Source organism: Chloroflexia bacterium SDU3-3, from assembly GCA_009268125.1.
Classification (GTDB): Bacteria; Chloroflexota; Chloroflexia; order Chloroflexales; family Roseiflexaceae; genus SDU3-3.
Genome location: WBOU01000003.1, coordinates 288358 through 346028, shown reverse-complemented (window position 1 = coordinate 346028; position 57671 = coordinate 288358). Strand labels below are relative to the sequence as shown.

The following is a 57671-nucleotide window of genomic DNA, read 5'->3' as shown; positions in this document are numbered from 1 at the left end:
AACGCATTCTCCCGCCGCCCTGGTGGCGGCACGCGCGGAGGTTTGGATGGAATTTCTAGGCGTCGGGCCAGGCGAGCTGATCTTTGTGGTGATCATCGCCCTGGTGGTGGTGGGGCCAGAGCGCCTGCCGGTGCTGGCCCGCCAGGCGGGGCGCTTCCTGGTGACAGTGCGCAACTGGGTGCAGCGCTCGCCCGATGCGGCCATGGTGCTGCGCGCCCGCCAGGAGATCGAGGCCGAGCTGGCCAACCTGCGCGAGAGCCTGGCCGAGGTGCAGAGCGCCCGCGACGAGGTGGTGAAGGCCGCCCGCGAGGTGAACACGCTGGTGAAGGATGATGTGATCGCCCCCACCCGCGCCACGCTGGACGAGGTTGCCCAGCCCAGCCCGGTGGCCCGCACCACCAAGCCCAACGGGCTGCCCGCCGTGGCCCAGCCGCCGCTCGATGTGGCCGCGCCGGAGCCGCAGCTGGTGGCCGCCGACGGCAGCGAGCTGATCGCCGCACCCGATGTGGCCGCGCCGGAGCCGCAGCTGGTGGCCACCGACGGCAGCGAGCTGATCGCCGCGCCCGATGTGGCCGCGCTGCAGGCCGATGTGGCCGCGCTGGCCGAGGAGCTGCGCAGGCTGCAGGCCACCCTGCAGTCGCGCGGCCTGATCGACCCCGCCCCCCTGGTGCGCGGGGCCGTGCCCCTGGCAGACGCTGGGCCTGTAGAGCAGATCGGGGCCGCGCCAGGCGCACCCCAAGAGGAAGGCACCCATGTCGAGCAGCCAGTTTATTCTCGCGATTAGCATCATCCTCATCCTGCTGATCATCCCCGCGATCGTGGCGCTGGCGGTTCGCCACTTCATCCGCGACGAGGAGCCAGACGAGGACGAGATAGCCCAGATCGAGCCGCCGCTGCAGTTCGACAGCCTGCGCGACTTCTGGGAGAGCAACGTGCCCCACCTGATCGAGCTGCGCGACCGCCTGATCAAGGCGGTGGCGGGCGTGCTGCTGGGCACTATGGTGGGCAGCTACGTGGTGTTCGCCCAGCCCTTCGGCTTCTCGCTGATCGACTTTCTGGCGGCGCACTTCCTTCAGACCAGCAAGCTGGAGGGCAGCCTGCAGGCGGTGGAGGTGGCCGAGTTCTTCGTCAGCTCGATGGGCGTGGCGATCGCGATCGGCATCGCCATCGCTATGCCGATAATCATCTACCAGATCGTGGCCTTCTTTGCGCCGGGCCTCTACGCCCGCGAGAAGCGGATCGTGTTCACGGCGCTGCCCTTCGTGCTGGAGCTGTTCCTGGCCGGGCTGGTGTTCGGCTGGTTCTTCACCGTGCCCGCCGCGATCAACTTCCTGGTGACGTTCGGCTCGTGGTCGCAGGCGGTGGAGATCAAGCCCACGGTGTCCGACTTCCTGGGCATTATCACACGGCTGATGCTGTGGAACGGGGTGATCTTCGAGATGCCCGCCGTGATCTTCCTGCTGGCCCGCATCGGCGTGGTGAGCCTGGAGACGCTGCGCAGCACGCGGCGCTACGCCTTCGTGATCATCGTGATCATCGCGGCCTTCATCACGCCCACCGGCGACCCCTACAACCTGCTGCTGATGGCCCTGCCGATGTATGCCCTCTACGAGATGGGCATTCTGCTGGCGCGGCTGGTGCCGCGCCCCAGCGCCGACGCGGCGGCCCAGCCTAGCTCGGGCGGCTAGGCGGCGGCCACCCTTGCTTGGCGGCATCAGGAGCGCGCTCCTGGTGCCGCCGCTGTTTTCTGCACGCTGCCAGAGGAGGTTGCGATGACAGTGCCCGATGATCTGCGGAAAGAGTACACCCTGCGCGGCCTCGATGAGGCCGATGTGCTGCCCGAGCCGCTGGGCCAGTTCCAGCGCTGGTTCGATGCGGCGGTGGCGGCGGGCATCGCCGAGCCGAACGCGATGACGCTGGCCACCGTGGGCGCGGATGGCAGGCCATCGGCCCGCGTGGTGCTGCTGAAGGGCGTCGAGCAGGGCGGCTTTGTGTTCTACACCAACTACGGCAGCCGCAAGGGCGGCGAGCTGCTGGCCCACCCCTACGCGGCGCTGGTGTTCTTTTGGGAGCAGCTGGAGCGCCAGGTGCGCGTGGAGGGCGCGGTGGCGCAGGTGAGCGCCGAGGAGTCCGACGCCTATTTCGCGCAGCGGCCCCACGGCAGCCAGGTGGGCGCGTGGGCCTCGGCGCAGAGCGCGGCGCTGCCCAGCCGCGCCGCGCTGGAGGCGCGCTACGCCGAGCTGGCCGCCCAGCACCAGGGCGCTGCGGTGCCCCGCCCGCCGCACTGGGGCGGGTTCCGGCTGCTGCCCGAGGCGGTGGAGTTCTGGCAGGGCCGCCCCTCGCGCCTGCACGACCGCATCCGCTACCGCCGCGCTGGCGACGCGTGGCAGATCGAGCGCCTCTCGCCGTAAGTTTCTAACCACGAAGACACGAAGGCTCGAAGGTTTATAGCATCTCTTTTTAAGACACGAAGACTCCAAGTTCTACACTTGGAGTCTTCGTGTCTTCGTGGTTTATCGGTTCCCTAGCGGCTGGTGAGGGCGAGGCCGAGGGTCTTGTAGATCAGCTTGGCGGCCAGGAAGTCGCTGGCGTGCTGGCCGGCGATGGGGGCCAGCTCGACGCAGTCGAAGGCCACGATGCTGGCCTCGCGGGCCACGGTGCGGATGATCTCCAGCCCCTCGACCCAGCTGAGGCCGTTTGGCTCGGGGGTGCCGGTGGCGGGCACCAGCGAGGGGTCGAAGCCGTCGAGGTCGATGGTGAGAAACACCTTCTTGCCGCGCACCAGCTCGGCCAGCTTCGCCAGGTGGCCGCCCGCGTGCACGTCCTCGGCGAAGGCCACGTAGAGCCGCTCGCGCTCGCTGCGGATGAGGTCGATCTCCTCTTTGCAGATCGAGCGGATGCCAAACTGGGCCACCGTCACGCCCATGTCCAGCACGCGCTTGGCGATGCATGCGTGGCTGTACTTGCTGCCCTCGTACTCGTCGCGCAGGTCGGAGTGGGCGTCGATCTGCACCATCACGAAGTCGCCGTGGACGGCCTGCACCGCGCTGGCGAAGCCGCTGGAGATGCTGTGCTCGCCGCCCAGCCCCACCAGCAGCTTGCCCGCCCGCAGGTGCTCCTCGGCGGCGGCGGCCACGGCCTGGGCCATGCCCTCGGGGCCGCTGATCACCGGGGCCAGCGCGGGCAGCGTGTGGACGCCGTAGCGCAGCGCTACCTCGTCATCTAGGTCGCGGTCGTACAGCTCGACCTGGCGCGAGGCGTTGATGATGGCGCGGGGGCCTTCGCGGGTGCCCTGGCCGTAGCTCACGGTGCCCTCGTAGCCGATAGGCAGCACCACGGCGGCGCTGCTCTCGTAGGCGCTGAACTCTTCATCTAGGCCAAGAAAATTCTCTGGTGGCAGCAGCTCGTAGTGCGCCATGATGTTGTTCTCCTTCTGTTTCGCGACATACGGCGGGGATTGTACCACAGCGCGGCTATGGCGCTGCGATGCTCTTTTGGGGTTGATGAAGGGCTGCTTGGGGTTGATGGAGGGCTGCTTGCTTGGTGGCGGCTCCGCATTCGGTTGACCGTCGGCATGCTTGCAGCGTTGCCCGGTCGATCGGACCGGCTGCGGCCTCGATCATGATGGACCCTCGTGATTGGTTGGTGTGTACCCTGCGCGGGCGGCGGCTCGGGGCCAGCCCCTAGCGACCCCGCAAGGGGGCGTAGCCCCCTTGGAACCCCCAACTTCAGGCGTTCCCGTGCTGAAATCTGGCGGCTGGTGTTCGTGCATATGGCCATCAAAACATGAGCGGCACCTTCGCCGCATGGGCCAGGTGGGTAGGGCTGGCTCCGTCTCTCTTTGCCACGAGGTTTTCTTCCCTTGGAGTCTTGGTGGTAAAACGGTTCTTTTCTTCCCCTCGCGTCTTCGCGCCTTCGTGGTATTCTTTCCCTTTTGTGCCCTTGGAGTCTTGGAGTCTTGGAGTCTTGGTGGTAAAAACCTGCTGGTGAACGAGAACGCATAGGCCCTATGGATGCGACAAGAGTCGCTAGGAGTTCTGGCGAAAATGCGCTAAAATTGGGGCAACCAACCCAGAGAGCCAGGGAGAGAGACTATGGATCATATTGATGAGACCCCCGACCAGAACCCCGATGCGGCGCTGGCCCACCCCAATAGCATCCGCGCCTTCGACACGCTGGGCGCATTTCTGGATGAGGATGAGTGGTACCCGCAGCGCGCCGATGGATGGCATGGCTATTGGGTTCACTACACTGGCTCGAATGCCGAGATCCGCTGCTTTTCCCAGATCCGCGTGGAGTCGGAGATCCTGCTGATCTACGCGATGGCCCCGGTGCGCATCCCCGAGGAGAATCGGCCCGCGATCGCCGAGTTCATCGCCCGCGCGAACTATGGCCTCAATATCGGCAACTTCGAGCTGAACTTCGGCGACGGGCGGCTGCGCTTCAAGGCGAGCCTCGACTTCGAGGGCGCAGATCTGACGCCGAACCTGATCCGCAACGCCATCTACCCGGCGGTGCGCACCATGAACTCGTACTTTCCCGGCGTGCTGAAGGTGCTCTACGGCGGCGCTACCGCCGAGCAGGCGATCGCCGAGATCGAGAGCTAGCGCTATTTCCCGCACCGCAAAAAGCCCCAGCGGTATGCTGCCGCTGGGGCTTTGCTGTGTGCCAAGGCTCGGCCTAGCTGTTGGCCGCCATGTAGGCCTGCTTCAGCTCATCCACCAGGGTGTCGCGCTGATCGTAGAGCCGCTTGAGCGGGCGCGAGCCTGCCATCTCCAGCGCGTAGGCCGCCAGGATGGGGATGACGATCGTGCTATCGGCGTAGCACACCACCGTGTCGGGCAGCTGCTCGGGGTCGACCTTGCCCCAGGTCATCGCCTCGGACGGGGTCGCGCCCGAGAGGCCGCCGGTGTCGGCGCGGGCGTCGGTGACCTGGATGAAGTAGTCGTGGCCCTTCTCGGGGATGCCCATGATCTCCTGGATCTGTGGCTCGGTCTGCAGGATGAAGTTTTTGGGCGATCCGCCGCCCAGGATGAGCACCGCGCTTTTGCCGCCGCTCTTCTTGGCGTGGTGCACGATGGCGGTGGTCTCGTTCACGTCGCGCTCCACGTCGAAGCGCAGCTCGTTGCCGGCCAGGGCCAGCGCCGCCACGTTCATGCCGATCGTCGAGTCGCCGGGGCTGGATGTGTAGAGCGGCACGCCCGCCTCGTAGGCGGCGGTGAGGATGGAGACGTAGTCGGTGCCTAGGGCCTTCTCGCGGGCCTGGGTGTAGCGGCCCAGGTTGTAGTGCAGCTCGGCGGTGCTCATGGTGCGCTGGAACTCGGGGCCGCGCAGGCACTGGCGCAGGAACTCATCCGACTCCAGCAGCACGTCCTGCTCGAACAGGATGTCGTAGATGCGGATGAGGTGCTGCTCGCGCAGCTCAAGGTCGTTGGTGAAGGGCGTGGTGCCGAACAGCTCGAAGCCCAGCGAGCGGTGCATGTCGTGGTAGAGGTTCGCGCCGGTGGAGACCATCCAGTCGATCAGGCCCGCGCGGATGAGCGGCACGATCGCGGCGGTGCCCAGGCCGGTGGGCGTGATCGCGCCCGAGAGCGTGACGCCGATGGTCACGTCGTTCTGGGCGATCTTGCGGGCGAAGAGCTGGCACAGCTCGCGCAGGCGGCCAGCGTTGTATGAGTAGAGCTGCTGATCGACGAGGTCGCGCACGGTCAGCCCGGCCCCGATGGGGCGCGGATCGAGCTTGACGCCATAAGCCATGGTTTGCCTCCTTGTGGGCGTAATTCCTGCCGGGGGAGACTATACCACAACTGGTGCCACGGGCGGCTGATTCACCACGAAGGCACGAAGGCACGAAGGGGGCCAAGCGGGGCGCTTTGTGGTATTCGTTTTTTGAGGTATTCGCGGATCGGCATTTGCCCTGTGGCCAAGCCCCGTTGTATCATGGTGGTGTTTCTTGCGAGGAGGGTGCGCCCAATGACCACCGAGCAGCCAGCCAGCGCGGCCCCGCCGGCCACGCGGGCGATCAGCCGGGGCGAGTTCCACACCGCCATGGTGCATCTCTACCGTGGCGAGGTGGGCCGCGCCAACACCTGGCGCGCGCGGCTGGATGGCACCACCAACTGGGCGGTGCTGACCACCGCCGCCACGCTGTCGTTCGCATTCGCCAGCGCCAGCAACACCCACGTGATGATCCTGATCAACACGCTGCTGGTGTTTTTTTTCATGTTCATCGAGGCGCGGCGCTACCGATTCTACGATCTGTGGCGGGCCAGGGTGCGACTGATCGAGGTCGAGTTCTTTGCCGACATGCTCGCGCCGCAGGCCGGCGATGAAGAGGTGGCCACATGGCGCGAGCTGCTGGCCGACGACCTGCTGCACCCGCGCTTCAGCATCACGATCTGGCAGGCGCTGGCGCGGCGGCTGCGGCGCAACTATGTGTGGCTGTTCCTGGTGCTGTTCTTGAGCTGGGTGGTGAAAGTGCTGCTGCACCCGGTGCCCGCCGACAGCCTGGCCGACCTGCTAGACCGAGCGGCCATCGGGCCGCTGCCAGCTTGGTTTGTGCTGCTGTTTGGGGTCTGGTTCCACTGCTTCCTGTGCTGGATCATCTTCTCGAACCGCGAGACCGTCGCGCAGAGCGATGAGAACATCCCGCGCGACGAGGCCCGCCAGCGTATGGGCGCTGGCGACGAGCGACGCCCGATTGAGTAGGGGAGAGCGGGGCCACGCCGTTGTGGCCCGCGCGCCCCGCTGTAGCGCTATAGAGAGAGTGACTATGCCGACCATCGCACTGATCGCCCACGACACCAAGAAGGATGACATTGTAGCCTTCGCCCTGCGCCACCGCGAGGTGCTGGCCCGCTACAACCTGATCGCCACCGGCACCACTGGCGGGCGGATCGCCGAAGCCACCGGCCTGCCGGTGACGCGCATGTTCTCCGGCCCGCTGGGCGGCGACGCCCAGATCGCCGCGCGGGTGGCCCAGGGCGAGGTGGTCGCCGTGCTGTTTATCGTCGACCCGCTCTACGCCCACCCGCACGAGCCGGACATCCAGGGCCTGCTGCGCGTCTGCAACGTCTACAATATCCCGGTGGCCACCAACATCGCCACCGCCGAGATCGTGCTGATGGGGGTCGACGCATGAACCAGATCGAGCGGCGCGTGGTCGACGCCATCGACACCGAGGCCATGCTGCGCTTCTTGGGCGAGCTGGTGGGTATCCGCAGCCTGGATGGCCACGAGAGCGAGGCCCAGCGCTTTATGGCGCGCTCCATGCGCTCGTTTGGCATGGCGGTGGATGAGTGGGAGATCGACCTAGCCGCGCTGCGCCAGCACCCCGCCTTCTGCTGGGAGGTGGAGCGGGCCGAGGGCCTGGGCGTGGTGGGCTGGTTGGGCGAGGATCGCGGCGGGCGCAGCCTCATCCTGAACGGCCACGTGGATGTGGTGCCCGCTGGCGACGAGGCCAACTGGGGCCACGCGCCCTGGCGGGCCACGCTGGACAACGGCCAGGTGTACGGGCGCGGCGCGCTGGACATGAAGGGCGGCTTGGCCTGCGCGCTGTTTGCTGCCAAGGCCATCCGCGATGCGGGCGTGTCGCTGCGGGGCAGGCTGCTGGTGCAGAGCGTGATCGGCGAGGAGGACGGCGGCTGCGGCACCCTGGCCAGCATCCTGCGCGGCCACACCGCCGACGGCGCGATCATCCCCGAGCCGACCGAGCTGGCGATCGCCCCCGCCCAGGCCGGTGCGCTCAACTTCCGCCTGATCGTGCCAGGGCTGTCGGCCCACGGCTGTGTGCGCGAGGAGGGCGTGAGCGCGATTGAGAAATTCATCCCGCTGCACCGCGCCCTGCTGGAGCTGGAGGCCGAGCGCAACGCCCGCGAGCGCTCGCCGCTGTTCGCCCGCTACCGCCTGCCCTACCCGCTCTCGATCGGGGTGCTGCGCGCGGGCGACTGGCCCTCGTCGGTGCCCGAGTCGCTGGTGTGCGAGGGCCGCTATGGCATCGCCATCGGCGAGGATGCGGCCAGCGCGCGCGCGGAGTTCGAGGCGGCGGTGGCGCGGGCTGTGGCCGCCGACCCGTGGCTGGCCCAGCGCCCGCCCACCGTCGAGTGGTGGGGCGGCCAGTTCGATCCGGCGGCCATCCCCGCCGACCACCCGCTGGCCCAGACCCTGGCCGGGGCCTATGCGGACGCCGCCGGGGCCGCGCCGCGATTCGAGGGGATGACCTACGGTGCCGACATGCGCCTGCTGATGAATGTGGGCGGCATCCCCACCGTGATGTTTGGCCCGGGCGACGTGCGCCACGCCCACCGCCCCGACGAGCACGTGCCCCTGGCCCACCTGCACGCTGCCGTGCGCACCCTGGCGCTGGCCGCGCTGCGTTTCTGCGGCTACGACGAGTGACGGCGCGGCCCCGCCCGCCATAGGGAGAGTATGATGAGACATAATCCCTTTCTGCAGATGGAGGAAGAGCGCATCCGCGTGAGCGTCCGACCGCTGTACCTGGCCGATCACTCCAACCCCGACCAGGGCGAGTATGTCTTCGCCTACTTTGTGCGGATCGAGAACGCCAGCCGCAAGACGGCCCAGCTGCTCTCGCGGCACTGGCGGATCTTCGATTCGATCGGTGAGGAGAGCGAGGTGCGCGGTGATGGGGTGGTGGGCGAGCAGCCCACGCTGGCCCCCGGCGAGGTGTTCGAGTACCAGAGCTTCTGCGTGCTCAAGTCGCCGCAGGGCGCCATGGATGGCAGCTATCGGTTTATCGGGGTGGATGATGTGCTGTTCGATGTGCCGATCCCGCGCTTTGAGCTGACGGTGACCGGCTCGCCGTGGCCTGCGGCGTAGGGGGAGAGAAACGCGGTTCCAATGGCGGGGCGGCGCTGATCGGGGCTGATCAGCGCCGCCCTGGCGTGTGGGCTACTTCTTGCCTTCGAGCGACTGGATGCGCGGCTGGGGCCGGGCCTGCGGCTGCGCTGGCCCCTCGGCGGCCAGCATCTGCGGCAGCAGGCCAGCGCCCTGTGGCAGCATGGTGATCTGGGCGTTGCCCTCGGCCAGTCGCTGGATCTGCAGGATCTCGAACAGCGCATCGGCGATCTCGGGATCCTCCGAGATGCGCTGGAGCGCGCCGCCCACGATCGAGGGCCGCATGGCCTCGGCCTTGGCGAACTCGATGGCGGCCTGCCGCTCGGCGGTGCTGGTGATGATGTTCACCTGGTTCGCGCCATCCTGCTTGATCGCGCTGGTCACCTGGCGCAGCCGGTTGACCACCTTGGCCTCGATCTGGCGGATCATCTCCACATCGCGGAAGTGCACCTTGCGGATGTAGATCGAGCCGAGCTGGTAGCCCCACTCAAGCGACTTGGGCGAGACATCGGCGCGCACCGCCTGGCTCATGCTGTGGCGGCTCTCCAGCATCTCGGCCAGCGGCATGTTGCTGAGCGTGCGCACCACCGCGTTGGACACGTTGGCCGACAGCGAGCCGCGCGGGTCGGCGTTCTTGAACAGGAAGGCCACCGGGTCGCTGATTGCCATCTCGTACCACACGCCGATGCCCATGGGCGCGCCCTCTTCGGAGTTGACGGCCTGGCTGCGCAGGTAGACCTGATCCATGCGCATGTCCACCACGTGGCAGCGCCCGAACCAGTTGATGATAAAGGCCGCCGGGCCAAGCTTGAAGGGCAGCACGTACAGCCCTGGCTCCTTCAGCACCGCCAGCACCTTGCCGAACAGCACGTAGACGTGGCAGTAGCCCTCGTTCACGATGGTGTAGAAGCCGAACATGCGGAGGATGCCCAGCAGGATGGGCAGCGCGATAAAGCCGCCGATAAAGGTTAGAAAGAAGCCGATGACGAAACCGCTCATTGCTGCACCTCCACAAATACGCGCTGGGCCTGCTTGTAGAGCTGCAGGCGCACATTCCGCAGGTAGTTGCCGATCGCCTGCGGCCCGCCGCGTCGCCGCAGCTCGCCCAGCTGGCTGGCCAGCGCGCTCAGCGGCTCGACCTCGGCCTGGGCCTTGAGCGTCTCGATCTCGACCGCGCGCTTGGACTGAACGATCTTCTGGTCGGCGGCGGCCTGGGCCAGGCTGATGTCCGAGGAGACGTGGTTGTGGGCGGTGTTGATGGCGGCCAGCGCGCTCTCGACATCCTGCGGCGGGTCGATGGCGGTGATCAGCGAGGCGTCGAAGGTGATGCCGTAGCGCGCCTCGGACGAGAGACACTCGCGGTCCATCAGCTCGTTCAGGTCGCGCAGGTTTTTGCGCAGGTCGTTGATCGAGACGCCGGTGTTGAGCACGGGGTCGTTGGCGGCCTCGCCATCCACCAGCGCGCGCGGGGCCTCGAAGTTGGCGATGCGCTCGCGCAGGATGGAGACGAAGTAGCCCAGCACGTGCACGATCGGGCGCTTGACGCCGAAGAAGTAGGCGTAGAGGTTGCGCTCGCACACGCGGTAGCGGATCTGGCCCTGAAGCCCGATGTTCAGCTGATCTTTGGTTACGGCCTCCAGCACGGTGCCGTTGTGGTTGGCCCGTGGATCCTCGGGGTCGAGCGCCATATCCACCGTCTGCGTGGCGATCTTGACCTTGTAGATGCGCTCCCAGGGCCACTTGAAGTAGGGGCCACCGGGCGGGATGACGCGCAGCTGCGGGTAGTCGTAGCGCTCGCGCTCCTCGGGGCGAAGGTACTCGGCGAAGGGGTCTTCGAGGGTGGATTTATTCAGCCGCTCGGCGCGGCCAAGGATGGTCTTCACAGCGCGCTCGTTCTGGTCGACGGTGTAGATCCCGGCGACCAGATAGCGCACCAGAAACCAGGCGATAAAGCCGATGAGCAGGCCAGCTCCAAAACTCATAGCGCCTCCGTTGGTCTGAAAGCGGTCATCGCGTTTATCATACTCTTGGTTTAGATACGGGCAAGCCCCCAAAAGGTTTCAGGATGGCTTTGGTATGCTGCGTGTCTGCTGGGCTACCGCAGATCTACGCTTCTGAATGACGCTTGCGTGTAAAGATGTGACAAGAGCAGTACGTGCAGGAATACTCTCTATGTATAACGGAACGCCGCTCTAGAAATAGAGGACGGTTATATCATATCCCCTCTATTTTGAAGGAGCAAGACTGTGGGAACCTCACCCGTGCCGCATCGTGTGCGGCTGATCATCATCCTGGGCGCGCTGAGCGCATTTGGCCCGCTGTCGCTGGACATGTATCTGCCTGCGCTGCCCAGCCTGGCCCAGAGCTTCGGGGCCAGCGTCTCGGCGGCGCAGATCACGCTGAGCGCGTGCCTGGTGGGTCTGGCGCTGGGCCAGGTGCTGGCCGGGCCGCTGAGCGACGCGGTGGGCCGCAGGCGCCCGCTGCTGGTGGGTGTGGCCGCCTACGCGCTGGCCTCGCTGCTGTGCGTGTTTGCGCCCAGCATTGGCGCGTTCGCCCTGCTGCGGCTGATGCAGGGCGTGGCCGGTGCAGCTGGGATCGTGATCGCCCGCGCGATCGTGCGCGACCTGTTCGCCGGGGTGGAGGCCGCCAAGGTCTTCTCGCTGCTGATGCTGGTGAACGGCCTCGCGCCCATCCTCGCGCCGGTGTTCGGTGGCCAGCTGCTGCGGCTCACCTCGTGGCGGGGTGTGTTCGCCACGCTGGCGGTGGTGGGCGTGCTGCTGCTGCTGGCCGCGCTGCTGCTGCCCGAGACCCTGGCCGACGAGCACCGCCAGTCGGGCGGGGTGGGTGCCACGCTGCGCACCTTCCGCACGCTGCTGGGCGACGGCGGCTTCATGCGCTACGCGCTCTCGTGCGGGCTGGCCTTCAGCTCGATGTTCGCCTATATCTCTGGCTCGTCGTTTGTGCTGCAGGATCTGTACGGCGTCTCGCCGCAGGCCTTCAGCATGATCTTCGGCGCAAACGCGCTGGGGCTGATGGTGGTGGGGCAGGTGAGCGGTCGGCTGGTGGGGCGGGTCTCGCCACGGCGGCTGCTGGGCGCAGGCCTGGCGGGCACGGCGCTGGGCGGCGTGGCGCTGCTGGCGGTGGTGCTGGCCGGGGCTGGGCTGTGGGGCATCCTGCCTGCGCTGTTCGTGGTGGTGGCCAGCATGGGCCTGGTGCTGCCCAACGCCACCACGCTAGCGCTGTCGGGCCACCCGCGCATGGCGGGCAGCGCCTCGGCGCTGATCGGCGTGCTGCAGTACGCGCTGGGCGCGGCGGCGGCCCCGTTCGTGGGGCTGGGCGGCGGCACGAGCGCCCTGCCGATGGCGGCGGTGATGGCGGCGCTGGGCTGCTGCGCGCTGGGCGTGTTCGCGCTGCTGGGCCGCGCCCCCGCTGTGGGCCGCGCCGCCGAGCTGAGCGAGGGCTAGGCCGGTCCATCGGGCGTGCATGGCAAAGGGCAGGGGTGGATTGCCACCCCTGCCCTTGTTTGCGCCCGCCGATGTGTCCTAGTGCCTGCGCTGGTCCACCAGGGTGATCACGCGCGGGCTGCTCTGCGCGAACGAGCAGCCCTTGGGGCCGACGGCGCACGAGCCGCAGTTGCTGGTGCTGCAGCCCGCCACGGCGCTGTCGCTCAGGCGGCCCTTGCGCACCCAGTAGGCGATCATGCCCTCCAGTGCGGTCCGCTCGATGCCCAGCCTGGCGCTGAGCGCATCCAGGCTGATGGGGGCGGATGACTGCTGAAGCTCCTCTAGCACTCGATGGAGCATTGCGTTTCTCTTTCTTAGCCCAGGCCCAGCGCCCTGCCGACCTGGAACACGATCACGGCCACCACCCAGGCGATACCCAGTTGGCCGAAGATGCTAAACCACATCCACTTGCTGCCCAGCTCGTGGCGGGTGGCGGCGGCGGCCACCATGCAGGGGGTGTAGAGCAGCACGAAGACCATGAAGGCCAGCGCCGCCAGCGCGCCGTGGCCGCCGCTGCTCTGGTTGAAGCCCTGCTCGATGGCGGCGGGCAGGCCGGTGGGCGTCTCGTCGCCCGCGTTGCCGAACAGGTTGATGCCAACGATCAGCGGGATGGACTTGACTGTGTCCACCACCGCCGCGCCGAAGCTGGTTCCGATGCCCACTAGATCCTCCTGGAAGGTGGGCGTCTCCTCGGCGCTGGCCTCCTCGACATCGTAGACCTGGGCCATGGTGCTGACCACCACCTCTTTGGCCACGAAGCCCGAGACCAGCGCGCCGCTGGTCTGCCAGCTGGAAAAGCCGAGCGGCGCGAACAGGGGCGCGAAGGCCCGCGAGACGCTGGCGAAGGCGCTCTCGGCCACGGGCGTGTTGCCGAAGCTGCCGCTGCCGCCCACGGGGATGGCCAGCAGCAGCCAGACCACCAGGCTGGTGCCCATGATGATCGTGGTGGCCTTCTTCAGGAAGGCGGCGGTGCGCTCCCAGATCTGCTGCCAGAGGTTGCCAAGGGTGGGCAGGCGGTAGGGCGGCAGCTCCATCACGAAGGGCGCGGGCGGCTGCCCGGCGAACAGGGTGTGCTTAAGCAGCATGCCCACCAGCACCGCCACCACGATGCCCAGCATGTACATGCTGAACACCACCAGCCCGCCGCTGGTGGGGAAGAACACCGAGGCCAGCAGCAGGTAGACCGGCAGGCGGGCGCTGCAGCTCATGAAGGGCACCAGCAGGCCGGTGAGGATGCGGTCCTTCTCGTGCTCCAGCGTGCGGGTGGCGTAGATGCCGGGCACGTTGCAGCCGAAGCCCACCACCATGGGCAGGAAGCTCTTGCCGTGCAGCCCCAGGGCGTGCATCAGGCGGTCCATCACGAAGGCGGCGCGGGCCATGTACCCCGAGTCCTCCAGCAGGCCCAGGGCCAGGTAGAGCGACATCAGCACCGGCACGAACACCACCACGCCGCCCACGCCCGCGATCACGCCATCCAGCACTAGGCTCTCGGCCCAGGTGCCGCCCAGGCCCATCGCGCCCATCAGCGCGGCGGCCCAGCGGGTCAGCGGCCCGCTGACAATGCCATCCACCCAGCCATTGAGCGGGGCCGAGATATCGGTGGTCATCTTGAACACCACCCACATCAGGCCTAGGAAGATCGGGATACCGAGGTAACGGTTGGTGACCACGCGGTCGATGCGGTCCGAGATCGTTTTGGGCGGCGTGGCGGGCCGAGTGAGCGCGCCGCTGGCCAGGCTGTGCACGAAGCGGTAGCGCCCGTCGGCCAGGGCCACATCCACCTCGTCGCCATAGTGGGCCTCCAGGCGGGAGCGCCCCAGCGCCAGGGCGGCCAGCACGGCCAGGCCGCCCTGGGCCTGGCGTGCGCGCTCGGTCATCTCCTCGTCGTCCTCCAGCAGCTGCACGGCCAGCCAGCGCGCCGGGTAGCGCCCCAGGTCGGGCGTCTTGGCGATCACATCCACCAGCGCGGCGATCTCATTTTCGATCGCGTCGTCGTAGTGGAACGCCGCTGGCGGCATGCCTGCGGCGAGTGGTAGCGTTGTCATTGGTCTACTCGCTCTCTATCGGTATCGCTAGTGGCAGTCGCTCGCGCCGGCGTCGTCGCTGTTCATGGCGGCGACCATGCGCCGCAGGTCGGCTGCGCCGGTGGTGTGCTGGCCCAGCGATGCGGCGATGGCCTGCTTGAGCTCGGCCATGCCCTGGCCTCGGCTGGCCACCAGCGAGATCACGTGGCTGCCCGACAGCGCCCTGGAGAGGCAGGCGGCGTCGCAGCGCAGCCCGCGCGACTCGGCCACGTCGCACATGTTCAGCACCAGGATGATCGGCAGCCCGATCTCAAGAATCTGGGCGGTGAGGTAGAGGTTGCGCTCCAGGTTGGCGGTGTCGATCACGTTCACCACCAGCTGGGGGCGCTCGTGGACGAGGAAGTCGCGGGCGATCTGCTCCTCGGGCGAGAAGGCCGAGAGGCTGTAGGTGCCAGGCAGGTCGACCACCACGTACGACTGGCCGCCGTGGGTGAAGGTTCCGGCCTTTTTGGCCACGGTCTTGCCGGGCCAGTTGCCCACGTGCTGGCGCGACCCGGTGAGCGCGTTGAACACCGTGCTCTTGCCCACATTGGGGTTGCCGGCGAGCGCTATGGTTGGTGCGGTCATCTCTCCCATCCCTCTCTAGCTTGCTGGCTCGACCATAACCATGTGCGCCATGCTGCGGCGCAGCGCCAGCCGCGTGTCGCCCACGGCCAGCAGCAGGTTGTGGCCTGTATCTTGCACGATCTCCACCGTAGCCCCAGGGTTCAGCCCCAGCTCAGAAAGACGGTGGGCTGGCCCCTCGGCGCAGCGCAGGGCCACCAGGCGCAGCCGCTGGCCGGGGGCGGCCAGGGCCAGCGGAAGCTGCGATGATGCGCTCACTGGGCCACCTCCACCAGCACCTGCTCGGCCTCGTGCGAGCGCAGCGAGAGCCGGTAGCCCTTGACCTGGAACTCAAGCGGGTCGCCCAGCGGGGCGCGCGCGGTGAGCGTGATCTGCTCGCCGGTGATGATGCCCATCGTCAGCATCTTGCGGCGCAGTAGCCGCTCGCCGCCGATGCGCACGATGGTGGCCTGGTTGCCGATATTCAGGTGACTCAGTGGTACCTGTGTGGTTGCCATGGGTTCTATACCTCTTCGGAGATTAGATGGTGGTGATCCACCACAACACGGATATGCTCGGCCAGCGCCTGCTCTAGCACCAGCTCTTGCCCGCCCACCCGCACGATGATCTGCCCGCGCCCCGAGGCCGCCAGCACGCGGATGCGCGCCCCTGGCCGCAGCCCCTGGCTGCAGAGGAACCCGCCCACCGTCGGCGACGCAGTGATCGCTACCACCTCGCCCTCGCCACCCACACCGAGCTCGGTGGCGGCCAGCGCTGGCAGCTCGATCTCGGTGGCGGCGGCCTGCGGTATCGGCTCGGAGCGGGTGGTGTAGCGCGGCTCGCCCAGCATGGTGCCCAGCCGGTCGGCCACATGGTCGGGGGTCACATGCTCGAAGCGGCAGGCGATGCGCTCGGCCTCGTCGGCGGGCAGGTGCAGGTGGGTGACTAGGAAGACCTCCCACAGCCGCCGCCGCCGCAGCACGCGCAGCGCGATCGCCGAGCCGTGCTCGGTGAGCCTCACACCCTTGTACGGCTCGTAGATCAGCAGGCCATCGTGCATCAGCTTGCGGCACATCTCGTTGGCCGAGACGGTCGAGACATCTAGCTCCTGCGCGAGGAGAGAAAGCGGCACCGGCTGGCTCTCGCGCTGCAGCAGCGCAGTGCGCAGCAGGTACATCTCGGTGCTTTCGCTCATGGTGATCATCGGTCGGCCCTCGCTCTTGGTCTCGATCGGGCATCTGAAGGTATGCCTTATTTCTCTTCAAGGTGTACCACATGAATGCAGGGGCAACAATCAAGAGTTTGTTAACGATGGCGGGGCATACCGCAACTGTTCGCGCTGGTGGCCTAGCGCCCTGCGGTCACGCCAGGGCTTCCGCATGCGCTCCGGCCGCTGCGCTGGCAAAGATCAGGGCTGCCTAAACACCGCGAGCTTCGGGCGGGGCGGGTATTCTTGGTACAATCATAGCGGGGAGAAAAAAGCGGTCATCCTTTTCTACCTGTGAAGAATCACACAGAAGGACTAGCCCATCTGGGCATCCGCCCGGCTATTCTCGCGCTACAATACGGGCCGTTGGAACGAGGATGATCGAATGGATGGAGAGGTACTTTTTGGAACGAACCTATAGCCTACCCGCCGCCGAACGATCGCGCCCGCTGGGCCTGGTGGCCGCCCTGCTGCCGCTCGCGATCTTTGTGGTGGCGCTCATACCCCGCGTGCTCGACCTAGGGCGCTTCGCCACTATGGACGAGGTCAACTTCTGGTTCACGCGCTCCGAGACCTTCCTAAGCGCCATCCAGGCGGGCAACTTCGCCGGTACGGCCATCACCGACCACCCCGGCGTGACGACGATGTGGCTGGGGGCGTTCGGCATCCTGCTGCGCAACGCCATGGGCGACGCGGGCATGCTGCCCGCGATCACGCCCCAGCACTACGTTGCCTTCTTCCAGCTCTTCCCCGCCATCGTCAACGCCCTGGCGGTGAGCGTGGCCTACGTGCAGCTGCGCGGCGTGCTGCCGCGCGGCGTGGCGCTGATGGGCGCGCTGCTGTGGGCGCTCGACCCCTTCGTGATCGCCTACAGCCGCGTGCTGCACGTGGATGCGCTGTCGGGCACCTTCATGACGCTGGGCATCATCGCGGCCTGCCGCTACTGGTTCTACGCGCCGCGCAAGGCCGACCTCATCCTCTCCGGCGTGTTCGCCGGGCTGGCGGTTGACACCAAGTCGCCCGGCCTGATCATGGGGCCTGCGGTGGCGGCCATCGCGCTGTGGGCGGCCTACGGCTGCGGCCAGAAGCGCCGCTTCCGCGATCTGGCGCTGGAGCTGGTGTGGTGGGGCGCGGCCATGGTGGCCACGGCCATGGTGGTCTGGCCCGCGCTGTGGGCCGCGCCCATGGCCGCCTTCGAGCAGATCCGCATCGGCTACACCGCCGAGGGCACCCAGCCGCACCAGCTGGGCAACTTCTTCCTGGGCCGCAGCGACCCAGCGCCCGGCCTGCTGTTCTACCCGGTGGCGATCGCGCTGCGCCTCACCCCCATCACCACTGTGGGCCTGCTGGCGCTGCCCTTCGCCTGGCGCAAGCTGGCCATGCCGCCCCACGCCCAGCGCACCCTCGCGGGCCTCTCGTGGTTTGCGGTGCTGTTCGCGCTGGCCATGAGCCTGTTCGCCAAGAAGTTCAACCGCTACGTCGAGCCGTCGTTTCCCGCCATCGATGTGCTGGCGGCGCTGGGCCTGTGCTGGCTGCTGGGCCAGCTGCTGCCCGATCTGTTGGCCCGGCTCACGCGGCGGCGCGTAGCGGCGCTGGGGCCAGCGGCCCTGGGCGCGGTAGCCCTGGGCGCGGCTCTGAACGTGGCCTCGTGGCACCCCTACCAGATCGCGGCCTTCAACCAGCTGCTGGGCGGCGCGAAGGCGGGCGCGTGGGCTTTCAAGACCGGCTGGGGTGAGGGCATGGATCTGGCGGCGGCTTGGCTGAATGAGCAGAAGGACATCACCGGTGTGCGCGTGGTCACCACGCTGAAGACCGGCCTGCAGCTCTACCTGCGCGATGGCGCGCAGTCGCTGGAGCCGAACATCGGCCCGCTGCCGCCGCAGAGCGGCTATGTGGTGGTGTATGTGAACGACGCGCAGATCGGCCCGCTGCTGCCGCCCTTCGACGAGTTCTACGGCAAGGCCGAGCCGCTGAAGGTCATCCAGATCCATGGGGTGGACTACGCCTGGATCTACGAGGCCCCGCCGACCGTCGACTACCGCAAGCCTGCCCAGTTTACCGGTGGCGGCTGGCTCTATGGCATCCGCTCGCCCAAGCAGCGCACCGTGGGCACCACCTTCACCTGGACGCTGGTGTGGCACTCGGCCCACGTGGCCAGGAGCGATGTGATGCTGTTCGCCCATGTGATCGGGCCGGACGGCCAGCGCTACGCCCAGGCCGATGTGCCCTTCCCGCCGGAAGGCTCGACCCCCGACCGCTACAGCGAGATGCAGATCCCACTCAAGGTGCCCGAGGATGCGCCGCCCGGCTCCTACCGCCTGGTGGTGGGCATGTATGGCCCCGACGGCCAGCGCCTGCCGCTCACCGGCATGCAGCCCGCCGACCCCGCCCTCGATGGCCCCGACGCCCTGCTGCTCGACTCGATCGTGCTCGACGCGATGCCCTAGCGGCCCCCCAGCCGATAGCAAAAGCCCCCGACTTTTGAATAAAGGCGGGGGCTTTTGTATGGGCCGAAAAGGCATTGGGAAAAAGAGACCCGCCACGCTGGGTGCGGCCTCGTCGCTGCGGTGGGGGTGATGGCCAGTAGGTATGTGCGGCACCTTCGCCGGATGGGCGAGGCATTGGGAAGCGGGAAAGCGTGCAAAACCGCGTGCCAAACCCTGCACAACAATCATTGCCAGCAAACCAACCTCAAAAGCAGTACCACCCAGCCCTCCCCACCCGGCCCATGCGGCGAAGGTGCTACTCGCGCAAACTGGCCCTATGCACGAACACCAGCCGCCAGGGAATGGCACGGGAACGCCCAACATTGGGGGATCGAAGGGGGCATCGCCCCCTCGCGGGGTTCACAGGGGCTGGCCCTCAACAGGTGTCACTTTTTTGTGCGGGGCTTCTGGATGCGGCACATGTCGAGAGAACGCGTGCCAAGCCATGCACCGCATGTGAGATTGAGGATCTCATCCACCCGGCCCATGCGGCGAAGGTGCCGATAGTGTTTTGCTGGCCATATGCACGAACACCAGCCGCCAGCATTCGGCATTGGAATGCTTCAAATTGGGAGTTCGAAGGGGGCGACGCCCCCTCGTGGGGTTCCGAGGGGCGAGCCCCTCGGCGCCGCCCGCGCAGGGCATCCACCCACCGAACACGTACCACCGCTATCGCTGATGAGAAACACCACGAAAAAGTGACACCATGTGAGGGGGCTGGCCCCTAGCCGCCGCCCGCGCAGGGCACACACCAAACAACCAAGAGCACCCATCATCATCGAAGCTGCAAGCGGTCGGGGCGACCGAGCAACGCTGCAAGCATTGCCTACGGTCTGTGGTGCCCTTTTCAGAGGCCAGACAACCACGGTAGCGAGCCAGACAACCACGGTAGCGAGCCAGACAACCACGGTAGCGAGCCAGACGACCACGGTAGCGGGCCAGACGACCACGGTAGCGGGCCAGACGACCACGGTAGTGAGCCAGACGACCACGGTAGCGAGCCAGACGACCACGGTAGCGAGCCAGACGACCACGGTAGTGAGCCAGACGACCACGGTAGCGAGCCAGACGACCACGGTAGCGAGCCAGACGACCACGGTAGCGAGCCAGACGACCACGGTAGCGGGCCAGACGACCACGGTAGCGGGCCAGACGACCGGCCGATGCTACCCCACCACCGCGTCGATCTGCCCGAAGCCCAGCGCATCGAGCGGCGCACCCGCCACCTCGACGGCCAGCGCCCCCATGAAGTCGGGGGCGGCGGGCACCTGGGCCATGCGCCAGGTGGCCGGGGCCTCCTGGCGCACGCCGGTGCGCAGCAGCCGCGCCTGCGACCCCAGCGACACCGAGAATGACTCCAGCGGGAACGACAGACCCTCGCCGCGCGCCTTGATGTAGGCCTCCTTGCGCGTCCAGCACGCGAAGAAGGCGCGGCGGCGCAGCGCGCCGGGCAGCGCCAGCAGCGCGGCGTGCTCATCGGGCGCGAAGAAGCGCGCCGAGAGCGGCAGGTAGTCCAGATCCTCGCGCACGCGCTCGATATCCACCCCCAGCCGCCGCCCGTAGGCCAGCGCGCACAGCGCCACCCCGCCCGAGTGCGAGATATTGAAGCGCAGGCCCCTGGGGTTCTGCTCGGGCGCGATGTCGGGCTTGCCGTAGGCCGAGTAGGTGAAGCGCAGCTCGTGGGCGGGCACGCCCAGCTCGCGCCCCAGGATGCGGCGGGCCACGCCACGGCACACCGCGAAGGCCCGCCGGTCGTCGGGGAAGTGGAAGCGATCGGCGCGCTCCAGCTCGTCGGGCGAGAGCAGGCGGCGCAGCAGGGTCACCGCCTCGGGCGGCTGCTCCAGCCCGATCTGCCACACGTGGGCCTCGCGCTCGCGCAGCGCATCTGTGGCGCTGATACGGCTCCATTCGCTCAGAGTGTAGGCCATAGAACTGCCTGTCGGGCTATGCGGCGGATGCTTGCGGCATTATATACGAAACCACGCGCGAGGGAATGGCGATCGCTCGGCAGACGAATACCGCGAAGACACGAAGACACGAAGGGGACGAATAACCACCAAGGCTCCAAGACACCCAGATTCTTTGGTGCTTGGAGTCTTGGCGGTAAAACGAATACCACGAAGATGCGAAGGCATGAAGGGGGCGGATAACAACACACCAAGAGCACAGAAGGGCATTGGAAATGGCACAGCGCCAACCCTTCTCCGCTGATCACGCATTGCTGGCAGCGCAATGGGGAAAAGCAGTATGCTTGGGTTTTTGGTAGGTACGCCTCGGGTCTTCTTGACACACGGATTAGATCCAACTATACTTTTGAATATATTTGTTATTTATTCACAGGAAGACTATGGAGTCAACACCACCCATCGCTGGGGGCCAGGGAAAAGGCGGGGCGGGGCTGACAGAGCGCGCAGATCGCATCCTGGATAGCGCCGCCATACTACTGATCCAATGGGGCTACAAGCGCATTACCATCAGCGATATCGCGCAGCACGCTGGCATTGGCACCGGCACAGTGTATCTGCACTGGAAGAGCAAGGAGACCCTGTTCGAGTCGGTGCTGCTGCGCGAGCTGCAGCTGCTGTGGGGCGGGCTGATCCAGCGCGTGGAAGCAGACCCGCGTGAAGCCACGCTCCACCGGTTGCTGAGCGCGCTGCTCCGCGCGATCAAGCTACGGCCTATCGCCTGTGCGCTCTTTACCCGCGACACCCTCATGCTTGGCAAGCTCACCCAGCGCAGCCTCATCCAGCAGCAGTCCTTTATTGAAGGCACCGATCTGCTGGCGCTTCTGCGCGAGCTTGGGCTGCTGCGCGCCGATGTCGACCCGAGCGTGCAGCTACACACGTTTAGCGCACTGTGGACCGGCTTTGTGCTGGTCGATCAGCTGCTTCCGCCGAAAGACCGCCCATCGCTCGATGTTCAGACCGAGGCGCTGATATCCACCGTTCAGCGCACGCTTGAACCCGATACCCCGCCCGATGAGGCCTGGATGCGCGAACACGCTGCCCCGAAGATACGGGCGCTGCTTGAACAGGCGCACGCCTACGCAGCCGAGCAGATCGGCGCGCGGGTTCTCTCGTAGCGGCGCGGCGTTTTGGAAAAGGAAGACCTATGCGTGTCCTCATCAGCACCTTTGGCACCTATGGCGATATCCAGCCGTTTATCGCCCTCGGCAGGGGCCTGCGCGACGCGGGGCACGAGGTGGCCCTATGCGCATCGGAAGAATTCCAGCCCTTGATCGAATCGCACGGGCTGAGCTACGCCTTTATGCGCAACACCCTGCTTGATTTGAGCCGGGCCTTGCTAAAGGGCGGCACTACCTTCGCGCTGCTCCGGCAGATCAAGGCCGCGATGCGGCACCTGCTGGAGGAGGAGTGGCGGGCGGCGCAGCTGGTCCAACCCGATCTGATCGTGCACCACCCAAAGATGCTGGGCAGCTATCACATCGCCGAGAAGCTTGGCATCCCGCTGGTGATGGCCATCCCGCTGCCCTTCTATACCCCGACCCGCGCCTTCCCCAACCCCTTTTTTGGCGCATGGCGGCTTGGCCCACAGTTCAACCTGCTGAGCTATCACCTGAACACGCTCTCCTCGGCAGTCGCCACTGGCATGACCAACTTCTTCCGGCAGCATACCCTGGGACTGCCGCGCCAGCGGCGCTTTGCCGATATGCTGCGACGAGAGGACGGGCAGCCCATCCCCATTTTGTATCCCTACAGCCCGGCGCTGCTGCCCCGGCCCGATGATTTCCCCGCGCATGTCCATGTTACAGGCTCGTGGTTTCTCGACCAGGCCGCTGAATGGCAGGCCGACCCTGCGCTCTGCGCCTTTCTGAGCGATGGGCCGCCGCCGGTATATGTTGGCTTTGGCAGCATGAGCGGAAAACATGCCAACGACCGCACGCGCATAGTTCTGGATGCGCTTTCCAGCGCGGGACAGCGCGGCATCCTAGCCTGCGGCTGGGGCGGCCTTCAGGCCACGGATCTGCCGAAGACTGCTCATCTCATCGATGCCGCCCCGCACGACTGGCTGTTTCCACAGGTCGTCGCTGTGGTGCATCACGGCGGCGCGGGGACAACCGCCGCAGGGCTGCGGGCTGGCAGGCCGACGGTGATCTGCCCGTTCCTGGGCGATCAGCCGTTCTGGGGGGCGATCGTGCATGCGCGTGGGCTTGGGCCGCAGCCGATCCCGCAGCGCCGCCTGAGCGCTGGACGCTTGGCCGCTGCTATCCATGCGGCTGTGAGCGATGCGGCCATGCGGCGGCGCGCCGCTGATATGGGCAGGCAGATCCAGGCGGAGGACGGCGTGGGGGCCGCCGTTGCGATCATTGAGCAGGTGCGCCAGGCATTCTAGAAAGCGAGCGAAGGGCACCAATAGCCACCAAGACACCAAGATTCTTTTGTTCTTGGTGCCTTGGTGGCTTGGTAGTGAATCTATACGGCCTTAGCGGTAATTACCCCACGCGCAGCACCAGCTTGCCGCGCACGCGGCCCGCCTGGCTCACGCGGTGGGCCTCGGCGGCCTGGGCCAGCGGCAGCACCTGCTCCACCACCACGCGCAGCCGCCCCGCATCCACCAGCGCGCTGATCGCGGCCAGGTGCGACGGCTCGGCGTGCACCAGCAGCTGCCTGCTGATGCCCTGGTGGGCGGCGGCCAGATCTGCCGGGGGCGCGGCCACGATCGACACCAGCGAGCCATGCGGCTTCAGCACCGCGTACGAGCGGGCCAGCACCTCGCCGCCCACCGCGTCGAACACTACATCCACCGGCGCGATCTGCTGCTCGAAGGGCGCGGCGGTGTAGTCCACAAACTCATCCACGCCCAGCTCGCGCGCGAAGGCCTGGTTGCGGGCCGAGGCCGTGCCGACCACGAACGCGCCGCGCGCCTTGGCCAGCTGCACCGCCACGTGGCCCACGCCGCCCGCCGCCGCGTGGATGAGCACGCGCTGGCCTGGCTGCACCTGGGCGAAGTCGAGCACCTGCCAGGCGGTGAGCGCCACCAGCGGCAGCGCGGCGGCCTCCTCGGCGCTAAGGCTGGCGGGGCGGATGCCCAGCTCCGCCGCCGGGGCCACCACGTACTCGGCGTAGCCGCCCCCGGCCTTGGGGAAGTTGACCATGCCGTAGACCGCATCGCCCGGCTTGAGCGCGGTGACACCCGCGCCCACCTCGGACACCACCCCGGCCACATCCCAGCCTACCGTCAGCGGGAAGGGCGACTCGGGCAGCATGCCCGCCACGCCGCCGCCCGCGCGCGTCTTGATATCCACCGGGTTGATGCCCGCCGCCTCGACCTTGACCAGCACCTCGCCCGCGCCGGGCGTGGGCCGCTCGGCCTGCTCCAGCCTCAGCTCCTCCGGCCCGCCGTAGGCGTGGATCCGCACCGCGTTCATGGTTGCCATCGTATTGCTCCTCTTCGCTCTATCGCTTGGTTTCGGTCGCGTTTACGCCGCTTGATAGGTGTAAGTATAGCTGTTACAATTGGCAGCGCAAGAACGCACAATTTTGTGCAGTAGTACCTATTTTGATACTATTGCGCGTAGATAGGAAGAACATGGGCAAGATCTACGACTGCCAGTTCGCCTGCCCGGTCGAGACCACGACCGATATCATCGGCGGCAAGTGGAAGAGCGTCATCCTCTACCACCTGCTGGATGGCATGAAGCGCTTCGGCGAGCTGCGCAAGCTGCTGCCGAACGCCACCCAGCGCATGCTCACCCTGCAGCTGCGCGAGCTAGAGGCCGACGGCGTGATCACGCGCACCGTCTACGCCGAGGTGCCGCCGCGCGTGGAGTATCGGCTGACGCCGTTTGGCGAGAGCCTGCGCCCCATCCTGCTGCTGATGCGCGACTGGGGCGAGCAGTACCGCTCTACGGTGCAGGCCACCCGCGCCCCGCAGTGCATGGAGAGGAGCGCCGAGCTATGAGCGAGCCATATATGACCGCAGTCGCCGCCGCCGTGGTGCTGCCGAACGAGGACCGCGTGCTGCTGGTGCGCCGCGAGGAGGACGGCGCGTGGGCGCTGCCCCAGGCCGCGCTGGCCCAGGGCGAGGATGTGCAGCGCGCCGCCCAGCGCGCCGTGCTGGAGGCCACAGGCGTGCCGGTGGCGCTGGCCAACCTGGTGGGCATCTACAGCGGCGCGGGCCAGCTGCTGTTCGTGTTCAGCGCCTACATCTACCCCGGCCACTCCACGCCCGCCCCCGGCGTGGCCGCGCTGGGCTGGCTGTCCCCCGCCGAGATCGAGGCCATCGACGACGCGCTGCTGCAGCGCATCCTGGCCGACGCGCGGCGCGGCATTCGCTACCCGCTGGGGATGTTCGGCGCGGCGTAGGGCGCACTGCGGTTCCCGCGCTCGCTACGGGCGCGGGGGTGTATAGAGGTAACTTGTGAGGTCCCCCAAGACCTGTCTTCTTCATGTAGCTTAGCACCTAGTAAATAGGCTAATAAATTCCTGCTCAGTCTTGACATCAGTGCCTAGTACAGTTAAAGTAAGCAATATCGATCTGCTACTTTTTTATAGCCACTAAATATCTTATGTCTATTAAAGACTAAGATATTTAGTGATCTATTAATTAACGTACTACCCTCTAGAGATACAATATATGATGACAACAAATCGAAGAAGAAAACTCAGAGCTATTGATCTTTTTTCTGGTTGTGGTGGCTTAACCCTAGGTTTGAAACTTGCTGGATTTCAAGTTATAGGTGCTGTGGAGATAGATTCTCTTGCTGCCGAAACATACAAGGCTAATCATGCTGAGGTTGAGGTCTGGAATACTGACATTTGTTGTCTAAAACCTGAAGATGTTAAAAAGAAACTTAAAATTCGATCTGGACAATTGGATTTGCTTGCTGGCTGTCCCCCGTGTGAAGGATTTTCGTCAATGAGGACATTAAATGGCTCACGCAAGGTAGTTGATGACAGAAACGACTTAATATTTCAGTTCCTAAGATTTGTAGAAGCTTTTATGCCTAAAACTATAATGCTTGAGAATGTTCCTGAATTAGCTTCTGATGAGCGCATGTCTAGGTTTCTGTCTAGAATTAGAGAGCTTGGCTATCTAGTAGATACCTCTAGTGTTCGTGTTCTTAATGCCGCAGATTATGGTGTACCACAACGTCGACGTCGTATGATATTAATTGCTAGTAGGTTTGGTATTATACCATTTGCAGTACAAGAAATTAAATATATTACTGTAAGATCTGTAATAGGTTCGCTTCCTAAAGCTGGTCAGAGTGGAGATGCTTTGCATGATTTACCAGAGAGAAGAAGCGAGAAAGTCATAAAGATCATACAGCAGATACCTAAAGATGGAGGTAGCAGGAGTAGCCTTCCCCTTGAGGATCAACTTGATTGTCATAAGAAGTGTAAAGGGTTTAATGATGTTTATGGAAGAATGTCTTGGGATTCAGTAGCACCTACTATTACGGGAGGTTGCTATAATCCTTCAAAAGGAAGATTTATTCATCCTGAAGAAAATAGGGCAATAACCTTGCGAGAAGCTGCTTTATTACAGTCTTTTCCTATAAACTATATATTTTCCCTTAGGAGAGGGAAGCAATATGCTGCTGAGATGATAGGTAATGCGCTACCTCCTGAATTTATTAAGCGTCAGGCAAAAGAGATAGTGCTTCATCTGTATAATAAGTAATAACTTTTATCTCGTGAATAATTTATTTAGAGATTAACGGAGGTAGCATATGGCTGATATCAATGATGTACTTCGAAATAACCTTACAGATGAGCAGTATCTTGCGGCAAAAGATACATCTCGCGAGATACTTTGTCTAGCATGTGCTGGTTCTGGTAAATCTCGCACTTTATCTTTTCGCATTGCACGCTTAATAGCTGAAGGTGCTTTACCGTCTGATATTGTTGCGTTTACGTTTACAGAGAAAGCTGCTGAGTCCATTAAGCGCCAAGTTGCTAAAGCTTTAGAGATTTCTGGTTTGCCATCGACTATATTAGGTGCAATGTATATTGGTACTATTCATTCATATTGTCATAAGATTCTTGGGGATATGGATGCTAGATATAGACAATTTGATATTTTAGATGATAATAGATTGATACTTTATTTGATATCTAGATACCCAAAGCTTGGTATTCATCAAATTAGGAGTAGAAATAGTAATAAAAACGGATATTTCGATACTATAAAAAAGGTATCTGATGCTTGGAAAACAATGAATGATGAGATGTTGGAAATAGATATCATTAAGAAAGAGGATCGAGAATTAGGTGATTTGCTTCAGGTACTAAAAAATCAGCTTGAACGAGATCAATTTATAGATTTTTCTTTGATAGTTAATAGGGCTGTAAAATTATTGCAGATTAATGGTACGGACGCAAATCGAGCAATTGTAAAGCTTAAACATCTAATGGTTGATGAATATCAAGATGTTAATCCTGTTCAAGAAACTTTGATCAAAGAGCTACATAAGCGTTCAGACACTCTATTTGTTGTAGGTGATGATGATCAATCAATATATTCTTGGAGGGGGGCTGATGTTACTAATATATTGACATTTGAACAGCGATATTCACAGTGTAAACGCTATAGGCTTTCACATAATTTCCGAAGTACACCGGCGATAGTTCATACAGCAGATTTATTTGCTGCTGCTGAATTAGGGCCTACAAGAATTACAAAAGATCCATCTGCTGATACTCCTAATGGGCCAAGAGACTTTCGAAACCTTTGGTTTCAAACCAGGGCTGATGAGGCTACTTGGGTAGCCGAGAGAATCATGAGTCTATTGGGCTCAGCATATGAAGATCATGGCCGTGTTAGAGGCCTAACTCCTGGTGATTTTAGCATTTTGATGCGTTCGACTCGTTCATTAGAAGGGGATCAGCGACCACGTCATGCTGCGTTTACAGATGCTCTTGAGGCTTTACGTGTCCCTTTTACTTTGGAAGCAGGAGGAGGGGTATTTGAACGTCCTGAAGTAAACGTATTACGTGAGACTTTCAATTTGCTGCGAGAAAAATCGCCAGATCGCCAAACTGCGTTAGACCATTTTAATAATCAAGTTGTGCCAATTTTTCCTTTTGCTGATTTCGGTGACTTTGCTCGAATTCTTGCTGAATGGGGAAGATTGATACATGCCCCTGTGACTTCAGGTAGCCGTAGACGTGTATATCCACAGAGATTAGTGCATGAATTATTACAAGCATTTGGTATCCAAAAGACAAGAATAGACTCTGTTAAAATGCGGGATTTGGGCGTATTTAGTAGAATGATACAAGATGTAGAGTCTGTATATATAAGTATAGATACTAAGCAAAGATTTCAAGAGATATTAAATTTCCTTAATAATGTCGCTGAGACAGGATATGATACATCGACTGATGATGTTCTTCAAAGGCCTGATGCTGTTACTATTGCAACTGTTCATAAGGTAAAAGGATTAGAATACCCTGTTACTTTTATTGTTGATGTTGAGCGCCAAAGATTTCCTAATAGCATACGTAAATATGATGGCTATCTTCCTAAGAAAGTGATACAGCCAGCTCTACAGCGAGGTGCATATCAAGGGTCCCCGGATGAGGAGGCAAGATTATTTTATACAGCTTTAACGCGAGCAGAGCGGTTCTTATATGTAACAGGGAGTGAATTATTACCGGCTGGGAAATTGGTCCGGAGACCTTCACCTTTTGCTTCAAGATTGCAACATATAGAAATTAGTAAAGATCCCAGTCAACTCCCTTTGGGACTGGTACCAGCTTTACCTATTCCTAGAATTGATGAGACAGTCGTCCCTACAAGTTATTCGGATATTAAATATTATCTGCGTTGTCCTAAAGACTATCAGTTTCGTAAGAGTTTTGGTTTTAGCCCACCTGTTCCCACGTTGTTTGGTTATGGTAAGACTGTTCACACGGCTGTAGAAAAATTACATGAAATCTTTTTGCAAACATCTCCAACGGGAGATGAGGCTGAAGAGATTGCTAGACAAATATTTCATCTTAAGCATGTGCCTCCTAGTAATGATCCAGTTAATAGACCTGGGGGTTATGAGCGTGCTCAGGATAGCGCATGTAAGATAGTTCGAAAGTATGTTGAAGATTTTGTAGATGACTTTTCTCAGGAAAGAGAAGTGGAGGTGAGATTTGAAGTTCCTGTTATGCAAGCAGTTATATCTGGTTCTATAGATCTTCTGCTAAAACTAGATCAGGGTGAGAAAATAGTAGATGCACGAGTTATTGATTTCAAAGCTATGGAAGGAGGAGATAATCCTGAAGAAAATGAAGATTTGCATTGGACTGAATTAGCTCTACAAGTGCAGCTATACGCTAAGGCAGCAAGAGATGTCTTAGGAGAAGAAGCTAAAACGGGAGCAGTCCATTTACTTAAAGATGGGCAAAGGATAGATGTTCCTATTAATGATGCTGCTGTCCAATCGGCTATATCTAATGTTGAATGGGCTGTTGACCGCATCTTAAAAGGTGATTTCCCAATGCGGCCACATCATAGTAAGTGTGCCTCTTGTGACTTCAAGCTTTTATGCCCGAAGATAGCACAAGATTTTCAAGAAGAATCTCAGCCGTCGGATATATATATACCAGGAGATTTAGGGATCCAAGCAGCACGTGCATTTAGCGAATTCGAGCACTAAGTTAAGATATATAACAACCACGGCCCAGGGCATGCTGCTGCCCTGGGCCACCTGTTATTGAGCAGGTTTTATCCTTCCCAATCCCTGATCCCTATCCCCTGATCCCTGCCCCCTAGTGGTATGTCACCGTCACGGCCTTGTCGCCCACGCTGATCTGCTCGATGCACACCTGGTCGCCGTACTGCGCCATGGTCTGGGCGATGGCGGCGTCGGCCTCGGCGGCTAGGGTCTCTTTCAGCTTATCGCCCAGCTCCTGGCCTGCCACGGTGGCGGATGCCACGGTGGCGTTGGGCTTGCAGTCGGCGGCCTGGGGCTGGATGACAGCGTTGCCGGTGAGCTGCATGCCCATGCGCTCGGCGGTGAAGGCGATATCGATGGTGCCGCTGCCGAGTGTGACAGTGGTGCCGGTGATGGGCGAGTTGGGCCGGGCGGCCAGGTTGGCCTGCAGCGCGGCGTTGAGCGTGGCCGCATCGACCTGGGCCGTCTTGGATCCGCCTGCGGCGGGGGCGGCGGTGGCCTGGGCGGGCACGGGCGTGGCAGCCTCGGCAGGGGCGGGCGTGGCCTGGGTGGGCAGCGTCGCGGTGGCCTGGGCGGGCACGGGCGTGGCGGTCTCGGCAGGGGCGGGCGTGGCGGCGGCGGGTGCCTCGGTGGAGATGAGCGTGGCTGCCAGGGTGGGGATGAGCGTGGCTGGCGGGGTGGCGGTGGGCGCGCTGGCGGCGGTCTCGGCTGGGGCCTGCGCCTGCCCGGCTGGGCGGCAGCCGGCCAGCGCCAGTGCGCCGAGCAGGGCCAGCGCTATGATCGGTATTCTCATGGTGGTTCTTCCTTTGTGCTTGGGGCGGGCGCGCCGCACGAGCCGCGCCCGCCAACGTGTCTCTTGTGCTACTCCTCCTGGGTGGCCAGGGCGGGCTGGGCGGCGCTGCGCCCCAGGCGCTCGGCCAGCCACGACTGGAGCGAGTCGAGCAGGCTGTAGGCGGTGGGCACCACCAGCAGGGTCAGCAGGGTTGATGCCAGCACGCCGCCGATCAGCACCACGGCTAGGCCCTGGCGGTACTCGCCGCCCTGCCCGCTGCTGAGGATGTGCAGCCCCAGCGCGGTGGGCACCGACCCGCCGATGATCGCCACCGAGGTCATCAGGATGGGCCGCAGGCGGATCGCGCCCGCCCGCTTGATCGCCTCGTGGGTCTCCATGCCATTTTTGCGCAGCTGGTTGGTCACATCCACCAGCAGGATGGAGTTTTTCACCACCAGGCCCAGCAGCGTGATCAGGCCGACCATGCTGGTCACATCCAGCGCCAGGTTGGTGAGCTTCAGGCCTAGGAACGCGCCGATGAAGCTAAAGGGCATGGCCAGCATGATCACCAGCGGCTGGGTGAACGACTCGAACTGCGCGGCCAGCACCACGTACACAAATAGGATGGCCAACCACATCGCGCCGAACAACGTGGCGAAGGCCTCGTCCTGGCTCTCGGTCTGGCCGCCGAAGCTCACGCGCACATCGGCGGGCAGGCCCAGCGCGGCGATCTTCGTATTCAGGGCCTGCTGCAGCCGGTTCTGGTCGGCGTCGGGGGCCACGTTCGCGCCGATCACGATCTCGTTCTGGCGGTCGTAGCGGCGCAGGCTGGTTGGCCCGGCCTCCAGCGAGATCTGGGTGAGCGAGCGCAGCGGCACGCTGCCCTGGCTGCTGGGGATGGTGATCTGGTTGATCGTCTCCAGCGACTGGCGGCGCTCGGCGGGCAGCTGCACCATGATCGGGATATCCTCGCCGCTGTGCTGCCAGTAGGTGGCCACGGTGCCGTTCACCAGCGTCTGCACTAGGCTGGCCACGTCGGCGTTGCTCAGGCCGTGCTGCCCGGCCACCTCGGTGTTGAGCGTGAGCTGCACCTCGGGCTTGCCGGTGCTGTAGCTCTGGCCGATGTCGCTGAAGCCTTCGAGCGAGCCGACCTGCTGCTGCACCTGGGCGCTGATCGCGGCCAGCTCGTCGAGCGGGCGGGTGGAGTGGATCTGCACCTGGACGTTGCGGCTGGTGACGGCGGTGCTGGTGCTGCCCTCCGAGCTCTGGGCGCTGAGCGCCAGGCCGGGCAGGAAGGCCAGCTGCTCGCGCAGCCGCTCGCGCACGGCGTCGGCCTGGTGGAAGTCGTGCAGCTTGATGGTGAAGGCCGCGCTCTCCGCCGAGGTGGTGCTGCTGGCGCTGGTGTCGGTCGCGCCCACCAGAGTCTGCACGGCGGCCACGCCGGGGTCGGCCAGAATGATCGGCTCGGCCTGCCGCGCCAGGCGGTCGGTCTCGGCCAGCGACGCGCCGGGGGGCGACTGGAAGCCCAGGCCGAAGGTGTCGTTCTCCTGGGCGGGCAGGAAGGTGAAGCGCAGCGTGAAGGCCACGCCCACGCTGGCGGCCAGCACCACCACGGCCACGACCAGCGGCACCCAGCGGTGCTGCAGGCTCCAGTCGAGCACGCGCACGTAGGCGCGGGCGGTGGCCCCCAGATCGGCGTGGGCGGCCTCCTCTAGCTCGTCGGTCAGCTCGGCCTCGTCGTCGTGGGGGTGGTCGCTGCCCTTGAACAGGTGGGCCGAGAGCATGGGCGCCCAGGTGAAGGCCTCGACCAGCGAGATGGCCATGGCGCAGGCGATGGTGATGCCGAAGGTCTTGAAGATGATGCCTGCGGTGCCCGCCGTGAAGGCGGTGGGCAGGAACACCGCGATCACCGTCAGGGTCATGGCCAGCACCGAGGATGCCACCTGGGCGGTGGCGCGGCTGGCGGCCTGCACGGGCGACGCGCCCTGCTCAAGGTAGCGGAAGATATTCTCACGCACCACGATCGCGTCGTCGATCACCAGGCCCACCGAGAGCGAGAGCGCCACCAGCGACAGCGTGTTGATCGTGAGGCCAAACGCCCAGATCGCCGCGAAGGTGGCGATGATGATGATCGGCAGGCCCGCCACCGTCACCAGCGTGTTGCGCAGATCGCGGAAGAATAGCAGCACCACCAGCAGCGCCACCAGCACGGCCAGGATGGTCTCCTCGATCGAGCTGGCGATCGCGGCCTGCACCTGGATGGACTGGTCGTTGGTGATGGTCAGCTGGAGCTGAGGCGTGCGGGCGATCAGGGCGTCAAGCTCGGCCTTGGCGGCCTGGGCCACCTGCACCGTGTTGGTGCCCGCCTGCTTGAAGATCGCCAGCGTCACCGCGTCCTGTCCGTTCAGGCGTGCGTAGGTGCTGGCCTCGGCCACGCCGTCCTGCACCGTGGCCACGTCGGCCACGCGGTAGGCCGTGCCGGTGATCGGCAGGGCGGCCACATCGGCGGGCTGGGTGATCTGGCTGGGCGCGCGCATGCTGATGTTGGCGTTCTCGGATGTGATGCTGCCCAGGCCCAGGTTGGGGTTGGCGCTGGCGATCGCGCTTGTCACCTGCGCGGGCGAGATGCCGCGCGCCTGCATACGGTCGAGGTCGAGCAGCACGTTGATCTGGCGCTCCTGGCCGCCGCTGACGCTGACCGCGCCCACGCCCGATGCCCGCTCAACCGCCGGGACGAAGGTCTCGTCGATCAGGGCGCGCAGCTCCAGCGGGGTCTGGCCGCCGTCGCCAGTGATGGCGAGCTGCATGATCGGCGAGGTGTTGGGGTTGAACTGCTGGAATACCGGCGTGGCCACCCCGCTGGGCAGGCTGGGCAGCGCCGCGTTGACCTTGTCGCGGGCCGCCTGGAGCGCGGCGTCGGGCGAGACGCCATCCTGGAACTCGACGGTGATCATGGCCTGACCCTCGTCGGCCACGGATGTGATGTGGCGCACCCCGCTGATGGTGGTGAGCTGATCCTCGACCGGGCGTGCCACCTGATCCTCCATGGTCTGCGGCGACGCGCCCGCGTACTCCAGCGTCACCGCCACGGTGGCGATCTGGTAGTCGGGCAGGTAGTCCACCGGCAGCACGCTGTAGGCCAGCAGGCCGATCACGATCGCCAGCAGGCCCACCACGGTGATCAGCACGGGCCGTCGGATGGCCGTGTCGGAGAGCGCCATGCCGTGGAGCTGGGGGTCGGGCTTCTCGCTCATTCGCCACCCCCGAAGACCACGCGCACCTGCATGCCCGCGCGCAGCCCCGCGCTCGCATCCAGCGCGATCCGCACGCGGTAGGTGCGCACCTCGCCCGCCACCTGGGCGGATGAGGCGATGGTGGTGACCGTGCCGGTGTACTCCTTGCCGATCAAGGATGCCGATGTGACGTGTACCTGCTGGCCCACTGCCACCGCGCCGATGTCGATGTCGCTCACGTCCGCCTCCACATGCAGCTGGCCCGCATCTACCATGTAGAAGGGCGCGCTGCCGGATGTGCTGCTGCGGTCGCCCGGGTTCACATTCACCTGGTCGACCACGCCCGCGAAGGGCGCGCGCAGCGTGGCGTTCTCGCGGTCGAGCTGGGCCTGGGCCAGCTGGGCCTCGGCCTGGTGGATGCTGGCCTGGGCCTGGGCCGTGTCGGCCTCGCTCGGCGCGGGGTAGAGCATGGCCAGGCTGGCCTTGGCCTGATCAAGCTGGGCCTGGGCCATGGAGACGGTGGTGGCCCCCGAGGGCAGCTGGGCCTTCTGCGCCCCGGCCCTGGCCTGGTTGGCCTGCTGCTCGGCGGCCTGCACGCCGCTGGCCTCGTTTCGGCGGGCCTGCTCGGCATCCACCTGGGCCTGCTGCACAGCCTGCTCGGCCTGGCGCAGCCCGGCCTCGGCCTGCACGTAGGCGTTGTAGTACTGCTGCTGCTGCACATCGTTCAGCTTGTTGGCCTTCTTCTGGCCGGTCTTGCTGTCCGTCACCGAGGGGTTGGCCGGGTCATTGCCGGTCTCCTGCACGTAGTCCCAGTTCTTCTTAGCCGAGGCGTAGTTGGCCTGGGCCTCCTGCAGCGAGGTGGCGGCCTTCTCCACGCTGGCCTCGGCGGCGGTCTTCTGGCGCGAGAGCGTGTCCTTCTGGGTCTGCAGCGCGGCCTCGGCCTCGGCCTGCTGGGCCTGGGCGGCGGCCAGATCGGCAGGCTCGATAGACTGTGCCTGGCGCAGCGCGATCTCGGCCTGGCGCACCTGGGCCTTGGCCGCGCTCACCTGGGCCGCCGAGGGCGGGGATGTGAGCGCGGCGGCCTTGGCCTTGGCCTGGTCGACCTGGGCCTGGGCCGCAGCCACGCTCTGGTCGAATGGGCGCAGGTCGAGCACCGCCAGCTCCTGGCCCGCTTTCACCTGCTGGCCCTCTTCCACCAGCACCTGCTCGACCGTGCCCTGCACCGCGAACATCAGCTCGGCATCCTGGGCCGGGCGCACCTCGCCCAGGGCCACCGGCGCGTTGTTCAGGTCGATCGTGCTGGTCAGGGGGATGCTGGTGCCCAGCGGCGCGGCGGTGGGCAGCGCGGTGGGCGTGGCCACGGCGGCCTGCGCTGTGGCCTGCGCGCCGGTCTTCTGGCGCAGCCCCAGCCCGCATGAGGTGAGCGACCCAAGGGTGATGCAGGCGCAGATCCCAATGCCTGCCAGCGATTTCAGCTTCATGCGGTGTGCTCCTTATACTTTTCGGCGGTGGGTTGTTCGGCGGTCTGGGGCGGCGATTCGGCGGCGGGCGGCGATTCGGCGGCGGGGCGGCGGGCCAGCCGCGCCTGGAGCGCGTCGAGCATGCTGTAGGCCACGGGCACCACCAGCAGCGTCAGCAGGGTGGATGTGAGCATGCCGCCGATCAGCACCACGGCCAGTGTCTTGCGGAACTCGCTGCCCTGGCCGCTGCTGAGGAAGTGCAGGCCGATGGCGGTGGGCATCGCCCCGCCGATGATCGCCGCCGAGGTCATCAGGATGGGCCGCAGGCGGATCGCGCCCGCGTAGATGATCGCCTGCTCGAGCGCCATGCCCGCGCGGCGCTGCTGGTTGGCCACATCCACCAGCAGGATGGAGTTTTTTACCACCAGGCCCAACAGCATGATCAGGCCGATCATGGCGGTGATGTCGAGCGTCAGCCCGCTGATACGCAGCGCCAAGAACGCGCCCAGGAAGCTGAAGGGCATGGCCAGCATGATCACCAGCGGCTGGGCGAACGACTCGAACTGCGCCGCCAGCACCACGTAGACGAATAGCACCGCGAAGGCCATGGCCAGCAGCATGGACTGGAAGCCCTCGCGCTGGTTCTCGCTCTGGCCGCCGAAGCGCACCGTCACATCGGGCGGCAGGCCCAGGGCGGGCAGCTGGTCGCGCAGCTGGCGCTGGAGCGCGTTCTGATCCTGCCCAGGGGCCACATTCGCGCCGATCACGATCTCGTTCTGGCGGTCGTAGCGGCGTAGGCTGGTCGAGCCTTCCCCGCTTTCCAGCACGGCCACCTCGCCCAGCGGCACCGGCCCCTTGGGTGTGTCTAGGCTGATCTGCTGCAGCACGCCCAGGTCGCTGCGGCGCTCGGCGGGGATCTGCACCACCACATCGGTGTTCTGGCCGCCCTGCTGCAGGGTGGTGGCCACACTGCCGTTGATCAGCGTCTGCACCGCGCTGGCCACCTGGGTGTTGGTGACGCCATGCTGGCGGGATGCGTCGGTGTCCAGCGTCATCTTGAGCTCGGGCCGACCCAGGTTGTAGCTGGAGCCGATGTCGATAAAGCCGGGGATCTGCTGCATCTGCGCGGCCACCTGCTGGGCGATGCCGTTCATATCCTCAAGCGACCGGCTGGACTGGATGTGGGCCTGCACGTTGCGGTTGGTGGCGGCGGTGTTGGTGCCGCCGCGGTAGTTCTGCGCGCTGAACGAGAGGCCGGGCAGGAAGGCCAGCTGCCCGCGCAGCCGCTCGCGCACGGCCTCGGCGTGGTGGTAGTCGCGCACGCGCACCACGAAGGTGGCGCTCTCGGGCGAGCGCCCGCTGCTGGTGGTGCCGGTCGAGCCGACCAGCGTCTGCAGCGAGGCCACCTCCGGGTCGGCCTGGATGATGGCCTCGGCCCGGCGCGCCAGCGCGTCGGTGGCGTCGAGCGATGCGCCGGGGGGCAGCTGGAAGCCGATACCGAGCGTGTCGCTCTGCTGGGCGGGCAGGAAGGCGAAGCGCAGGCTCATGGCCACGCCCACGCTCACGGCCAGGGCCGCGATGGCGATGCCCACCACCGCCCAGCGGTGGCCCAGCCCCCAGCCCAGCGCGCCTTGGTAGGCCCGCTCCAGCCGCCCGTCGGGCAGCGGCTCGTGCTCGGGCTGCGCGGGGGCTTCGGCGGCGTCAGGCTGCTGCGCGCTGGGCTGCTTCTGCTCGCCGTGGAACAGGTGGGCCGAGAGCATGGGTGCCCAGGTGAAGGCCTCCACCAGCGAGATGGCCATGGCGCAGGCCACCGTCACGCCGAAGCTGCGCAGCAGCACGCCCGAGGTGCCCGAGGTGAAGGCGGTGGGCAGGAATACCGCGATGATCGTGAGCGACATGGCCAGCACCGAGGACGCCACCTGGGCGGTGGCGCGGCTGGCCGCGCGCAGCGGGTGCTCGCCGTGCTCCAGGTGGCGAAAGATATTCTCGCGCACCACGATCGCGTCATCGATCACCAGGCCCACCGAGAGCGACAGCGCCAGCAGCGTGATGATGTTTACCGTGAGGCCAAACGCCCAGATCGCCGCGAAGGTGGCGATGATGATGATCGGCAGGCCAGCCACCGTCACCAGGGTGTTGCGCAGGTCGCGGAAGAACAGCAGCACCACCAGCATGGCGGCCACCACTGCGAGAATGGTCTCCTCGATCGAGGAGCTGACCGCCGCGCTCACCTGCTGCGACTGGTCGCTGGTGACAGCGGCGCGCAGCTGCGGGTGTTCGGCCAGTAGGGCGTCGATCTTGGTGTGCGCGCCGCTGGCCACCTGCACGGTGTTCGAGCCGGACTGCTTGCGGATGGCCAGCGTCACGGCGTCGCGGCCATCTAGGCGGGCGTAACTCTCGGCCTCGGCCACGCCATCTTCCACCCGCGCCAGATCGCCCACGCGGTAGGGTGTGCCGGGGATGCGCAGGCTGGCCAGCGTCGCTGGGTCGGCCACGGCGCTGGGCGAGCGCAGCGCGATGCTCTGCGCTGCGCTTGAGATGCTGCCCAGGCCTAGGTTCACATTGGCCTTGGCGATCGCGCTGCTCACCTGCGAGGCCGCGATGCTGCGGGCCTGCATGGCCTCTAGGTCGAGCCACACGTTGATCTGGCGCAGCTGCCCGCCGCTCACATTTACCGCGCCCACGCCGGTCACCTGCTCGATGGCGGGCGTGAATACCTCATCCACCAGCGAGCGCAGCTGCAGCGGGGTCATGCGCTCGTCGCTAGTGATTGCCAGCTGCAGGATGGGCGAGTCGTTGGGGTCGACCTGCTGGAAGACCGGGGTGGAGACATTGGCGGGCAGGTCGGGCAGGGCCGCGTTGACTTTGTCGCGCACGTTCTGCAGCGCGGCCTCGGGCTGCACGCCATCCTGAAACTCGACCACCAGCTGCACGGTGCCCTCGTTTGCAATCGATGTGAGGTGCTTGATGCCGCTGATCGTGGTGATCTGGTCCTCGATAGGCCGCGCCACCTGGTCAATCATCACCTGGGGGGCGGCGTTGCGATAGCGCAGCGAGACCGAGACAGTGGCGATCGGCACATCGGGCAGGTAGTCCACCGGCAGCGAGCTGTAGGCCAGCAGTCCGATGACCACAGCCAGAAACCCGAGCACGGTCACGCCCACCGGGCGGCGGATCGATGTGTCGGCGAGCGGCATCCCATCGAGCCTGATGGCGGGGTGTGCTGTACGCATGCTTCTCCCTCGTGCGGTGGTCGGTGGCGAGCGCCGCAGGCTAGATAGCGGCCTTACTGCATGGTAAAGCGGCGGCGGTCGTGCGTCTCCCACCCTTGGGGGGGGAATGCAACCCCTCTTTTGTTGGGGGCTGTGGCCGGGCGGGCGCGCCGCGGCGCTGGTGTTCAAAAAGAGGTAGGGAAACCCCCCCTAATGGGGGCTGCCAGCGCGAGTTGCGAGATGCTATAGTCATGGCGATCACCCCAAGCCCGCAAGGAGAATGCCGATGGCACAGATGACCCTCGATACCGCGCCGTGGAGACCGGGCGCGCCGCACTACCATGTGCTCTGGCCGCTGGCGCTGGTGGTGTTGGTCGATGCCGTGGCGGCGGGCTGGATCTTGGCGATCGACCCCCCGCTGACCCAGCGGGTATCGCTGGTGGTGGCGCTCTCGACGCTGCTCACCGGCATCTTGCTGGCGCTACTGCGGCCCAGCATGGCCACCAGCCTGTTTGGCTGCTATGCGGTGCTGATGGCGGCCTCGCTGGGGCTGCTGCCCGCCGAGGTTGTTACCGCGCACCCGCCGCTATTCCTCTTTCTGATGCAGCAGAACGTGCCGCTGTCGGCCATCCTGCGTCTGACCAACGGCGTGCTGCTTGCGCCGCTGCTGCTGCACCTGACGCTCTACTACCCGCGTGCGATCAGGCACCCGCGCTGGCTGATGCCGTGCGTCTATGCGTCCACCCTCCTGCTGCTGGGGCTGGCGATCGCCGTGCCGCCCTCGTCGCAGCGCCTAGGCTGCGCGGTCGCGCTGATCATCCTCCTGATCATGCTGCTGGGCTACGCCGCCTACAACCTGATCGATGCCACCCGCGTATCCACCGCCGCGCAGCAGCATATGGCCCAGCAGGCCCGGCTGATGCTGCTGAGCTTGGTGCTCTCGCTCTCGCCGATCGTGCTGCGCATTGTGGGTCGCGTGATCGAGGTGGAGATAAACACCGACCTCATCCTGCTCACCCAGCTGTGCTTTCCGGGCGCGGTGGCCTACACCATCTTGCGCCACGATCTGTTCGGCATCGACTCGGCGCTGCGGCGGGCCATGGGCTACACCCTGGTGTCGGCGGCGCTGGTGGCGGTGTACTTTGGCCTCACCGCCGCGCTCACGCGCCTGCTGGGCCAGATAAGCCCGCCCTTCCGGATCGCCACCACGATCATGGTGCTGTTTGGGGCGGCGGCGGTGTTCTCGCCCCTGCAGCAGCGCGCCCAGGAGTGGATCGACCGCACCTTCTACCCCGAGCGCCAGATCTTCCGCGAGGCGATCGATGCGACCCGCGCCCAGCTGACGCTGGTGGTCTCGCGGGCCGAGATCGAGCGGCTGCTGGTGCACGATCTGCCGCAGCAGATCGGGGCGCTGCGGGCGCACCTGGGCGCAGGCCCGGTAGGCGCGCACCAGCGCTACGAGCACGGCTGGCATACCGAGCTGCGGATCGGCGGCGAGGTGCTGGCGCGCTACGATCTCGACCGGCGGGCCAGCGGCACCAGCTACACCGAGCAGGAGCTGCAGCAGCTGGATGCGCTGTCCCAGCAGGCCGCCCTGGCCATGGCCTACGCGGCCACCATCGAGGAGCTGGCCGCGCTCAACGACGACCTAGAGGAGCGCGTGGCCACCCGATCGGCCCAGTTGCTGGCGCAGCAGCGCGCCCTGGTGGCGCAGGATGAGCGCCAGCGGATCGCCCGCGACCTGCACGACTCGGTCAAGCAGACCCTGTTCAGCGTGGGCCTGGGGCTGCACGCCGCCCACAGCATGCTGGGCCGCAACCCCGAGCAGGCTGCGCGGGCGGTGCTGGCCCAGGAGGAGCTGGTGGTGCGCGCCCAGCGCGAGCTTGGCGAGCTGCTGGTGCAGCTGCGCACCCCCGCCGAGGACCGCGCCGATCTGACAGCGGCGCTGGCGGCCTGCGCCAGCCAGATAGCGCGCCAGCACGGGCTGGCTATCGCGACGCGGCTCGACCAGGCCCCGCTGCTGCCCAGCGCGCACGTGCACGAGCTACGCCAGATCGTGCGTGAGGCCCTGCACAACACCGCCAAGCACAGCGGGGCATCCTCGGCGCTGCTCTGGCTGGAGGCCGAGCCGCATGGCATCACCATCACCGTGGCCGACGAGGGCTGCGGATTCGACCCGCAGTCGGCGGGCCGCGCCACCATGGGCCTGCGCGGCATGCGCGAGCGGGCTGCCATGGTGGGCGCGGCGCTGGGCGTGGCCTCGTCGCCAGGCAAGGGCACCCGGATCATCATCAGTCTACGGAGGGCAGTATGAGTGCAGAGAATCCGATCACCATTGTTATCGCCGACGACCACGAGGTGGTGCGGCTGGGGCTGCAGCTGACGATCGGCGGCGAGGAGGACATGCAGCTGGTGGGTGAGGCCGTCAATGGCGAGGAGGCGATCGAGATCGTGCGCAAGTGCCTGCCCAGGGTGGTGCTGCTCGATATCGAGATGCCCAAGATGGATGGCATCGCCGCGCTCAGCGCCATCCGCGCCGAGCACCCCGCCATGGTGGTGCTGATGCTGACCAGCTACCGCGACGATGCGCGGCTCTACGCCGCCCTGCGCGCCGGCGCCAGCGGCTACCTGCTGAAGGAGATGGGCGGCGGCGCGCTGCTGGCCGCCATCCGCGGCGCGGCGCGCGGTGAGCCGCAGCTGCACGCCGATATTGCGCGCCGCCTGATGGACCGCGTCGCTCCGCCGAGCGACCCGCTGGGCGATCTGACGCTGCGTGAGCGCGAGGTGCTGCAGTATGTGGCCCGCGGCATGAGCAACAAAGAGGTGAGCGCCGCGCTCTCGCTCACCGAGCACACCGTGAAGGGCTACATGCGCGACATCCTCAGCAAGCTGGGGGTGGAGGACCGCACCCAGGCGGCCCTGCTGGCCGTGCGCTACGGCCTGATCCACCCTGACGACCTGCTGGAGGCGGCGAGCGCGGCCTAGATTAGATGGTGTGTGATCGCCCAGGCGATCGTCTCGGTGCGCGACTTCACGTTGAGCTTGAGGTAGAGCTTGGTGAGCCGCTTCTCGATCGCCTTCTCGCTCAGCGACATCTGGTCGCTGATCTGCCGATTGGTCTTGCCTGCCGCCAGCATCTGCAGCAGATCACGCTCGCCAGGGGCCAGCTGGGCCTCGGCGTCGTTTGGCAGGTGGGCTGGCTCGGTCAGGTGGGCTGGCTCGGGCATGTCGCGCTGGCGCTCGGGCCGGGGCAGCGTGGCGTGGTCGATATCGTTCAGCAGCGAGAACATCTGCTCGTAGGTCTCGTCGGGCGTGCTGGCGCCCTGCTGGTCGTGCTCGGCCACTGCGACCCCGATCACGCCGGTGGGCGTGTGGCTGGCATCGCGTGTGGGGATGCAGCGCACCTTGAAGCGGATCTGGCGGATCTCGACATTGGAGGTGCGCTCTGCGCCATGCAGCGATGTGTGGATGAAGCCGATCAGGTCGGGGAAATCGTAGGCCAGGTCGTAGACCGAGCGCCCGATCAGGCTTTCGGGCTGCACCTTCAGCAGCGCCAGCGCCTGCCCGGCGATAAAGCTGATCACGCCCGCGCTGTCAATCACGCAGAGCACCACCGGCGTATGGGTGAGCAGCGTGCGCAGGTACAGCTCGGTCTGGCGCTGGCGGCCTAGGAACACCGAGGTGATATGGCGCTGCTCGTCGAGGATGTGCCTGCGCATGCCCGAGGCGAAGCCCTCGAAGAAGGCGCTCTGGAAGAGCAGCAGCTTCGAGAGCGTGCGCGACTCGCTGCGCATGGGCAGCAGGCTCGGCGCGTGCTGCTGAAACAGCGCGGCGCTCTTTTTGGCGCTGTCGGGCTGGTGAAACCCAAGCTCCACCAGTTTGACGCCGATGGCGTATGGCTCGGCGTCATCGTGCGCGTCGGACTGAAGGGCCTTGCAGGCACGGAGCAGCAGCGCTTCGAGCTGCTGCTCTGTGCCAGTGGCGGCCTTGGGCGCGCCGCCTAGTAGCTCGTACCAGCGGCGGGCGATCTGCTTGTAGCTCTGTTGGAAGCCGTGCGGGCTATGGGGCTGGGCTGAATAGGGTAGTGCTGTCATGATGATGGTTCTACCTTGCCAGGGTACATGCGCCCGACATTGCGCGCTGCGACCGCTGATTGGCCCGAATCTGCGCGATAGCTCTGGCAGTTCGGCCCGGCTACACAAAGAAAAAAGCAACACTCGTTCAAAGTGAACTCGTTTGCTTCTCTGCACAACGCTCCAAGAAATTGTTAGGGTATTGGATTGAGGATGGGATGTTTTGGTGTTCGCTCCTTTTATGGCAGGGGCGGGCATCCCGTTGCCCCGCCAGGTGATATGTTCTCGACCGAGCATTCCTACATGCTTGGCGTAGGTGTGAAGAGGGCCTGGGGTCGCGGCCTCGCGAGAAACACCCTTGCACTTCTACGCAATGACGAGTTTTACTGGGTGGTATTTTGTTCATCTACGCCTGGGATATGACATATTGCGGGATAATATGCCAATATCTATATCTTATGAACGTATAGCTAAGATGATGGTGATATCGCGAAGAATCCGAAAATACCAAAAGCAAACTGTTTTTGGCAATGTGCTAGCTGTGTATGAGTTGTAGAAATGATCACCCAACAGAATAAGGCGGGGATGTATTGCCGCTGTCAGGTGGTGCTACGATGCCAGCTGGCTGTCATGGCCAAGGCGCTATCGTTATGGTGCTTGGTTAAGAGAAAGTAGTTCTATGGTAGAAGATCATAGCCGTGCTGTCTCCCTCCTGTAGGGGGGGATGCTCCCCCCTCCTTAGTAGTGCACGTTTATTTTCGCTACCCGTGTTTTGAAAATAGTGGGGTGTTAACCTCCCATATATGGCTCTGCAAAGGGTGATGGACGTTACAGTAGATTACTTCGCTAGGCATAGTATACACGCGATCCTTCTCCCATGGCAAGCCTCACCCCCCCAACGGGCGGGCGGGCTATCCCTACCATGTGGGCGGGATTTCTCCGTTGACAGTCCCACCGCCTTTCTGGTTTACTATAGTCACTTATCAAATCGCAACTTTCACAAGCGCACAACCCGAAATTACATCGGCGAATACATCAGCGAGTTGAACGCAGCGTCGTGTTCATACGAGCCGCCGGGCCATCAGCTGCGGCGGTAAGGCGCGGACACTTTCCAACGTAGGGAGTGCATGTGTGGCCCACAGTGTGGTGGGCCGTTGTCATGTATCGTCCTAGCGCTGGGGGTGTCCGCTTTGCTATGGGTTTTTCTGGCCGCGCGCGCCGCCGCAGGCCATATTCCCCTGTGCCAAAGCCTGGCCCCCTTCCCCCAAGCCCTTTCATTCCTTCGTAGTCCGGTTTCACCGTAAGGAGAAGGAGTCTGCCCTATGGATCATGTGCACGAGAACGGGAAAGATCGCTCTGCAGGGGCTAGCCAGCGCAGCGCTGGCGATGCGGCCCACGAGCCGATTGCGATCATCGGGCTTGGCTGTCGCTTCCCGCAGGCCAACGGGCCGCAGGCGTTCTGGAAGCTGCTGCTGGATGGGGTTGATACGATCAGCGAGATTCCCAGCACCCGCTTCAAGATCGACGACTACTACGACCCACGGCCTGGCACGCCGGGCAAAATGGCCACGCGCTGGGGCGGCTTCATCGACGAGGTCGACCGCTTCGACAACTACTTCTTCGGCATCTCGCCGCGCGAGGCCGAGACGATCGACCCGCAGCAGCGCGTGCTGCTGGAGGTCTCGTGGGAGGCGCTAGAGGATGCGGGGCAGATCCCCGAGCGCCTGAAGGATGTGTCGGTGGGCGTGTTCATGGGCCTGTGCAACAGCGACTACGGCAACATCCTGTTTGACGACATCAACGGCATCGACCTCTACGTCTCCAGCGGCAGCGCGCACAGCGTGCTCTCGGGGCGGCTCTCCTACGCGCTGGGCTTCCAGGGCCCGAGCATGACGGTGGACACCGCCTGCTCGTCCTCGCTGGTGGCGGTGCACCTGGCCTGCCAGAGCATCTGGACCGGCGAGTCGAAGCTGGCGCTGGCGGGCGGTGTGAACCTGATCTTCTGGCCGAACACCTACATGGGCTTCGCACGAGCCAACATGCTGGCCCCGGATGGCCGCTGCAAGTTCGGCGACGCCAGCGCCAACGGCTTCGTGCGCAGCGATGGCGCGGGCGTGGTGGTGCTGAAGCCGCTGGCCGCCGCGCTGGAAGATGGCGACCCGATCTACTCGGTGATCCGTGGCTCGGCGGTGAACAACGACGGCAACAGCGGCGGCCTGCTGATGACCCCCAGCCAGCCCGGCCAGGAGGCGGTGTTCGCCGAGGCCTACCGCGTGGCTGGCATCACTCCCGGCGACGTGGCCTATGTGGAGGCCCACGGCACCGGCACCAGCGTGGGCGATCCCACCGAGATCCAGGCGCTGGCCAAGGTGCTGGGCCAGGGTCGCCGCGAGGGCCAGCCCTGCCTGCTCGGCTCGGTGAAGACCAACATCGGCCACACCGAGGGCGCGGCGGGCATCGCGGGCATGATCAAGGTGGCGCTGGCGCTCAAGCATGGCGTCATCCCGCCCAGCCTGCACTTCAACACGCCCAACCCGCACATCCCCTGGGATGAGCTGCCCGTGCAGATCAACACCCAGACATCCGAGTGGCCCGGCTACACGCCCACGCCCTACGCCAGCGTCAGCTCGTTCGGTATCTCGGGCACCAACGCCCACATCGTGATGTCGGCGCTGCCCCCGGCGGCGGTGAAGCGCCCCGAGGCCAAGCGCCTGGCCCCGCCGCCCGACCGCCCCACGGTGGTGCACGACCCGGCCTACCTGCTGCCGCTCTCGGCGCAGAGCAAGGATGCGCTGCTGGGCCTGGCGCGCTCGTACAGCACATTCTTCCAGGAGGGTGAGAAGGCCGCCTCGCTGCACAACATCTGCTACACCGCCAGCGCCCGCCGCACCCACCACGACTACCGGCTCTCGCTGGTCGGGCGCTCGCCCGCCGACTTCGTCGAGCAGATCGACCTGCTGCTGAGCGAGGAGAGCGAGGAGGCCAAGTCGGGCACGCCCACCAGCCGCTGGATCGGCGAGAAGCGCAAGAAGCTGGTATTCGCCTTCTCGGGCCAGGGTTCGCAGTGGGTGGGCCTTGGCCGCCGCCTGCTGGTGTGGGACCCAGTGTTCCGCGCCGCGATCGAGCGCTGCGACGCAGTGATGCGCGAGTTTGTCGACTGGTCGCTGATCGACGAGGTGATGGCCGACGAGTCGCAGTCGCGGCTCAGCGAGGTGGATGTCATCCAGCCCTTCATCTTCGCCACCCAGGTGGCCCTGGCCGAGCTGTGGCGCTCGTGGGGGGTTGAGCCGGATGCGGTGGTGGGCCAGAGCATGGGCGAGGTTGCGGCGGCCTACGTGGCCGGGGCGATCAGCCTGAAGGACGCGGCCCGGATCATCTGCATGCGCAGCAAGATTGTGAAGAACAAGAACGGCGCGAGCAAGGGCGGCATGATGGTGGTCGGCCTCTCGCTCGAAGAGTCGAAGAAGCTGATCGAGCCGTACTCCGAGCTGGTCTCGATCGGCGTCAGCACCAGCCCGGTCTCCACCGTGCTCTCGGGCGACACCGACATGCTCGACAAGATCATGAGCGAGCTGGACCAGCGCAACGTGTTCTGCCGCCGCATCAAGGTGGACTACGCCTCGCACAGCCCGCAGGTCGACCCGCTGATCCCCGAGCTGACCGAGGCGCTGAAGGATGTCGCGCCGCGCGCTGGCACCATCCCGATGTTCTCGACCGTCACCAACAGCATCACCGACGGCAGCAACTTCGATGTGAACTACTGGGTGCACAACCTGCGCGACCCCGTGCTGTTCTCCTCGGCCATCCACAAGCTGCTGGATGACGGCCACGAGATCTTCCTGGAGATCAGCCCCCACCCGGTGGTGATGAGCGCGATCGAGCAGAGCCTGAAGTTCCTGGGCCGCAGCGGCAAGGTGCTGCCCTCCATCCGCGAGGGCGAGGGCCGCGCGTTCATGCTCCGCTCGCTGGGCGAGCTGTACACCATGGGCTACCCGGTCGACTGGCAGCGGCTCTACCCGGCGGGCGGCGAGATCGTGCCGCTGCCGGCCTACCCCTGGCAGGGCGAGAAGTTCTGGATGAACCCCGACGCCGACGCCGCAGGCGACGGACGCCGCGCCAACGCCAAGGGCCTGCTGATCGGCCAGCACATGCACTCGGCCCAGTCGGCTGGCCACTTCCTGTGGGAGACCAGCCTGGGCCTCAAGAACTTCGCCTACCTGACCGACCACCGCGTGCAGGGCGCGATCGTGCTGCCCGCCGCCGCCTATGTGGAGATGGCGCTCTCGGCAGCCTCCGAGGCCTTCGGCCCCGGCTCACACAAGGTCGAGAAGGTCGACTTCGAGAAGGCGCTGTTCCTGCCCGAGCAGGGCAGCCGCCGCATCCAGCTGATCGTGGCCCCCAACACGCTGGGCGGCGCATCCTTCGAGTTCTACAGCATGCAGGACAGCGCCCCCGGCCAGCAGCCGACCTGGACCCGCCACGCCGCTGGCCTCATCCGCGTGGCCCCGGTGGGCGCGATCGCCCCCAGCCGCGAGCCGGAGGACATCGCCCAGATCCGCGAGCGCTGCGCCCAGGTCATCCAGCGCCCCGAGTTCTACGCCTCGATGGATGCGCGCGGCCTGCAGTACGGCCCGATGTTCCAGGGCGTGGATGAGATCGCCTGGCAGCCCGGCGAGGCGCTGGGCAAGCTGACCATGGCCGACGCGGTGAAGGCCGAGGGCCACGGCTACCAGGTGCACCCGGCCCTGCTGGATGTCTGCTTCCAGATCCTGGCGGGCGCGATGCTGGGCGACGCCGACAAGACCGGCGGCGGCACCTACCTGCCCGTCCACCTCGGCGGCATCCAGCTCTACGGCAGCCCCGGCGAGAGCGGCGTGTGGGGCCACGCCTTCTACCAGTCCAGCGCCGACATGGGCGACGACTGTGTCGAGGGCGACGTGTTCCTGCTCGACGAGTCGGGCGCGCTGGTGATGGAGGTGCGCGGCCTGCGCGCGATGAAGCTGGAGCGCTCGGCGGCCGCCAGCGCGCCCAAGCTGGACGACTGGCTCTACGAGCCGCGCTGGGAGCAGCAGCCCTTGGTGGCCCCCGAGGCCGCCAAGGCCGCCAAGCCCGGCGCGTGGATGCTGTTCGCCGACCAGGGCGGCGTGGCCCAGCAGATCAAGGCCAAGCTGGAGGAGCGCGGCGAGACCTGCGTGGTGGTGAGCGACACGGTGTCCGACGGCACCTACCTGATCGACCCGACCGACGCAGACTCGTTTGCCAAGCTGGTGAAGGAGGCGCTGCCCGAGGGCCAGAAGGGCTGGCGCGGCATCATGCACCTGTGGAGCCTGGATGCCCCCGCGTCCGAGAGCCTGGTGCTGGCCGACATGCAGCGGGTCAACGAGCGCGGCAGCTTCTGCGTGATGAAGCTCATCCAGGCCCTGGCCGCCAGCGGCAGCAGCGTCTTCCCCAAGCTCTGGGTGGTCACGGCTGGATCGCAGGCGGCGGGCGCGCCGGGCGAGCTGGTGTCGGTGGCGCAGGCCCCGCTGTGGGGCCTGGGCAAGGTGGCCGGGGTCGAGCACCCCGAGCTGCACTGCACCAAGGTCGACCTGAGCTACGCGCCCAGCGAGATCGAGGTGGATGCGCTCTACGCCGAGCTTTGGGGCGAGAGCAAAGAGGATCAGGTGGCCCTGCGCGGCAGCGAGCGCTATGTGCCGCGCATCGTGCGCAGCTCGGCGGATGAGTGGATGGCCCAGCGCGAGCAGCTGACCTTCGACGATGCCTTCCGCCTGGAGATCACCACCCCGGGTATTCTCGACAACCTCACGCTGCGGCGCTTCGCGCGGCGCAAGCCCGGCCCCGGCGAGGTCGAGCTTCGCGTGCGGGCCGCTGGCCTCAACTTCCGCGAGGTGCTGATCGCGATGGACATGCTGCCGCCCGTGATGAAGGGCGCGATGGACATCGGCTGGGAGTGCGCGGGCACCGTGGTGGCTGTGGGCGAGGGCGTGACCGATGTGAAGGTGGGCGAGGACGTGATCGGCATCGCGGCGGGCTGCTTCGGCTCGTATGTCACCACCAGCGCCACGCTGGTGGCCCGCAAGCCCGACCGCCTCACCGCCGAGCAGGCCGCCACCATCCCTGTGGCCTTCCTGACGGCCTACTACGCGCTCACCTACCTTGGCCGCATGGAGAAGGGCGATAAGGTGCTCATCCACGCCGCCGCCGGTGGTGTGGGCCAGGCCGCCGTGCAGCTGGCCAAGCAGGCCGGTGCCGAGATCTTCGCCACCGCAGGCTCGGATGAGAAGCGCGCGCTGCTGCGGGCGCAGGGCGTCGAGCACATTATGGACTCGCGCTCGCTCGATTTCGCCGACCAGGTGATGGAGATCACCGGCGGGCGCGGCGTAGACTTGGTGCTGAACTCGCTGTCGGGCGACTTCATCCCCAAGGGTCTGGCCACGCTCGCCCCCGGCGGGCGCTTCCTAGAGATCGGCAAGGTCGATATTGTCAAGAACAGCCAGCTGGGTATGCACCAGCTTGAGAATAACATCTCGTTTATGACCATCGACCTCGGCCAGATGTTCGTGACGCGGCCCGATGTGTGGGCGCGCTTCCTGCGCGAGATCATCGCCCTGTTCAACGCGGGCGAGATCGAGCCGCTGCCGATGCGCCACTTCCCGCTCTCGCAGGCCCCCGAGGCCTTCCGCTTTATGGCTCAGGGCAAGCACATCGGCAAGGTGGTGCTGACGATGGACGAGGATGTCCTGCCCGTCGCCCCCGCCAAGAACGTGAGCTTCCCCGAGAACGCCACCTACCTGATCACCGGCGGCGCTGGCGGCCTGGGCCTGAGCGTGGCGCAGTGGATGGTGGACGCGGGCGCGCGCAACCTGGTGCTGGTCGGGCGCAGCGGCGCGAGCGCGGCGGCGTCCGAGTTCATCGCCAAGATCGAGGAGCGCGGCGCAAACGTGGTGGTGATGAAGGCCGACATCTCGAATACCCAGCAGGTCGATGATCTGCTGTCCGAGGTGCGGCGCACGCTGCCGCCGCTCAAGGGCATCTTCCACGCGGCGGGCGTGCTGGATGACGGCATCCTGGTCCAGCTCACCCCCGAGCGCTTCAAGCCCGTGATGGCCCCGAAGGTGGATGGCGCGTGGAACCTCCACACGCTGACCCTGAAGGACGAGCTGGATTACTTCGTGGTCTTCTCCTCCTGCGCCTCGGTGCTCGGCTCGCCGGGCCAGGCCAACTACGTGGCGGGTAACTCGTTCCTCGACGCGCTGGCGGCCTACCGCCGCGAGCTGGGCCTGCCGGGGATGGCGATCAACTGGGGAGCCTGGGCCGATGTGGGCCTGGCCATCCGCAGCGACCGCGCGCAGAACCTCGATCAGCAGGGCGTGCTGCCCTTCAGCCCCGCGCAGGGCGTGCAGCTGATGGAGAAGATGATGCAGCGCAACCCCACCCAGATCATGGGCGTGACGATGGACTGGCCCAAGGTGCTGGCGGCCTACAACTCGCCGATGCTCTCGGTGATCGCCGCCGAGCAGCAGTCCACCGGCGATGCGGCGGCCAAGCGCCGCACCGACGGCCTGACCCAGGAGAAGCTGCTGCAGGCCGAGCCTTCGGCACGCCGAGGCATGGTCGAGACCTTCCTGCTGGAGCAGGTGGCCAAGGTGCTGCGCACGTCCAGCTCCAAGTTGGATGTGAACCTGCCGCTCAACAAGATGGGTATCGACTCGCTGATGGCGGTGGAGCTGAAGAACCGCATCGAGACCGCCATCGAGCTAAGCCTGCCGGTCACCACGCTGCTGCAAGGCCCCAGCGTGGCCCAGCTGGCCGATGTGCTGATGGAGCAGCTGCCCGCCGATGAGGCCACGGCCGAGGCCGCGATCGCCAGCGAGGCCGAGGTCGAGGAGATGAGCGACGAGGAAGTCGATGCGATGCTCAGCTCAATGATCGACGACAAGTAGCTGGTCGAAACGGGGTGGCGCGGCAGCCGCTGCGCCACCTCGATGTACGCTTTCCTGGCATGGTTCCCGCGATGGTGCGGCAGCATGCTGCTTGGCTCAGGGGTGTTCCTGGAATCCAAAACCCAATGCGGACACCTTTCATGAAGATTCTAGAAGCGGAAGAATGTTTCCATGAAGGATCCGGGAGGATTCTAGAAGCGGAAGAATGTTTCCATGAAGGATCCGGGAAGATTCTAGAAGCGGAAAAAAGTTTCTAGAACGATCCGGGAAGATTCTAGAAGCGGAAACATCCTCCTGCTACCTGTCTGTCCATCGTTGCAGAACAAAACGACCGATCCCAAAGGGAGTCTGCATGAAATACTCACCGGAAGAACTGCTCGGTCTCTCGCCAAAAGAGAAACGCGCCATCCTAGCGCGGATGCTCAAAGAGCGAAGCAGCGCAAAGAACCTGATGGCCCTGGCCAACGCCGATAGCTTTGCGGTGACAACCGACCAGCTTGAACAATATGCGGTGCTCGACCCGGCCATCCAGGCGGCGGGCAAGCCCCACGCCCCGGCGGGGCCGCCGCACAGCATCTTCCTGACAGGCTCCACCGGATTTCTCGGCGCATTCCTGCTGGATGAGCTGCTGGCGCGCACCCAGGCCACCATCTACTGCCTGGTGCGGGCCGACAGCGAGCAGGCCGGGCTGCGGCGGGTGATCGACAACCTGGTGGGCCACGGCCTGAGCGACCACGCCCACGAGCAGTCCCGGATCGTACCCGTGCTGGGCGACCTGGCCAAGCCCAAGCTGGGCATGGCCCCGCAGCAGTACGCGGCCCTGGCCGAGCAGGTGCAGATCGTCTACCACAACGGGGCCTACGTCAACTGGATCTTCCCCTACGAGCGGCTGGCCGACACCAACGTGCAGGGCGCGCAAGAGGTGCTGCGCTTCGCCTGCGAGCGCGTGGTGAAGCCGGTGCACCACATCTCGACCCTGTCGATCTTCCCGATCTTGGATGACACCGCCACCTCGATCACCGAGTCGCACAGCCTCGACCACGGCGGCCAGCTCTACGGCGGCTACACCCAGACCAAGTGGGTGAGCGAGAAGCTGATGGCCATGGCCCGCGAGCGTGGCCTGCCGGTGTGCGTCTACCGCCCCGGCATGATCACCGGCCACAGCGCCAGCGGCGTCGGCAATGTCGATGACTTCATGTCGAAGTGGCTGAAGAGCTGGGTGGAGCTGGGCTACGGCCCCGAGCTAGATATGACCGTGGACATGACCCCGGCGGACTACGTGTGCCAGGGCATGGTGCACCTCTCGCTGCTGCCCGAGCGCACCAGCGATGTGTTCCACCTGGTGAATCGCCAGCCGCTGACGGCCCGCGAGCTGATCGACTGGATGATCGGGGCGGGCTACCTGGTCGGCTCAATGCCCTACGAGGCCTGGCGCACCAAGCTACTGGCCGGATCGGGGCAGTCGCTGGAGAGCGCGAGCTACGCGCTGCTGCCGCTGTTCATGCTCAAGCGCGCCGAGAGCAGCTTTGGCATCGCCGCCTTCGACGACACGCAGGCCGTCAACCACCTGGCGGGCAGCGACATCCGCTGCGCCCCGCTGGATGCCGAGCTGCTGGATACCTACTTCGCCTACTTTGTGCGCCAGGGCTTTATGCCCCGCCCGCGCGAGCAGGCCATGAGCCGAGGGGTCTAAGCCATGGCCCTTGAGCTGCTGCACCGCGCCCTGCTGGGGATGGCCGCGCTCTCCGCGCTCTGGCTCATCCTCTGCCACGCGCTCACCTGGCTGTACTTCGCGCGCTACCGCCGGGCCTTCCCGCCGAACGACTACGCGCCGCCGGTCTCGCTGATCAAGCCGACCAAGGGCGTGGACCAGGATGCGCTGGCCAACTTCCGCAGCTTCTGCGAGCAGGACTACCCCAGCGAGTACGAGGTGCTGTTCTGTGTGGAAGACCCCGCCGACCCGGTGGTGCCGATCATCCAGCAGGTGATCGCGGCCTACCCGCAGCGCAGCGTGCGCCTGGTGTTCAGCGATCGGCTCGACACGCGCTCGGTAGGCAAGCTCAAGAACATGATCGCGGGCCTGCAGCATAGCCGCCACCAGATCGTAGCCTTCAGCGACTCGGACGCCCATGTGCCGCCGCACTACCTGCGCAGCGCGGTGGCCGCGCTGAAGGATGAGCGGGTCGGCCTGGCCTTTAGCGGCCAGTCGGTCTCGGGGGCGCGCGACTGGCCTGCGGCGCTGGAGGCGGTGGCCGTGAACGAGCTGGTGCTGCGGATCGCGCCGGTGTGCATGCTGGGCATGTTCGATGGCGCGGTGGCCACCAGCATGGTGCTGCGCAAGCAGGCGATCGTGGATGGCGGCGGGCTAGAGCAGCTCGGGCGCAATATCAGCGACGAGATCCCGCTCTCGCGGGTCATCCAGGCCAGCGGCTACCGCGTGCACCTGCTGGGCGAGCCAGTGCAGATCACGCACGCCCACGACACCTTCGGCGGCTGGTGGGAGCATATGCATCGCTGGAAGGTGATCATCCGGCACTATTGGCCGCTCAAGTCGGCCATCCGCGACCTGCTGGACATGCTGCTGTGGTGGGCCTTGGCGGCGCTGGCGCTCGCGCTGGTGCGGGGCAAGCACATCCCGCCCGCGCTGTTTCTCAGCGGGCTGGCGCTCACGCTCTCGTGCGTGTCGGCGGTGCTGGTGGCCGCGCTGCGCACCGAGGGTGGGCTGGCGCTGCGCTACCTGTGGGCCGCGCCGCTCTACGAGCTGTGCCGCCTGCCGCTGTTCATCCACAGCTGGGCCACGAGCGAGATCATGTGGCGCGGGCGGCGCTTTCGGATCAACGCCGACTGCACGACGACGATTGTGGAGCGGGGCGAGCCGCTGGCCGACCTGGGCGGCCTGCCGCCGCGCTAGGGCGAATACGCGAGGTATATGATGAAGGTAGCCCGAGCTGACAAGCTGCGAATCTTCTTGTTCCACTGGTTCTTCACTACGCTGTGCGGGCTGACGCTGCGCGAGTGGGCGGGGCTGCTGGCCAAACACCGCTTCGCCGTCGATCTGGCGTTCTGGCCACGGGCCGCGCTGATCACCGTGATCAGCTTGCTGAACACCCTGGTGGGCACCTACGAGCGCCTGCGCTACGGGGCCAGCTATCGCAAGACGGTGGTGCGCGCGCCGATCTTTGTGCTGGGGCACTACCGCAGCGGCACCACCATGCTGCACCGCATCTTGGTGAACGACCGCCGCCTGGCCTACCCCACCACCTGGCAGGCGCTGAACCCGCACACCTTCCTCACCACCGAGTCGTTCGCGCGGCGCTGCCTGCAGGTGTTCTTCCCACGCACGCGCCTGGTGGACAACGTGCGCCCCGGCGTGGACGCACCCTTCGAGGATGAGGCGGTGACGGTGAACAGCCTGCACTCGTACTTGCTGCGCTACACCTTCCCGCGCGAGGCCAGCGTGTATGACCCTTACCTGACCTTCCGGGGCGTGCGGCCCGCCGCCGTGGCCGCCTGGAAGCGCTCGCTGGTGGTGTTTTACAAGAAGCTGACGTGGCGCTACCAGCAGCGCCAGCTTATCCTCAAATCGCCCATGCACACGGGCCGGATCAAGCTGCTGCTTGAGATGTTCCCGGATGCGCGCTTCATCCACATCTACCGCAACCCCTACAGCGTGTTCAAGTCGACCCAGAGCTACTGGGCTTTCGGGGCACCGGGGCGCAGGCTCCAGCACGAGCCGAAGCAGGACATCGACCGCCAGATCTTGGACAACTACAAGAGCATGTTCGACGCCTACTTCGAGGAGAAATCGCTCATCCCCGAGGGCCACCTCTACGAGCTGCGCTACGAAGACCTGGAGCGTGATCCCATGGCCGTGGTGCGCGACATCTACCAGTCGCTGGGCCTGCCCGACTTTGCCGAGGCCGAGGGCGCGCTGCAGCAGTACTTCGACGCCCAGCGCGGCTACCGCAAGAACAAGCATGCCGAGATCGACCCCGCCGTGCGCGAGGTGGTGGTGAGCGAGTGGCGGCGCAACTTCGAGACCTGGGGCTACGACACCGAGGAGGAGCGACGCTATGCGCATGCGTAAGAAGATCCGCGCCTTCCTAAGCGAGCGCGTGGTGACGCGGCTGGGGGGCCTGACGGCGAGCGAGTGGCTGCGGCTGCTGGTGCGGCACCGCTTTGCGGTGGATGCGGCCTACTGGCCACGGGCCGCGCTGATCTCCATCCTGAGCGTGGCCAACTCGATCATCGGCGCAGCCGAGCGGGCGATCTACGGCGCGCGCTACGCCAAGGCCCCCGTGCGCCAGCCGATCTTCATCCTGGGCCACTGGCGCAGCGGCACCACCATGCTCTACCGCATGCTGGTGATCGACGAGCGGTTCTGCTACCCGACAATCTGGCAGTCGTTCAACCCGCACACCTTCCTGCTCACCGAGGGCCTAGCGCGGCTGGGACGCCGCAAGCAGCCCAAGACGCGGCGCTCGGATGGTGTGCAGTTTGGCAGCACCACCCCCGCCGAGAGCGAGAGCGCCACCATGGGCACGCTGTGCTCGCCCGCGCTGCGCGGCGCGTTCCCCCGCCAGGGCGCGCAGTACGACCAGTACCTCACCTTTCGCGGCGTGGCCCCCGCCGAGCTGGCGCGCTGGAAGCACGCGCTGCTGCGTTTCTACCAGAAGCTCTCGTGGAAGAACAGCGGGCGGCCCATTCTGATCAAGCTGCCCAGCCACACCGGGCGGATCAAGCTGCTGCTTGAGATGTTCCCCGACGCACGCTTCATCCACATCTGCCGCAACCCCTACAGTGTGTTCCAGTCGACCAAGCGCAAGCTGTCGAAGGTCGAGCCGAGCACGCGGCTTCAGGATGCGGCGGAGCAAGACCTGGATGGCTGGATCATCCAGCGCTACCAGGCGCTGTTCCAGGCCTACTTCGAGGAAAAATCGCTCATCCCCGAGGGCCAGCTCTACGAGCTGCGCTACGAAGACCTAGAGCAGGATCCGCTAGGCGAGATGCGCCGCATCTACCAAGCGCTGAGCCTGCCCGACTTCGCCCAGGTCGAGCCACAGCTGCGGGCCTACGTGGCCTCGCTGGCCGACTATCAGAAGAACACCCACGAGGACCTACCCGAAGCGCTGCGCGCCCGGATCGCGCAGGCCTGGCACACCAACTTTGAACGCTGGGGATACCCGCAGGAAGAGGAGCAACCCTATGAAGTCATCGCAAGCGTCCCTGCCTAAGAAAGGCCGCGAGTACCTGATGAACAACGTCGTCACCCAGCTCTGCGGGCTGACCATGGGCGAGTGGCTTACCATGCTCGGCAAGCACCATTTCTCGGTGGATGCCCCCTACATCCCGCGCGCCGCGCTGATCACCGGCTTCAGCCTGTTCAATAGCGCCATCGGCACCTACGAGGACTGGGCCTACAAGAACCGGATCGCCAACGCCAAAATCGAGCGCCCGGTGTTCATCCTGGGCCACATGCGCAGCGGCACCACGTTCCTGTACAACCTGATGGCGATCGACAAGCGCTTCGCCTTCCCCACGCTGTGGCAGGCCTTTAACCCGCACACCTTCCTCAGCACCGAGTTCATGAACGCCCTGGTGAAGCGCGCCCTGCCCGAGACTCGCAAGATGGACAATGTGCGGCTGAATGTGAACAACCCGATCGAGGACCGCATCGCTGTGGTGGGCAGCATGAGCTCGCCCGCGCTGCGGCTGGTGTTCCCGCGCAGCGGCGACTACTACGAGCAGTACCTGACCTTCCGTGATTCGCCGCAGGAGGACGTGGAGCGCTGGAAGCACTCGCTCAAGCGCTTCTACCAGAAGCTGATGGTGCGCAATCGGGGCAAGACGCTGCTGATCAAGTCGCCCCAGCACATGGGCCGGATCAAGCTGCTGCTTGAGATGTTCCCCGACGCGCGCTTTGTGCACATCTACCGCAACCCCTACAGCGTGTTCAAGTCCTCGCGCAAGCTGGTGGCCGCCGCCGCGCCCACCATGCGCCTCCAGCGGCCCGAGCCGTGGGATGTGGACTCGATCATCATCAAGCGCTACCAGGATCTGTTTGGCTCCTACTTCGAGCAGCGCTCGCTCATCCCGCCCGGCAATCTCTACGAGATGGCCTTTGAGGATCTGGAGCAGGATCCGCTGGCCCAGGTGAAGGGCATCTACCAGGCGCTCGACCTGCCCGACTTTGAGGTGGCGCGGCCCGCGCTGGAGCAGTACGTGGCCACGCTGAAGGGCTACCGCAAGAACAGCTACAGCGAGCTGCCACTGGAGCTGCGCCAGCGGCTTTCGAACGCCTGGCGCAACACCTTCGAGGAGTGGGGCTACCCGTGTGAACAGGAGCAGGAGTATGCGGTTGCAACTGCCTGAGAAAGCGCGGCTGTTCCTCATCCGCTGGCTGTTCACGCCGATCTACGGCATGCGGTTTGGCGAGTGGGCGCGGCTGCTGCGCAACGAGCGCATGGCGGTCGACCTGCCCTATATCCCGCGCGCCCTGATGGTCACAGGCCTGAGCCTTGTCACCTCGGCTATCGCGGCGGCGGAGCGGCGCGGCTACGACGCCAAGCTGGCCGGGGTGAAGGTGCAGCCGCCAGTGTTCATCCTGGGCCACTGGCGCAGCGGCACCACCTACCTGCACAACATGATGGCGCTGGATGAGCAGTTTGCCTACGCCAGCCTGTGGCAGGCGCTCAACCCGCACATCTTCCTGACCACCGAGCGCTACGCCGCGCTGGCCCAGGGGCTGCTGCCCAAGACGCGGATCACCGACAACGTGGGCTACAGCGCCAGCTCGCCGCTGGAAGATCAGTTCGCCACCACCGGCAGCCTGTGCTCGCAGTTTTTGCGCTGGGCCTTCCCGCGCAGCGCGGCCCACTACGACCGCTACATGACCTTCCGCCAGGCCAGCCGCGAGGACACGCGGCGCTGGCAGGCCGCGCTGCTGCGGTTCTACCAGAAGCTGACCTGGAAGTACAACCGCCCGCTGCTGCTCAAATCGCCGCCGCACACCTGCCGGATCAAGCTGCTGCTGGAGCTGTTCCCCGACGCGCGGTTCATCCATATCGCGCGCGATCCCTACGCCGTGTACCAGTCCAGCAGGCGCGAGGCCCAGGTGATCGCCCAGGTGACGCAGCTGCAGCGGCCCGAGCCGTTCGATATGGAGAACTGGCTGATCGAGCGCTACGCCGAGATGTACGAGGCCTACTTCGAGGAGCGCGACCTGATCCCGCCGGGGCGGCTGTGCGAGGTGCGGTTCGAGGATGTGCGCCAAGACCCGGTGGGCCAGATCGGGCAGATCTACCAGTCGCTGGGCCTGGGCGGCTTCGACAAGCTGCTGCCCAAGCTGCAGCAGGCCGTGGAGGCCAGCCGCGACTACCAGAACAACAGCTACGCGGCGCTGCCGGTGGCGCTGCGCACGCGGCTGGGGCGGGCCTGGCGGCGTAGCTTCGAGGCCTGGGGCTACCCCTACGAGGGCATGCCCGAGCCCATGACCATGGCCATCGCCCACGGCGCCCACCCCAGCGCCCCCACACGATGATAAGGTAGGAAGCCGATGCACCTAAGCGAGAAAATGCGCCTGTCTCTGGTGAACTGGCTGTTTACCACGCTGTATGGGCTGCGCCTGGGCGAGGTACTGCGGCTGCTGCGGCGGCACCACTTC

42 protein-coding genes and 1 pseudogene (1 of these 43 running past the window's edge) are annotated in these 57671 nt (G+C 65.2%); 26 read left to right on the top strand and 17 right to left on the bottom strand.

Annotation, left to right across the window (positions count from 1 at the left end; translation table 11 throughout):
• Positions 1-46 precede the first annotated feature (46 nt).
• From F8S13_06610 to pdxH, 3 genes are all read left to right on the top strand, one after another.
• Positions 47-784 carry a twin-arginine translocase TatA/TatE family subunit gene (locus tag F8S13_06610; GenBank protein KAB8144536.1) on the top strand — a complete coding sequence of 246 codons (738 nt, stop codon included), beginning with the start codon at positions 47-49 and terminating at the stop codon, positions 782-784.
• Positions 753-1688 carry a twin-arginine translocase subunit TatC gene (gene tatC, locus F8S13_06605; GenBank protein ID KAB8144535.1) on the top strand — a complete coding sequence of 312 codons (936 nt, stop codon included), beginning with the start codon at positions 753-755 and terminating at the stop codon, positions 1686-1688. Before F8S13_06610 ends, tatC begins: the two co-directional genes overlap by 32 nt.
• Before the next feature lie 84 nt (positions 1689-1772).
• On the top strand, positions 1773-2411 hold the full coding sequence (gene pdxH / locus F8S13_06600; protein ID KAB8144534.1) for a pyridoxamine 5'-phosphate oxidase: 639 nt from the start codon (positions 1773-1775) through the stop codon (positions 2409-2411).
• Between the two features lie 113 nt (positions 2412-2524).
• Here the strand turns inward: pdxH and speB are convergent, their stop codons facing one another.
• The gene (gene speB, locus F8S13_06595; protein ID KAB8144533.1) at positions 2525-3418 is read right to left on the bottom strand and encodes an agmatinase; all 894 of its coding nucleotides are present in this window, start codon (positions 3416-3418) and stop codon (positions 2525-2527) included.
• A 676-nt stretch (positions 3419-4094) separates the two neighbouring features.
• Here speB and F8S13_06590 point away from each other — a divergent pair.
• A complete protein-coding gene (locus tag F8S13_06590) occupies positions 4095-4607 on the top strand; it encodes a YbjN domain-containing protein (GenBank protein KAB8144532.1) in 513 nt (170 codons plus the stop codon).
• Positions 4608-4680: 73 nt separating this feature from the next.
• Here F8S13_06590 and F8S13_06585 read toward each other — a convergent pair whose 3' ends face one another.
• The gene (locus tag F8S13_06585) at positions 4681-5757 is read right to left on the bottom strand and encodes a deoxyhypusine synthase (protein ID KAB8144531.1); all 1077 of its coding nucleotides are present in this window, start codon (positions 5755-5757) and stop codon (positions 4681-4683) included.
• 183 nt (positions 5758-5940) lie between these two features.
• On the opposite strand from F8S13_06585, the gene F8S13_06580 reads away from it, so the two are divergent.
• The 4 genes from F8S13_06580 (at position 5941) to apaG (ending at position 8838) form a co-directional block, all read left to right on the top strand.
• Positions 5941-6708: a DUF2270 domain-containing protein gene (locus tag F8S13_06580; GenBank protein ID KAB8144530.1), complete on the top strand. Its 768-nt coding sequence runs from the start codon at positions 5941-5943 to the stop codon at positions 6706-6708.
• A gap of 64 nt (positions 6709-6772) precedes the next feature.
• Positions 6773-7141: a methylglyoxal synthase gene (gene mgsA / locus F8S13_06575; GenBank protein KAB8144529.1), complete on the top strand. Its 369-nt coding sequence runs from the start codon at positions 6773-6775 to the stop codon at positions 7139-7141.
• Positions 7138-8397: an ArgE/DapE family deacylase gene (locus tag F8S13_06570; protein KAB8144528.1), complete on the top strand. Its 1260-nt coding sequence runs from the start codon at positions 7138-7140 to the stop codon at positions 8395-8397. The genes mgsA and F8S13_06570 overlap by 4 nt, the downstream gene beginning before the upstream one ends.
• 30 nt (positions 8398-8427) lie before the next feature.
• Positions 8428-8838: a Co2+/Mg2+ efflux protein ApaG gene (apaG, locus tag F8S13_06565; GenBank protein ID KAB8144527.1), complete on the top strand. Its 411-nt coding sequence runs from the start codon at positions 8428-8430 to the stop codon at positions 8836-8838.
• A 72-nt stretch (positions 8839-8910) separates the two neighbouring features.
• Here apaG and F8S13_06560 read toward each other — a convergent pair whose 3' ends face one another.
• Positions 8911-9855 carry an SPFH/Band 7/PHB domain protein gene (locus F8S13_06560; GenBank protein ID KAB8144526.1) on the bottom strand — a complete coding sequence of 315 codons (945 nt, stop codon included), beginning with the start codon at positions 9853-9855 and terminating at the stop codon, positions 8911-8913.
• Complete coding sequence (locus tag F8S13_06555; protein KAB8144525.1) at positions 9852-10838, bottom strand: SPFH domain-containing protein; 987 nt, start codon at positions 10836-10838, stop codon at positions 9852-9854. The genes F8S13_06560 and F8S13_06555 overlap by 4 nt, the downstream gene beginning before the upstream one ends.
• A gap of 264 nt (positions 10839-11102) precedes the next feature.
• On the opposite strand from F8S13_06555, the gene F8S13_06550 reads away from it, so the two are divergent.
• Positions 11103-12320: a multidrug effflux MFS transporter gene (locus tag F8S13_06550; protein KAB8144524.1), complete on the top strand. Its 1218-nt coding sequence runs from the start codon at positions 11103-11105 to the stop codon at positions 12318-12320.
• Between the two features lie 78 nt (positions 12321-12398).
• Here the strand turns inward: F8S13_06550 and F8S13_06545 are convergent, their stop codons facing one another.
• From F8S13_06545 to F8S13_06520, 6 genes are read right to left on the bottom strand one after another with little or no spacing between them, the layout of a single operon-like run.
• The gene (locus F8S13_06545) at positions 12399-12659 is read right to left on the bottom strand and encodes a hypothetical protein (protein ID KAB8144523.1); all 261 of its coding nucleotides are present in this window, start codon (positions 12657-12659) and stop codon (positions 12399-12401) included.
• Between the two features lie 14 nt (positions 12660-12673).
• Complete coding sequence (feoB, locus tag F8S13_06540) at positions 12674-14377, bottom strand: ferrous iron transport protein B (protein ID KAB8144684.1); 1704 nt, start codon at positions 14375-14377, stop codon at positions 12674-12676.
• Positions 14378-14431: 54 nt separating this feature from the next.
• On the bottom strand, positions 14432-15010 hold the full coding sequence (locus F8S13_06535) for an iron transporter FeoB (protein KAB8144522.1): 579 nt from the start codon (positions 15008-15010) through the stop codon (positions 14432-14434).
• A 15-nt stretch (positions 15011-15025) separates the two neighbouring features.
• Positions 15026-15265 (bottom strand): ferrous iron transport protein A, encoded by a 240-nt coding sequence (locus F8S13_06530; protein KAB8144521.1) that lies wholly within the window; start codon positions 15263-15265, stop codon positions 15026-15028.
• On the bottom strand, positions 15262-15504 hold the full coding sequence (locus F8S13_06525) for a ferrous iron transport protein A (protein KAB8144520.1): 243 nt from the start codon (positions 15502-15504) through the stop codon (positions 15262-15264). The genes F8S13_06530 and F8S13_06525 overlap by 4 nt, the downstream gene beginning before the upstream one ends.
• 5 nt (positions 15505-15509) lie before the next feature.
• A complete protein-coding gene (locus F8S13_06520) occupies positions 15510-16190 on the bottom strand; it encodes a metal-dependent transcriptional regulator (GenBank protein ID KAB8144519.1) in 681 nt (226 codons plus the stop codon).
• 380 nt (positions 16191-16570) lie between these two features.
• On the opposite strand from F8S13_06520, the gene F8S13_06515 reads away from it, so the two are divergent.
• Entirely contained in the window at positions 16571-18640 is a 2070-nt protein-coding gene (locus F8S13_06515; GenBank protein ID KAB8144518.1) for a phospholipid carrier-dependent glycosyltransferase, read from the top strand.
• A gap of 1205 nt (positions 18641-19845) precedes the next feature.
• On the opposite strand, the gene F8S13_06510 is transcribed toward F8S13_06515, so the two are convergent.
• Positions 19846-20607 (bottom strand): 4'-phosphopantetheinyl transferase superfamily protein, encoded by a 762-nt coding sequence (locus tag F8S13_06510; protein KAB8144517.1) that lies wholly within the window; start codon positions 20605-20607, stop codon positions 19846-19848.
• Positions 20608-21026: 419 nt separating this feature from the next.
• Here F8S13_06510 and F8S13_06505 point away from each other — a divergent pair, with 419 nt between their 5' ends.
• Positions 21027-21761 (top strand): TetR/AcrR family transcriptional regulator, encoded by a 735-nt coding sequence (locus tag F8S13_06505; GenBank protein ID KAB8144516.1) that lies wholly within the window; start codon positions 21027-21029, stop codon positions 21759-21761.
• A 29-nt stretch (positions 21762-21790) separates the two neighbouring features.
• A complete protein-coding gene (locus tag F8S13_06500; GenBank protein KAB8144515.1) occupies positions 21791-23032 on the top strand; it encodes a glycosyltransferase family 1 protein in 1242 nt (413 codons plus the stop codon).
• A 100-nt stretch (positions 23033-23132) separates the two neighbouring features.
• On the opposite strand, the gene F8S13_06495 is transcribed toward F8S13_06500, so the two are convergent.
• Positions 23133-24077 carry an NADP-dependent oxidoreductase gene (locus F8S13_06495; GenBank protein ID KAB8144514.1) on the bottom strand — a complete coding sequence of 315 codons (945 nt, stop codon included), beginning with the start codon at positions 24075-24077 and terminating at the stop codon, positions 23133-23135.
• Between the two features lie 152 nt (positions 24078-24229).
• Here F8S13_06495 and F8S13_06490 point away from each other — a divergent pair, with 152 nt between their 5' ends.
• The 4 genes from F8S13_06490 to F8S13_06475 all read left to right on the top strand — a co-directional run bounded on the left by F8S13_06490 (position 24230) and on the right by F8S13_06475 (position 29297).
• Positions 24230-24601, top strand: a complete 372-nt coding sequence (locus F8S13_06490; protein KAB8144513.1) for a helix-turn-helix transcriptional regulator — start codon at positions 24230-24232, stop codon at positions 24599-24601.
• Entirely contained in the window at positions 24598-25005 is a 408-nt protein-coding gene (locus F8S13_06485) for an NUDIX domain-containing protein (protein ID KAB8144512.1), read from the top strand. Before F8S13_06490 ends, F8S13_06485 begins: the two co-directional genes overlap by 4 nt.
• Before the next feature lie 274 nt (positions 25006-25279).
• The gene (locus F8S13_06480) at positions 25280-26326 is read left to right on the top strand and encodes a DNA cytosine methyltransferase (GenBank protein KAB8144683.1); all 1047 of its coding nucleotides are present in this window, start codon (positions 25280-25282) and stop codon (positions 26324-26326) included.
• A 49-nt stretch (positions 26327-26375) separates the two neighbouring features.
• Positions 26376-29297, top strand: coding sequence for an ATP-dependent helicase (locus tag F8S13_06475; protein KAB8144511.1), 2922 nt, complete (start codon positions 26376-26378; stop codon positions 29295-29297).
• 501 nt (positions 29298-29798) lie between these two features.
• Here the strand turns inward: F8S13_06475 and F8S13_06470 are convergent.
• From F8S13_06470 to F8S13_06455, 4 genes and pseudogenes are all read right to left on the bottom strand, one after another.
• A pseudogene (locus F8S13_06470) lies at positions 29799-30047 on the bottom strand (hypothetical protein).
• Between the two features lie 129 nt (positions 30048-30176).
• Entirely contained in the window at positions 30177-33341 is a 3165-nt protein-coding gene (locus F8S13_06465; protein ID KAB8144510.1) for an efflux RND transporter permease subunit, read from the bottom strand.
• Positions 33338-34801: an HlyD family efflux transporter periplasmic adaptor subunit gene (locus tag F8S13_06460; GenBank protein ID KAB8144509.1), complete on the bottom strand. Its 1464-nt coding sequence runs from the start codon at positions 34799-34801 to the stop codon at positions 33338-33340. The genes F8S13_06465 and F8S13_06460 overlap by 4 nt, the downstream gene beginning before the upstream one ends.
• Positions 34798-38013 (bottom strand): efflux RND transporter permease subunit, encoded by a 3216-nt coding sequence (locus F8S13_06455; GenBank protein ID KAB8144508.1) that lies wholly within the window; start codon positions 38011-38013, stop codon positions 34798-34800. The genes F8S13_06460 and F8S13_06455 overlap by 4 nt, the downstream gene beginning before the upstream one ends.
• A 259-nt stretch (positions 38014-38272) precedes the next feature.
• Here F8S13_06455 and F8S13_06450 point away from each other — a divergent pair, with 259 nt between their 5' ends.
• Positions 38273-40306, top strand: a complete 2034-nt coding sequence (locus tag F8S13_06450; protein KAB8144507.1) for a sensor histidine kinase — start codon at positions 38273-38275, stop codon at positions 40304-40306.
• The gene (locus tag F8S13_06445; GenBank protein ID KAB8144506.1) at positions 40303-40977 is read left to right on the top strand and encodes a response regulator transcription factor; all 675 of its coding nucleotides are present in this window, start codon (positions 40303-40305) and stop codon (positions 40975-40977) included. Before F8S13_06450 ends, F8S13_06445 begins: the two co-directional genes overlap by 4 nt.
• Here F8S13_06445 and F8S13_06440 read toward each other — a convergent pair.
• Positions 40974-42362 (bottom strand): PAS domain-containing protein, encoded by a 1389-nt coding sequence (locus F8S13_06440; GenBank protein ID KAB8144505.1) that lies wholly within the window; start codon positions 42360-42362, stop codon positions 40974-40976. The two genes, F8S13_06445 and F8S13_06440, sit on opposite strands and share 4 nt — an antisense overlap.
• A 1025-nt stretch (positions 42363-43387) precedes the next feature.
• Between F8S13_06440 and F8S13_06435 the strand changes: the two genes are divergently transcribed.
• The 8 genes from F8S13_06435 to F8S13_06400 form a co-directional block, all read left to right on the top strand.
• A complete protein-coding gene (locus F8S13_06435; protein ID KAB8144504.1) occupies positions 43388-50008 on the top strand; it encodes a type I polyketide synthase in 6621 nt (2206 codons plus the stop codon).
• A 352-nt stretch (positions 50009-50360) separates the two neighbouring features.
• Positions 50361-51701 carry an NAD-dependent epimerase/dehydratase family protein gene (locus F8S13_06430; GenBank protein KAB8144503.1) on the top strand — a complete coding sequence of 447 codons (1341 nt, stop codon included), beginning with the start codon at positions 50361-50363 and terminating at the stop codon, positions 51699-51701.
• A gap of 3 nt (positions 51702-51704) precedes the next feature.
• Complete coding sequence (locus F8S13_06425) at positions 51705-52919, top strand: glycosyltransferase (protein ID KAB8144502.1); 1215 nt, start codon at positions 51705-51707, stop codon at positions 52917-52919.
• Between the two features lie 18 nt (positions 52920-52937).
• The gene (locus F8S13_06420) at positions 52938-54095 is read left to right on the top strand and encodes a sulfotransferase (protein KAB8144501.1); all 1158 of its coding nucleotides are present in this window, start codon (positions 52938-52940) and stop codon (positions 54093-54095) included.
• A complete protein-coding gene (locus tag F8S13_06415; GenBank protein ID KAB8144500.1) occupies positions 54082-55242 on the top strand; it encodes a sulfotransferase in 1161 nt (386 codons plus the stop codon). Before F8S13_06420 ends, F8S13_06415 begins: the two co-directional genes overlap by 14 nt.
• On the top strand, positions 55214-56380 hold the full coding sequence (locus F8S13_06410) for a sulfotransferase (GenBank protein KAB8144499.1): 1167 nt from the start codon (positions 55214-55216) through the stop codon (positions 56378-56380). Before F8S13_06415 ends, F8S13_06410 begins: the two co-directional genes overlap by 29 nt.
• Positions 56361-57548, top strand: a complete 1188-nt coding sequence (locus F8S13_06405) for a sulfotransferase (GenBank protein KAB8144498.1) — start codon at positions 56361-56363, stop codon at positions 57546-57548. The genes F8S13_06410 and F8S13_06405 overlap by 20 nt, the downstream gene beginning before the upstream one ends.
• A gap of 15 nt (positions 57549-57563) precedes the next feature.
• On the top strand, positions 57564-57671 hold the 5' end (the start) of the coding sequence (locus F8S13_06400; GenBank protein ID KAB8144497.1) for a sulfotransferase. It continues 1029 nt past the right edge of the window; only the first 108 of its 1137 coding nucleotides appear in the window; its start codon is at positions 57564-57566; its stop codon lies beyond the right edge, outside the window.

Coding starts and splice junctions, on each gene's coding strand:
- F8S13_06610 (KAB8144536.1), top strand. CDS start 47: ATGGAATTTCTAGGCGTCGGGCCAGGCGAGCTGATCTTTGTGGTGATC.
- tatC (KAB8144535.1), top strand. CDS start 753: ATGTCGAGCAGCCAGTTTATTCTCGCGATTAGCATCATCCTCATCCTG.
- pdxH (KAB8144534.1), top strand. CDS start 1,773: ATGACAGTGCCCGATGATCTGCGGAAAGAGTACACCCTGCGCGGCCTC.
- speB (KAB8144533.1), bottom strand. CDS start 3,418: ATGGCGCACTACGAGCTGCTGCCACCAGAGAATTTTCTTGGCCTAGAT.
- F8S13_06590 (KAB8144532.1), top strand. CDS start 4,095: ATGGATCATATTGATGAGACCCCCGACCAGAACCCCGATGCGGCGCTG.
- F8S13_06585 (KAB8144531.1), bottom strand. CDS start 5,757: ATGGCTTATGGCGTCAAGCTCGATCCGCGCCCCATCGGGGCCGGGCTG.
- F8S13_06580 (KAB8144530.1), top strand. CDS start 5,941: ATGGTGGTGTTTCTTGCGAGGAGGGTGCGCCCAATGACCACCGAGCAG.
- mgsA (KAB8144529.1), top strand. CDS start 6,773: ATGCCGACCATCGCACTGATCGCCCACGACACCAAGAAGGATGACATT.
- F8S13_06570 (KAB8144528.1), top strand. CDS start 7,138: ATGAACCAGATCGAGCGGCGCGTGGTCGACGCCATCGACACCGAGGCC.
- apaG (KAB8144527.1), top strand. CDS start 8,428: ATGATGAGACATAATCCCTTTCTGCAGATGGAGGAAGAGCGCATCCGC.
- F8S13_06560 (KAB8144526.1), bottom strand. CDS start 9,855: ATGAGCGGTTTCGTCATCGGCTTCTTTCTAACCTTTATCGGCGGCTTT.
- F8S13_06555 (KAB8144525.1), bottom strand. CDS start 10,838: ATGAGTTTTGGAGCTGGCCTGCTCATCGGCTTTATCGCCTGGTTTCTG.
- F8S13_06545 (KAB8144523.1), bottom strand. CDS start 12,659: ATGCTCCATCGAGTGCTAGAGGAGCTTCAGCAGTCATCCGCCCCCATC.
- feoB (KAB8144684.1), bottom strand. CDS start 14,377: ATGCCGCCAGCGGCGTTCCACTACGACGACGCGATCGAAAATGAGATC.
- F8S13_06535 (KAB8144522.1), bottom strand. CDS start 15,010: ATGACCGCACCAACCATAGCGCTCGCCGGCAACCCCAATGTGGGCAAG.
- F8S13_06525 (KAB8144520.1), bottom strand. CDS start 15,504: ATGGCAACCACACAGGTACCACTGAGTCACCTGAATATCGGCAACCAG.
- F8S13_06520 (KAB8144519.1), bottom strand. CDS start 16,190: ATGATCACCATGAGCGAAAGCACCGAGATGTACCTGCTGCGCACTGCG.
- F8S13_06515 (KAB8144518.1), top strand. CDS start 16,571: ATGATCGAATGGATGGAGAGGTACTTTTTGGAACGAACCTATAGCCTA.
- F8S13_06510 (KAB8144517.1), bottom strand. CDS start 20,607: ATGGCCTACACTCTGAGCGAATGGAGCCGTATCAGCGCCACAGATGCG.
- F8S13_06505 (KAB8144516.1), top strand. CDS start 21,027: ATGGAGTCAACACCACCCATCGCTGGGGGCCAGGGAAAAGGCGGGGCG.
- F8S13_06500 (KAB8144515.1), top strand. CDS start 21,791: ATGCGTGTCCTCATCAGCACCTTTGGCACCTATGGCGATATCCAGCCG.
- F8S13_06495 (KAB8144514.1), bottom strand. CDS start 24,077: ATGGCAACCATGAACGCGGTGCGGATCCACGCCTACGGCGGGCCGGAG.
- F8S13_06490 (KAB8144513.1), top strand. CDS start 24,230: ATGGGCAAGATCTACGACTGCCAGTTCGCCTGCCCGGTCGAGACCACG.
- F8S13_06485 (KAB8144512.1), top strand. CDS start 24,598: ATGAGCGAGCCATATATGACCGCAGTCGCCGCCGCCGTGGTGCTGCCG.
- F8S13_06480 (KAB8144683.1), top strand. CDS start 25,280: ATGACAACAAATCGAAGAAGAAAACTCAGAGCTATTGATCTTTTTTCT.
- F8S13_06475 (KAB8144511.1), top strand. CDS start 26,376: ATGGCTGATATCAATGATGTACTTCGAAATAACCTTACAGATGAGCAG.
- F8S13_06465 (KAB8144510.1), bottom strand. CDS start 33,341: ATGAGCGAGAAGCCCGACCCCCAGCTCCACGGCATGGCGCTCTCCGAC.
- F8S13_06460 (KAB8144509.1), bottom strand. CDS start 34,801: ATGAAGCTGAAATCGCTGGCAGGCATTGGGATCTGCGCCTGCATCACC.
- F8S13_06455 (KAB8144508.1), bottom strand. CDS start 38,013: ATGCGTACAGCACACCCCGCCATCAGGCTCGATGGGATGCCGCTCGCC.
- F8S13_06450 (KAB8144507.1), top strand. CDS start 38,273: ATGCCGATGGCACAGATGACCCTCGATACCGCGCCGTGGAGACCGGGC.
- F8S13_06445 (KAB8144506.1), top strand. CDS start 40,303: ATGAGTGCAGAGAATCCGATCACCATTGTTATCGCCGACGACCACGAG.
- F8S13_06440 (KAB8144505.1), bottom strand. CDS start 42,362: ATGCTCGGTCGAGAACATATCACCTGGCGGGGCAACGGGATGCCCGCC.
- F8S13_06435 (KAB8144504.1), top strand. CDS start 43,388: ATGGATCATGTGCACGAGAACGGGAAAGATCGCTCTGCAGGGGCTAGC.
- F8S13_06430 (KAB8144503.1), top strand. CDS start 50,361: ATGAAATACTCACCGGAAGAACTGCTCGGTCTCTCGCCAAAAGAGAAA.
- F8S13_06425 (KAB8144502.1), top strand. CDS start 51,705: ATGGCCCTTGAGCTGCTGCACCGCGCCCTGCTGGGGATGGCCGCGCTC.
- F8S13_06420 (KAB8144501.1), top strand. CDS start 52,938: ATGATGAAGGTAGCCCGAGCTGACAAGCTGCGAATCTTCTTGTTCCAC.
- F8S13_06415 (KAB8144500.1), top strand. CDS start 54,082: ATGCGCATGCGTAAGAAGATCCGCGCCTTCCTAAGCGAGCGCGTGGTG.
- F8S13_06410 (KAB8144499.1), top strand. CDS start 55,214: ATGAAGTCATCGCAAGCGTCCCTGCCTAAGAAAGGCCGCGAGTACCTG.
- F8S13_06405 (KAB8144498.1), top strand. CDS start 56,361: ATGCGGTTGCAACTGCCTGAGAAAGCGCGGCTGTTCCTCATCCGCTGG.